The sequence below is a fragment of the Kocuria sp. genome, assembly GCF_030530945.1.
In the GTDB taxonomy this organism is placed as follows: domain Bacteria; phylum Actinomycetota; class Actinomycetes; order Actinomycetales; family Micrococcaceae; genus Kocuria.
The window spans coordinates 1-51,361 of sequence record NZ_JAUMTZ010000014.1 but is presented as its reverse complement, the minus strand read 5'-3'; the positions used below and the strand labels follow the sequence as shown (position 1 = coordinate 51,361).

Annotated in this window: 44 protein-coding genes, 1 tRNA gene, 1 other RNA gene and 1 pseudogene; 10 read left to right on the top strand and 37 right to left on the bottom strand. The window is 72.3% G+C overall.

Going from position 1 to position 51,361, the window contains the following annotated elements:
• Positions 1 to 146: 146 nt before the first annotated feature.
• From Q4A22_RS10755 to Q4A22_RS10735, 5 genes are all read right to left on the bottom strand, one after another.
• Positions 147 to 701, bottom strand: coding sequence for a hypothetical protein (locus Q4A22_RS10755; RefSeq protein WP_303179357.1), 555 nt, complete (start codon positions 699 to 701; stop codon positions 147 to 149).
• A 56-nt stretch (positions 702 to 757) separates the two neighbouring features.
• Positions 758 to 1,150: a hypothetical protein gene (locus Q4A22_RS10750; RefSeq protein ID WP_303179356.1), complete on the bottom strand. Its 393-nt coding sequence runs from the start codon at positions 1,148 to 1,150 to the stop codon at positions 758 to 760.
• Between the two features lie 176 nt (positions 1,151 to 1,326).
• An RNA gene (gene rnpB, locus Q4A22_RS10745) (RNase P RNA component class A) lies at positions 1,327 to 1,704 on the bottom strand.
• 50 nt (positions 1,705 to 1,754) lie between these two features.
• Positions 1,755 to 2,534, bottom strand: a complete 780-nt coding sequence (locus Q4A22_RS10740; RefSeq protein ID WP_303179355.1) for a zinc ribbon domain-containing protein — start codon at positions 2,532 to 2,534, stop codon at positions 1,755 to 1,757.
• On the bottom strand, positions 2,527 to 3,411 hold the full coding sequence (locus Q4A22_RS10735; protein ID WP_303179354.1) for a Nif3-like dinuclear metal center hexameric protein: 885 nt from the start codon (positions 3,409 to 3,411) through the stop codon (positions 2,527 to 2,529). The genes Q4A22_RS10740 and Q4A22_RS10735 overlap by 8 nt, the downstream gene beginning before the upstream one ends.
• A gap of 70 nt (positions 3,412 to 3,481) precedes the next feature.
• Here Q4A22_RS10735 and msrA point away from each other — a divergent pair, with 70 nt between their 5' ends.
• The 3 genes from msrA to epsC all read left to right on the top strand — a co-directional run bounded on the left by msrA (position 3,482) and on the right by epsC (position 5,755).
• Positions 3,482 to 4,021 (top strand): peptide-methionine (S)-S-oxide reductase MsrA, encoded by a 540-nt coding sequence (gene msrA / locus Q4A22_RS10730; protein ID WP_303179353.1) that lies wholly within the window; start codon positions 3,482 to 3,484, stop codon positions 4,019 to 4,021.
• Between the two features lie 100 nt (positions 4,022 to 4,121).
• A complete protein-coding gene (cysK, locus tag Q4A22_RS10725; RefSeq protein WP_303179352.1) occupies positions 4,122 to 5,057 on the top strand; it encodes a cysteine synthase A in 936 nt (311 codons plus the stop codon).
• 113 nt (positions 5,058 to 5,170) lie between these two features.
• Positions 5,171 to 5,755, top strand: coding sequence for a serine O-acetyltransferase EpsC (gene epsC / locus Q4A22_RS10720; RefSeq protein ID WP_303179350.1), 585 nt, complete (start codon positions 5,171 to 5,173; stop codon positions 5,753 to 5,755).
• Positions 5,756 to 5,855: 100 nt separating this feature from the next.
• On the opposite strand, the gene gndA is transcribed toward epsC, so the two are convergent.
• Complete coding sequence (gene gndA / locus Q4A22_RS10715) at positions 5,856 to 7,313, bottom strand: NADP-dependent phosphogluconate dehydrogenase (protein ID WP_303179348.1); 1,458 nt, start codon at positions 7,311 to 7,313, stop codon at positions 5,856 to 5,858.
• 378 nt (positions 7,314 to 7,691) lie between these two features.
• Between gndA and Q4A22_RS10710 the strand changes: the two genes are divergently transcribed.
• Positions 7,692 to 7,764: transfer RNA gene (locus Q4A22_RS10710), tRNA-Val, on the top strand.
• A gap of 55 nt (positions 7,765 to 7,819) precedes the next feature.
• Here Q4A22_RS10710 and Q4A22_RS10705 read toward each other — a convergent pair.
• The 26 genes and pseudogenes from Q4A22_RS10705 to dinB all read right to left on the bottom strand — a co-directional run bounded on the left by Q4A22_RS10705 (position 7,820) and on the right by dinB (position 38,126).
• Entirely contained in the window at positions 7,820 to 8,461 is a 642-nt protein-coding gene (locus Q4A22_RS10705; RefSeq protein ID WP_303179345.1) for a GNAT family N-acetyltransferase, read from the bottom strand.
• 333 nt (positions 8,462 to 8,794) lie between these two features.
• Positions 8,795 to 9,244: pseudogene (nrdR, locus tag Q4A22_RS10700) on the bottom strand (transcriptional regulator NrdR); the annotation flags it as partial.
• 3 nt (positions 9,245 to 9,247) lie between these two features.
• On the bottom strand, positions 9,248 to 10,666 hold the full coding sequence (gene hisD / locus Q4A22_RS10695) for a histidinol dehydrogenase (RefSeq protein WP_303179343.1): 1,419 nt from the start codon (positions 10,664 to 10,666) through the stop codon (positions 9,248 to 9,250).
• A gap of 80 nt (positions 10,667 to 10,746) precedes the next feature.
• The gene (dnaE, locus tag Q4A22_RS10690; RefSeq protein ID WP_303179342.1) at positions 10,747 to 14,301 is read right to left on the bottom strand and encodes a DNA polymerase III subunit alpha; all 3,555 of its coding nucleotides are present in this window, start codon (positions 14,299 to 14,301) and stop codon (positions 10,747 to 10,749) included.
• 55 nt (positions 14,302 to 14,356) lie between these two features.
• A complete protein-coding gene (locus Q4A22_RS10685) occupies positions 14,357 to 15,334 on the bottom strand; it encodes an RluA family pseudouridine synthase (protein ID WP_303179341.1) in 978 nt (325 codons plus the stop codon).
• Positions 15,324 to 15,857 carry a signal peptidase II gene (lspA, locus tag Q4A22_RS10680; protein WP_303179339.1) on the bottom strand — a complete coding sequence of 178 codons (534 nt, stop codon included), beginning with the start codon at positions 15,855 to 15,857 and terminating at the stop codon, positions 15,324 to 15,326. The genes Q4A22_RS10685 and lspA overlap by 11 nt, the downstream gene beginning before the upstream one ends.
• 6 nt (positions 15,858 to 15,863) lie before the next feature.
• Entirely contained in the window at positions 15,864 to 16,619 is a 756-nt protein-coding gene (locus tag Q4A22_RS10675; protein WP_303179337.1) for a DivIVA domain-containing protein, read from the bottom strand.
• Between the two features lie 130 nt (positions 16,620 to 16,749).
• Positions 16,750 to 17,046, bottom strand: a complete 297-nt coding sequence (locus Q4A22_RS10670) for a YggT family protein (protein ID WP_303179335.1) — start codon at positions 17,044 to 17,046, stop codon at positions 16,750 to 16,752.
• Positions 17,047 to 17,048: 2 nt separating this feature from the next.
• Positions 17,049 to 17,570, bottom strand: a complete 522-nt coding sequence (locus tag Q4A22_RS10665) for a cell division protein SepF (RefSeq protein ID WP_303179334.1) — start codon at positions 17,568 to 17,570, stop codon at positions 17,049 to 17,051.
• 64 nt (positions 17,571 to 17,634) lie between these two features.
• Positions 17,635 to 18,462, bottom strand: a complete 828-nt coding sequence (locus Q4A22_RS10660; RefSeq protein WP_303179333.1) for a YggS family pyridoxal phosphate enzyme — start codon at positions 18,460 to 18,462, stop codon at positions 17,635 to 17,637.
• On the bottom strand, positions 18,459 to 19,193 hold the full coding sequence (locus tag Q4A22_RS10655) for a polyphenol oxidase family protein (protein ID WP_303179332.1): 735 nt from the start codon (positions 19,191 to 19,193) through the stop codon (positions 18,459 to 18,461). The genes Q4A22_RS10660 and Q4A22_RS10655 overlap by 4 nt, the downstream gene beginning before the upstream one ends.
• Positions 19,194 to 19,417: 224 nt before the next feature.
• Positions 19,418 to 20,662 carry a cell division protein FtsZ gene (ftsZ, locus tag Q4A22_RS10650; protein ID WP_303179330.1) on the bottom strand — a complete coding sequence of 415 codons (1,245 nt, stop codon included), beginning with the start codon at positions 20,660 to 20,662 and terminating at the stop codon, positions 19,418 to 19,420.
• A 246-nt stretch (positions 20,663 to 20,908) separates the two neighbouring features.
• Positions 20,909 to 22,027, bottom strand: a complete 1,119-nt coding sequence (locus tag Q4A22_RS10645; protein WP_303179328.1) for a cell division protein FtsQ/DivIB — start codon at positions 22,025 to 22,027, stop codon at positions 20,909 to 20,911.
• Positions 22,027 to 23,433 (bottom strand): UDP-N-acetylmuramate--L-alanine ligase, encoded by a 1,407-nt coding sequence (murC, locus tag Q4A22_RS10640; protein ID WP_303179326.1) that lies wholly within the window; start codon positions 23,431 to 23,433, stop codon positions 22,027 to 22,029. The genes Q4A22_RS10645 and murC overlap by 1 nt, the downstream gene beginning before the upstream one ends.
• 30 nt (positions 23,434 to 23,463) lie before the next feature.
• On the bottom strand, positions 23,464 to 24,597 hold the full coding sequence (gene murG, locus Q4A22_RS10635; protein ID WP_303179324.1) for an undecaprenyldiphospho-muramoylpentapeptide beta-N-acetylglucosaminyltransferase: 1,134 nt from the start codon (positions 24,595 to 24,597) through the stop codon (positions 23,464 to 23,466).
• Complete coding sequence (gene ftsW / locus Q4A22_RS10630) at positions 24,594 to 25,985, bottom strand: putative lipid II flippase FtsW (protein WP_303179322.1); 1,392 nt, start codon at positions 25,983 to 25,985, stop codon at positions 24,594 to 24,596. The genes murG and ftsW overlap by 4 nt, the downstream gene beginning before the upstream one ends.
• Entirely contained in the window at positions 25,985 to 27,520 is a 1,536-nt protein-coding gene (gene murD / locus Q4A22_RS10625) for a UDP-N-acetylmuramoyl-L-alanine--D-glutamate ligase (RefSeq protein WP_303179319.1), read from the bottom strand. Before murD ends, ftsW begins: the two co-directional genes overlap by 1 nt.
• 108 nt (positions 27,521 to 27,628) lie before the next feature.
• On the bottom strand, positions 27,629 to 28,762 hold the full coding sequence (gene mraY / locus Q4A22_RS10620) for a phospho-N-acetylmuramoyl-pentapeptide-transferase (RefSeq protein WP_303179317.1): 1,134 nt from the start codon (positions 28,760 to 28,762) through the stop codon (positions 27,629 to 27,631).
• Between the two features lie 5 nt (positions 28,763 to 28,767).
• Positions 28,768 to 30,246: a UDP-N-acetylmuramoyl-tripeptide--D-alanyl-D-alanine ligase gene (gene murF, locus Q4A22_RS10615; protein ID WP_303179315.1), complete on the bottom strand. Its 1,479-nt coding sequence runs from the start codon at positions 30,244 to 30,246 to the stop codon at positions 28,768 to 28,770.
• A complete protein-coding gene (locus tag Q4A22_RS10610; protein WP_303179313.1) occupies positions 30,243 to 31,904 on the bottom strand; it encodes a UDP-N-acetylmuramoyl-L-alanyl-D-glutamate--2,6-diaminopimelate ligase in 1,662 nt (553 codons plus the stop codon). Before Q4A22_RS10610 ends, murF begins: the two co-directional genes overlap by 4 nt.
• Before the next feature lie 97 nt (positions 31,905 to 32,001).
• Complete coding sequence (locus tag Q4A22_RS10605; RefSeq protein WP_303179312.1) at positions 32,002 to 33,855, bottom strand: penicillin-binding protein 2; 1,854 nt, start codon at positions 33,853 to 33,855, stop codon at positions 32,002 to 32,004.
• A gap of 84 nt (positions 33,856 to 33,939) precedes the next feature.
• A complete protein-coding gene (locus Q4A22_RS10600) occupies positions 33,940 to 34,557 on the bottom strand; it encodes a hypothetical protein (protein ID WP_303179309.1) in 618 nt (205 codons plus the stop codon).
• Positions 34,554 to 35,537, bottom strand: coding sequence for a 16S rRNA (cytosine(1402)-N(4))-methyltransferase RsmH (rsmH, locus tag Q4A22_RS10595; RefSeq protein WP_303179306.1), 984 nt, complete (start codon positions 35,535 to 35,537; stop codon positions 34,554 to 34,556). The genes Q4A22_RS10600 and rsmH overlap by 4 nt, the downstream gene beginning before the upstream one ends.
• 189 nt (positions 35,538 to 35,726) lie before the next feature.
• Positions 35,727 to 36,158 (bottom strand): division/cell wall cluster transcriptional repressor MraZ, encoded by a 432-nt coding sequence (gene mraZ / locus Q4A22_RS10590; RefSeq protein WP_303179304.1) that lies wholly within the window; start codon positions 36,156 to 36,158, stop codon positions 35,727 to 35,729.
• A gap of 287 nt (positions 36,159 to 36,445) precedes the next feature.
• Positions 36,446 to 36,838 carry a DUF3040 domain-containing protein gene (locus Q4A22_RS10585; protein WP_303179302.1) on the bottom strand — a complete coding sequence of 131 codons (393 nt, stop codon included), beginning with the start codon at positions 36,836 to 36,838 and terminating at the stop codon, positions 36,446 to 36,448.
• A 49-nt stretch (positions 36,839 to 36,887) separates the two neighbouring features.
• Complete coding sequence (gene dinB / locus Q4A22_RS10580; protein ID WP_303179300.1) at positions 36,888 to 38,126, bottom strand: DNA polymerase IV; 1,239 nt, start codon at positions 38,124 to 38,126, stop codon at positions 36,888 to 36,890.
• A 209-nt stretch (positions 38,127 to 38,335) separates the two neighbouring features.
• On the opposite strand from dinB, the gene Q4A22_RS10575 reads away from it, so the two are divergent.
• The gene (locus Q4A22_RS10575) at positions 38,336 to 39,445 is read left to right on the top strand and encodes a polyprenyl synthetase family protein (protein ID WP_303179298.1); all 1,110 of its coding nucleotides are present in this window, start codon (positions 38,336 to 38,338) and stop codon (positions 39,443 to 39,445) included.
• A 145-nt stretch (positions 39,446 to 39,590) separates the two neighbouring features.
• Here Q4A22_RS10575 and Q4A22_RS10570 read toward each other — a convergent pair whose 3' ends face one another.
• Positions 39,591 to 39,983 (bottom strand): Rv2175c family DNA-binding protein, encoded by a 393-nt coding sequence (locus tag Q4A22_RS10570; RefSeq protein ID WP_303179296.1) that lies wholly within the window; start codon positions 39,981 to 39,983, stop codon positions 39,591 to 39,593.
• A gap of 134 nt (positions 39,984 to 40,117) precedes the next feature.
• On the opposite strand from Q4A22_RS10570, the gene Q4A22_RS10565 reads away from it, so the two are divergent.
• Positions 40,118 to 41,389, top strand: coding sequence for a LysM peptidoglycan-binding domain-containing protein (locus Q4A22_RS10565; RefSeq protein ID WP_303179294.1), 1,272 nt, complete (start codon positions 40,118 to 40,120; stop codon positions 41,387 to 41,389).
• A gap of 4 nt (positions 41,390 to 41,393) precedes the next feature.
• The gene (locus tag Q4A22_RS10560) at positions 41,394 to 43,355 is read left to right on the top strand and encodes a protein kinase (RefSeq protein WP_303179293.1); all 1,962 of its coding nucleotides are present in this window, start codon (positions 41,394 to 41,396) and stop codon (positions 43,353 to 43,355) included.
• Between the two features lie 96 nt (positions 43,356 to 43,451).
• Here Q4A22_RS10560 and Q4A22_RS10555 read toward each other — a convergent pair whose 3' ends face one another.
• The gene (locus Q4A22_RS10555) at positions 43,452 to 44,846 is read right to left on the bottom strand and encodes a class II 3-deoxy-7-phosphoheptulonate synthase (protein WP_303179292.1); all 1,395 of its coding nucleotides are present in this window, start codon (positions 44,844 to 44,846) and stop codon (positions 43,452 to 43,454) included.
• A 9-nt stretch (positions 44,847 to 44,855) separates the two neighbouring features.
• Positions 44,856 to 45,701 (bottom strand): lysophospholipid acyltransferase family protein, encoded by an 846-nt coding sequence (locus Q4A22_RS10550; protein WP_368410633.1) that lies wholly within the window; start codon positions 45,699 to 45,701, stop codon positions 44,856 to 44,858.
• Positions 45,702 to 45,832: 131 nt separating this feature from the next.
• Between Q4A22_RS10550 and Q4A22_RS10545 the strand changes: the two genes are divergently transcribed.
• The 3 genes from Q4A22_RS10545 (at position 45,833) to Q4A22_RS10535 (ending at position 48,926) form a co-directional block, all read left to right on the top strand.
• The gene (locus Q4A22_RS10545; RefSeq protein ID WP_303179289.1) at positions 45,833 to 46,624 is read left to right on the top strand and encodes a carboxylesterase; all 792 of its coding nucleotides are present in this window, start codon (positions 45,833 to 45,835) and stop codon (positions 46,622 to 46,624) included.
• Complete coding sequence (locus Q4A22_RS10540; RefSeq protein WP_303179287.1) at positions 46,621 to 47,037, top strand: hypothetical protein; 417 nt, start codon at positions 46,621 to 46,623, stop codon at positions 47,035 to 47,037. The genes Q4A22_RS10545 and Q4A22_RS10540 overlap by 4 nt, the downstream gene beginning before the upstream one ends.
• Before the next feature lie 80 nt (positions 47,038 to 47,117).
• A complete protein-coding gene (locus tag Q4A22_RS10535; RefSeq protein ID WP_303179286.1) occupies positions 47,118 to 48,926 on the top strand; it encodes a long-chain fatty acid--CoA ligase in 1,809 nt (602 codons plus the stop codon).
• 192 nt (positions 48,927 to 49,118) lie between these two features.
• Here the strand turns inward: Q4A22_RS10535 and Q4A22_RS10530 are convergent, their stop codons facing one another.
• Both Q4A22_RS10530 and Q4A22_RS10525 read right to left on the bottom strand, forming a co-directional pair.
• The gene (locus Q4A22_RS10530) at positions 49,119 to 50,549 is read right to left on the bottom strand and encodes a mycothione reductase (protein WP_303179285.1); all 1,431 of its coding nucleotides are present in this window, start codon (positions 50,547 to 50,549) and stop codon (positions 49,119 to 49,121) included.
• 189 nt (positions 50,550 to 50,738) lie between these two features.
• The coding region (locus Q4A22_RS10525; RefSeq protein WP_303179283.1) for a biotin/lipoyl-containing protein at positions 50,739 to 51,361 on the bottom strand (623 nt) is incomplete at its 5' end.

The window sequence follows — 51,361 nt, the reverse complement described above, 5'->3', positions numbered from 1 at the left end:
CGCGCTGTCACGCGGAGACCCCCGGCGCCTCGAAGGGTTCCATCACGTCCACAGGCCCCTGCGGCCGTCGTTCAGGTGCCCTCATCAGAGATAGTGAAGGCCCCCGCACCATCACGGTGCGGGGGCGCTTTCGTCATGCCCGGGTGTCACGGCGCGCCGTGCACTGGCAGGTCCTTCAGCTCCTCGTCCGACAGTCCCGCGTTCGGGTCCTGCTCCCGCAGCGGAGCCTCGGCCTCACCGGACGGCGCCGGGGTGTCCAGTGCGGCATCCATGACCGCCACCCGGTCCTGCGGGGTGGTGCACACGGTCGGCTGGGACACCGCGCACATCGTCTCCGGTTTCCCGGTCTGGGAGTAGTAGTCGTCCTCCACGATCCCGTAGGACGCGAGGATGTTGGGGTCCTGCCCGCGGGTGGACCACACGGGCCTGGCGGTGTCGAGAGCGGTGGGTTCTTGTGCGGTCCCGTGGGTGGGCTCCGCGGCCGGGGGCTCCGTGGTGGCTGCGGGTGCCGGTGCATTCGGGGTCGCGCTGGCGCTAGCCGATGCGCTGGTGCTCGTGGTGGAGCTCGCGGAGCGGGCCGGGGACGACGTCGCCGCGGACGCACTGGGGGACTCCGCGGGCGCATCGTCCGCACTGCATCCGGTGAGGGTGAGCGCCGCGAGCGCGGCCGGGACGAGCAGGGCGAGGGTGTGGCGATGCATGGGGGTCTCCTGGGCGTTACGCGGCGGTGAGTTCGCGGACGAGTTACCAGGGGCATTCACGAGTCAGCTGGCCGCAGATCGGCGAGAATTCGATTGACCTTGCGACGTTCAGTCACCTGTTCGGTGGACACCTGTCCAGACGGCGCGACTTGGATGATTTCAATGTAGACGCTTGGCCGCCCCGGCAGAAGCAGCACTACGAGCCACAAGCCGAGCGACACGCAGATGAGGGCAACATGGATGATTAGCATCAAGATGCCCGAGCCCATACGAGCAGCAAGACTGGAGTTGCTGCTACCGAACTGAATCCACGCGGTGTGGGGCTCTCGGCGGAGGACTGTGGCTGTGCCCTTCGTGGTGCTGGTCTTCTCCGCAACGACACGCGTGAGTATGTTGGTGCGTTCCTGGCCTGTAAGGACCAGCTCGGGGGCGCTGGGCTTCCTCGACATGGGTTCTCCTGGGGTGGGGGTTACCGTCACTCTACCGACGGTTTTTTGGGGGGTGCCCGGGGGGTGAGAGTTGTTACGTTCCCGGCATCTGAGTCTAACTGAGTTCCACTATTCACAACTAGGGTCAGTGTAGATTCGGCGTTTTCCCTAGTCAGAGCCGTATTTGAGGTGTGTGGTGGACAGGTGGGCCTGTGAGCCGGGTTCTGTGCCGCGGCCGGTTGCCCGCACCGCGGTGACGACCATCCATCTAGGCCGTGCGTTGCCGCACGGCTCGAGCAGCCTACCCGGACGCTCGGGCGAGCAGCCCTCGGACGCGCCCTGCGTGGCCTTGCTCCGGACGGGGTTTACCGAGCCGCGCCGGTCACCCGGCGCGCTGGTGGTCTCTTACACCACCTTTTCACCCTGACCCGCTCGTGGCGGGCGGTCTGTTCTCTGTGGCACTGTCCTGCGGGTTTCCCCGAGTGGGCGTTACCCACCGTCCTGCTCTGCGGAGCCCGGACTTTCCTCGAGACGCGTCGCGAACGACGACGCCGCGCGGTCGCCCGGCCCACCTGTCCGCCGTCGATCCTACCGCGTTCGCGGCAGCGACCGCCGCGGCCGCGGTTCAGAGCACGAGCATGGCGGAGCACTCCGGGCACTGCGGGATCCCGGTCTCCGGGGTGGCCTCCAGGGCCGCGGCGTCCGCGGGGCTCAGCCGCGTGTCGCACGCCCCGCACGTGCCGTTCTCCCAGCGGGCGACGGCGATCCGCCCGCCTCCGCGCGCGGTGCGCAGCCGGTCGTAGCGCTCCAGGACGGACGCGTCCGTGACGGCCGCCGCCCGGCGGGCGCGCTCGGCGGTGAGACGGGCGTGCTCGTCCTTCAGGCGCGAGAGCTCGGCGTCCCGCTCCGCCACCGCGGTCCTGGCCTCCGTGTCCGCGGCACGCAGCAGGGGCTGCTTGCGCTCGCGGTCCGCGGCGACCTCCTCCGCACGGTCCATGGCCTGCAGCTGCTCCTCCTCGGCCCGTCCCCGCTGGGCGGTGAGCGTGTCGATCTGGTGCTGGATTCCCATGAGGTCCTTGGAGGTGCCACCCGCATTGAGCCGCCGGGTGTCCCGGTCGATCCTGCTCTGGATCCCGGCCACCGCGGACTCCGCCTCCCGCACGGCATCCTGCGCCCGCTGCAGGGCCGCGTCCAGCTCGCGCGCGGCCGCGACGGCCTGCGTGCGCCGGGTCACCAGTGCCGCCACGGCCTCGGAGGTCTGCAGCTCCTTCGCGCGCCGGAGCGTGGTGAGCAGCTGCGAGTCCACCCTCTGCAGCTCGAGCAGGGCGGGGAGGAACGAGCGGGCGGCGGTCATGGGGATCTCCTGGGAGTCGGTGGCGGTCAACGGGGTGCGGAGGTCAGGCATCCGCGGCGTGCACGGTGAAGTCCCACGGGTCGGTGCGCAGGGTGCTCACGCGGATCTCCACGGTGAAGCCCCGGGCGCGCAGGGCCCGTTCGAGGTCCTCGCCGGCCCACGGAAGCCACAGTGCCTCGCTGGCCGAGTGGGCGGCGTCGATCAGCGCGGGCGTTCCCGCCTCCCCCGGCCCCAGCGCGCGCTCCCTGGCCTCCGACGCCGGGTGGTGGCGCAGGTCCGCGGTCACGTACACGTCCGCGCCGTGCGCCCGGACGGTGTCGAACAGGGAGTCCCCCGAGCCGCCGCACACGGCCACCGTGCTCACCCGGCGCTCGCCGCTGCCCGCCACGCGCAGCCCCTGGGCGGTGGCGGGCAGCCGCGCGGCCAGGCGCTGCGCCAGCTCCCGCAGCGTCACCGACGCCTCCAGGGTGCCCACGCGGCCCAGTCCCGTGCGGGGGTCCGCGGCGTGCGGGACGAGCGGAGCGGCGTCGTCGGGATTGACCCCGCACGCCGCGATCAGCGCATCCGAGACGCCGCGGTGCGCCGAGTCGGCGTTCGTGTGGCAGCAGAGCAGGGCGCACCCGTTCTCCACGAGGTCGTGCACCGCGCGGCCCTTGAAACCGTCCGCGGCGACCGAGGTGACGCCGCGCAGCAGCAGGGGGTGGTGGGTGAGGAGCAGGTCCGCACCCCCGGCCACGGCCTCCGCGACCACCGGTGCCACGGGGTCCACGGCCAGCAGGATGCGCCGCACCGGTGCCTCCGGGCGGCCCACCGCGAGCCCGGACGCGTCCCAGTCCTCCTGCGCACGGAAGGGCCACAGCGCGTCCGCGACGGCGACGACGTCCTGCACGGTGGGGTGGGTCGGGTGGTCCGTGTCCTCGGTGCTCATGCCCCCATCCTAGGAGCGCGCGGCCCACGGCACCCGGGAATCTTCTGGCCCGGCGCGCGTTGTACAGGGCATGACTTCATCGACACCGCAGACGTTCGTGCTGGCCGGTGGCTGCTTCTGGTGCCTGGACGCCGTGTACCGCAGGACCCGCGGCGTCCAGCGGGTGCGCAGCGTGTACACCGGCGGGCACACGGAGCACCCGGACTACGAGTCCGTGTGCTCCGGGACCACGGGGCACGCGGAGGCCGTGGCGGTCACCTTCGACCCCGAGGTGGTGCCCCCGGAGGTGATCCTGGACCTGTTCTTCACGGGCCACGACCCCACCTCCCTGAATCGCCAGGGCTACGACGTGGGCACCCAGTACCGCTCCGCCATGTTCCCCGCGGACCAGGAGCAGAAGGAGCTCTTCGAGGCCGCGATCACCAGGGTCCAGGAATGGTTCGACGATCCCGTGGTCACCACCGTGGAGCCGCTGGGACCCGTGCACGAGGCCGAGGACTTCCACCAGGACTTCTACGGCAACCAGCCCTTCAACGGCTACTGCCAGGTGATCATCAACCCGAAGCTCGCGAAGGTCCGCAAAAATTACGCCGTGTGGCTCACGGACTGAGACGGCCCCTCGGCGCGCGGATACGCTGAGCAGGATTCCGGGCACAGCCGCGGCACCCCTGTGCCACGGCCGCTGCACACCCACTGGACAGGAGACAGAGATGGGCAAGATCTACGACGACGTCACCGAGATCGTGGGGGGCACCCCCCTGGTGCGCCTGAACCACCTGGACAAGGACCTCCCCGGCAACGTGGCGGTCAAGCTCGAGTTCTACAACCCGGCCAACTCGGTCAAGGACCGGATCGGCAAGGCCATCGTGGACGCCGCCGAGGCCTCCGGCCAGCTCAAGCCCGGCGGCACCATCGTGGAGGGCACCTCCGGCAACACCGGCATCGCCCTGGCCATGGTGGGCGCGGCCCGCGGGTACAAGGTCATCCTGACCATGCCGGAGACCATGTCCACCGAGCGCCGCGTGATGCTGCGCGCCTACGGCGCGGAGATCGTGCTGACCCCGGGCGCGGACGGCATGCGCGGCGCCGTGGACAAGGCCCAGGAGATCGTGGACACCACGGACAACGCCATCCTGGCCAGCCAGTTCGCCAACCCTGCCAACCCGGACGTGCACTACAGGACCACCGGCCCCGAGATCTGGGAGGACACGGACGGCCAGGTGGACGTCTTCGTGGCCGGCATCGGCACCGGCGGCACCATCACGGGAGCCGGGAAGTACCTGCGCGAGCAGAAGCCGGACGTGCGCCTGGTCGCCGTGGAGCCCTCCGACTCCCCCCTGCTCACGGAGGGCAAGGCGGGCCCCCACAAGATCCAGGGTCTCGGGGCGAACTTCGTGCCGGACGTGCTCGACCGCGAGATCTACGACGACGTCTACGACGTGACCGTGGAGAACTCCGTGAAGTACGCCCGTGAGCTCGGCAGCAAGGAGGGCATCCTCGGCGGGATCTCCACCGGCGCCATCATCTGGGCGGCCCTGCAGGAGGCCGCCAAGGAGGAGAACCGGGACAAGCTCATCGTGGCGATTGTCTGCGATTTCGGCGAGCGCTACATCTCCACCATCCTGTACGAGGACATCCGAGGCTGATCCGCCGCGGTCCTCGCGAACGGGTGTCCAGGGCGCACAGTCCCCGGGCACCCGTTCGCATTGGGCGGGCCGACCGGCTCCCCGAGCGGCACACGACTGAGAAGGAACCACTTGTGAGCTTCTGGCGCAGACTGCGGGAGGACCTGGACACGGCCCGCACCCACGACCCGGCGGCGCGTTCCAGCGCGGAGATCCTGTTCAACTACTCCGGTCTGCACGCCATCTGGGCGCACCGGCTCTCGCACCGGCTGTGGCAGAACCCGGACCGTCGGCTGCTGGCGCGCACGGTGTCGCAACTGGCCCGCTGGGCCACCGGCGTGGAGATCCACCCCGGAGCCACGATCGGGCGGCGCTTCTTCATCGACCACGGCATGGGCGTGGTGATCGGCGAGACCGCAGAGATCGGTGACGACGTGATGGTCTACCACGGGGTCACCCTGGGTGGCCGGTCGCTGGAGCCCGTCAAGCGCCACCCCACCGTGGAGGACCGCGTGACCATCGGGGCGGGCGCCAAGGTGCTCGGGCCGCTGACGGTGGGGAGGGACTCGGCCGTGGGTGCCAACGCGGTGGTGGTCAAGGACGTCCCGCCGGACTCCATCGTCACGGGCATCCCCGGCAAGGTGCGTCCCCGCACCCCCGAGAAGAAGGAGCCCCTGGTGGATCCCGCGGCGTACATCGACCCGGCCATGTGGATCTGATCCCCTCCGGACGGCACGAGGCCCGGGTCCTGCCCCCCGCTTGGGGGTGGGACCCGGGCCTCGTGTCACGCCGTGGTGCCGGCGCAGCGGGGTGCTGCGCTCAGGAGACGACCTCGGACCGGTCTCCGCTCCACAGCACGTGGAAGCTGGAGTCGGGGTCGTCGATGCGCTTGTAGGTGTGTGCGCCGAAGTAGTCGCGCAGCCCCTGCGTGAGGGCGGCGTTCAGGCGCGGACGGCGCAGCGCGTCGTAGTACGCGAGTGCCGAGGAGAACACCGGCGCGGGGATGCCGCGCTCCACCGCGCGGGCCACCACACGGCGCCACGCCGGCAGGGCGTCCTCGAGGGCCTTCACGAACTCGGGCGCGAACAGCAGGTTCAAGGGGGCCTTGTCCCCCTGGTACGCGGCCATGATCACGTTCAGCAGCTCGGCGCGGATGATGCAGCCGTTGCGCCACAGGCTCGCGATGGTGGCCAGGTCCAGGTCCCAGCCGTACTCGCGACCCGCCATGGTGAGCATGTCCAGGCCCTGCGCGTAGGAGACGAGCTTGGACGCGTAGAGCGCCTTGCGGATGTCGTCCACGAACTCGGGGTCCTTCACCACGTCCTCGGTGGTCCCGCCGATGCCCGCCGGGAGCACCTCCTGGGCCTCGCGCCGCATGGCCGGGTTCGCGGAGGACAGGGCGCGGGCGAAGACGGACTCGGCGATTGCCGTGACCGGCGAGCCCAGCTCCAGGGCCTCCTGCACGGTCCAGCGCCCGGTGCCCTTCTGCCCCGCGGCATCCGCCACGACGTCGATGAACGGCTTGCCGGTCTTCGGGTCCACCTGCCGCAGCACCTGCGCGGTGATCTCGATGAGGTACGAGTTCAGCTCGGTGGTGTTCCACTCGTCGAACACGTCCGCCTGCTCGGCGGGCTCGAGCCCGGCCACGGAGCGCAGCAGCTCGTGGGCCTCGCCGATGACCTGCATGTCCGCGTACTCGATGCCGTTGTGCACCATCTTCACGAAGTGCCCGGCACCGTCGGTGCTGATCCACGCGCAGCACGGGGCGCCGTCGTCCGCCTTGGCGGAGATGTCCTCGAGCATGGGGCCCAGGCTCTTGTAGGACTCCTCGGAGCCGCCCGGCATGATGGACGGGCCGTTGAGCGCACCCTCCTCGCCGCCGGAGACGCCCACGCCCACGAAGTGCAGGCCCTTCTGCGCGAGCTCGCGCTCGCGGCGCCGGGTGTCCTGGAAGTAGGAGTTGCCGCCGTCGATGATGATGTCGCCCTCGTCCATGAGGGGAACGAGCTGCTCGATCACCTGGTCCACGGGCTCGCCCGCCTTGACCATGATCAGCGCCCGGCGGGGCCTGGCCAGGGAGTCGACGAACTCCTCCATGGTCTCCGTGCGGATGAAGTCGCCCTCGGAGCCGTGCTCCTCGATCAGGGCGTCCGTCTTGCCGGACGAGCGGTTGTGCAGCGCCACGGTGTAGCCGTGGTGCGCGAAGTTGCGAGCAAGGTTGGCGCCCATCACGGCCAGGCCGGTGACACCGATATCAGCTTTCTTTTCTGCAGCCATGGTTCCTAGCCTACGCACCCCCCGCTGACACCGCACGGTGGCCGCACCCGGAAGGACACACGGGTCCGGATGCGCAAAGACCCCGGAGCCGTGAGGCTCCGGGGTCTTCGCACTGCGGTGGAGACCGACGGAATCGAACCGCCGTATCTGTCACGCCCGAAGGCGATCAAGCGCACCAGCGTCCCCGAGATTCTCTGCACACATCCGTGCGTGGAACATTCTCAGCTTAACCCCCGGGGGCGCATTCGTGTCAAACCGGTGACGGGAACGTGTCCGAGGTCATGGCCCGTGCGTTGGGTGGCCCCCCATGGCCCCGGTAGGCTTGCTCCCGATCGGGTGCAGGCAGCTGCTCCAGTCGTGCCCACCCGATTCCCCCCGGGGCCTTTAGCTCAGCTGGTAGAGCGCCACGTTTACACCGTGGATGTCGTCGGTTCGATCCCGGCAGGGCCCACCCCTTCTCCTCCCCCGGCGCTCCGGCCGCGTGGAGAGCTCCTCCGCCCGGCCGCTCAGCGCGCGGGCGGCCGCCACATCCCCACCGCGGGCACCGTGCCCCGGCACGGGACCGGGCCCAGCCGCTCGAAGCCGAAGCGGCCGTAGAACGGCACCAGGTCCTCGGTGGACGCCTCCAGGTAGGCGCCCGTGCCCTCCCGGTCCACCTCCGCGAGGCGACTGCGGATGAGCCGGTCCCCCACCCCGGCGCCACGCGCCTGCGGCAGCGTCCCCACGGCCTTGAGGTACCAGTGCGGGGCCTCCGGGTGGGCCCGGTGCGCGAGGTACTCCGTGGTCATGGCGTCCGCGAAGCGGGTGCGGAAGATCCGCAGGTACGTGCTCAGCCCGGGAAGCATCCCCCGCAGCGAGACCTTCGAGCCGGGGGCCTCCCACAGGGTCACGCCCAGGGGCTCGGGACGGTCGGGGGCCAGGGCCAGGTAGACGTGTCCGCCGGCCTGGAAGGTCTCCGTGACGATCCGCCGCCACAGCCGGGTGAGCGAGGCGTCAACGTCCCCGTGGGGCAGCAGTCCCACCACGTGGGGATCCACCGCGAACGCGGCGGCCAGGGTCTCGGCAGCCCGCCCGGTGTCCCCCGGCACGGCCCGCACGATCTCGAACGGCGGCCGGTCGGTTGCGCGCGGCCTCTCACTGTGCGTCACGAGCCGAGGGTAACAGTCGTCACCCGGCGTTCCGAGGACCTCCGGCACCCTGGGAACCCGCCCCTGGCGTGCGGAGCCATCCGCGGCGGCGAGCGCGTGGCCGGGCGCCTAGAGCAGGCGCGGCTGGGTGACGGTGTCGGGGGCCTTCTTCGCCCGACGACGCCGCGGCGCCGGTGCCTCTTCCCCGGTTCCCTCCTCCTCGGGGGCCGCCACGGCCTGCGGTTCCGCGGTGCTGCCGCCACCCGGGGCACCGCGGCGAGCGGGGCGGCGTCGCCCACCCGGGGACCCGGCCGGGCGCGCGGCGGACGGGACGAGCGTCTGCTGCCCCGCGAGCTCGGCCTGCTGGTCGCGCAGCACGTCGATGGCGCGCTCGAAGTCCTCGAGGCCGTCGAAGGCCTGGTACACGGACGCGAAGCGCAGGTACGCCACCACGTCGAGCCGGCGCAGGGGAGGCAGGATGGCGAGGCCCACGTCGTGCGCCTCGACCTCTGCGCTGCCCGACGCGCGGATGGACTCCTCGACCTCCTGCGCCAGCATGGCGAGGTCGTCCTCGCTCACCGGGCGGCCCTGACAGGCCTTGCGCACACCGTTGACGATCTTCTGCCGGTCGAACGGCTCGGTCACCCCGGAGCGCTTGATCACCGAGATCGAGGTGGTCTCCAGCGTGGAGAACCTGCGCCCGCACTCGGTGCAGCGGCGGCGGCGGCGGATGGAGGTGCCGTCGTCCGAGGTGCGGGAGTCCACGACCTTGGAGTCGGTGTGGCGGCAGAAGGGGCAGTGCACGGCTCAGCCCTCCCTGCGCGGCGGGTGGGGAGCGGCGCCGGATAGCCCCGGGGCCGCGGGCGCCTCCGAGCGGATGGTCACCGCGCGGCCGTGGGCGGGCAGGTCCTCGCTCTCGGACAGCGCCACGATGTCCCGCTCCAGCTCGGCGAGCGCCTCCGGGGAGTACTCGATGACCTGCACGGCCTTCATGAAGGAGGCCGCCTGCAGGCCGGAGGTGAACACCGCGGTGCCGCCCGTGGGCAGCACGTGGTTGGAGCCGGCGGCGTAGTCTCCCAGGGGCACCGGGCTGTGGGGGCCCACGAAGACGGCGCCGGCGTTGCGGATCCGTTCCGCGACCTCCCGCGCGTTGCGGGTGTGGACCTCCAGGTGCTCGGCGGCGTAGGCGTCGGCCACCGCCACGGACTGCTCGAGGCCGTCCGTGAGCACCACCCCGGACTGGGGCCCGCCCAGGGCCGTGGTGATCCGCTCGCGGTGCCGCGCGGCGGGAACCTGCACCGCGAGCTCCCGCTCGACGGCGCGGGCGAGCTCCGAGGAGTCCGTGATCAGCACGGAACCGGCGGCGGGGTCGTGCTCCGCCTGGGAGATCAGGTCCGCGGCCACGAAGCGGGGGTCCGCGGAGTCGTCGGCCAGCACCGCGATCTCGGTGGTCCCGGCCTCGGCGTCCACGCCCACCACGGAGCGCAGCTGGCGCTTGGCAGTGGCCACGAAAATGTTGCCCGGCCCGCTCAGCGTGTCCACGGGCTCCAGGACGTCCTGCCCGTCCGTGACCCCGTACGCCATGGCGGCCAGCGACTGCGCGCCGCCCACGGCCCACACCTCGTCCACCCCCAGCAGTCCCGCGGCGCCGAGGACCACCGGGTGCGGCAACCCCCCGAAGTCCTTCTGCGGCGGGGAGCACAGCACCACGGACTCCACGCCGGCAGCCTGCGCAGGGACCACGTTCATCACCACCGAGGAGGGGTACACGGCGAGCCCGCCGGGAATGTACAGCCCGGCCCGGCGCACGGGCCTCCACCGGTGCGACAGCGTGGCTCCGGGCGCCACCTCGATCGAGACGTCCGAGGGCCGCTGGGCGCGGGCGAACGCGCGGGTGCGGGCGATCGCCGTCTCCAGCCCGTGGCGCACGGCCGGGTCCAGCTCCGCGACGGCCCGCTCGATCTCCTCCGGCGCCACGCGCAGACGCTGCTGGGTCACCCCGTCGAAGCGTCGCGCCAGGTCCTTCAGGGCCGCGGCCCCGCGCTCGCGCACGTCCCGGATGATCTCCCGCACGCTGTCCTCGGCCTCCGCCACGGACGACGCCGCCTGGCGCGGCACCGCACGCCGCAGCTCGTTCCACCCCGGATGCGTCCCGCGCAGGTCGATGACCCGCAGGAAGGAGCGGGCGGGGCCGGAGGGCGGGGAGGTCAGGGGTTGCTCGTTCACGCTTTCAGTCTACAATCGCGCGTCAAAGCGGCCGGAGGACCGGGCGGGGTCGACCGGCCGGGCCCCGCCCGGGCCGGCGCTCAGGCCTCCAGGCACGCGGGACCGAGCAGCACCTTGAGGTCCCCGAACAGCGCGGGCGAGGGGTTCACGCGGTACTCCGGGCCCAGGCGCATCACCTGGGTGCTGCGCCGGGTGTCCAGGTGGATCCGCACCTCCGACTCGCCCCGGTGGTTGCGCAGCACCTCACCGATCCGCCGGATGGTGGCCTCCGTGGCCCGGTGCTCGGGCAGCGCCACGCACACCGGTCCCGACGAGCCGTCCACGCTGAGCTCCGGAACCGTGAGCTCCTGGGCGGAGATGGTGATGGAGCCGTCGTCGCGGCGCTGCATGCGCCCCTTGACCACGCAGATCAGGTCCTCGGAGAGCACCCCGGCGATCGGCGCGTACGCCTTGCCGAAGAACATCACCTCGATGGAGCCCGAGCGGTCCTCGAGCTCCACCCGCGCATAGGCGTTGCCCGAGGACTTCGCGATCCGCCGCGAGAGCGAGGTGATCATCCCGCCGATGGTGACCACGGCGCCGTCGGGCCGGGTGTTCTCCTCGGTGAGCAGCGGCGCGATCGCGGTGTCCGTGTACTGGCCCAGGGCGTCGTCGAGCCCGCGCAGCGGGTGGTCCGAGACGTAGAGTCCCAGCATCTCGCGCTCGAAGGCCAGCAGGTCCTTGCGCTCCCACTCGGGAACGTCCGGGACCTCCACCGAGAAGGTCTCCGTGTCCTCGTCCTCGGCGCCTCCCATGGCGAAGATGTCGAACGTGAACTCGCCGTTGTCCTCCTTCTTCTTCTGCGCCACGACGTCCTCGACGGCCTGCTCGTGGCACATCACCAGGCTGCGGCGCGTGTGCCCCAGCTGATCGAAGGCTCCGGCCTTGATCATGGACTCGATGGTGCGCTTGTTGCACACCACGGCGGGGACCTTGGCCAGGAAGTCCGTGAAGGACGCGAACTTCCCCTGCTCGTTGCGGGCGGTCACCATGGCCTGGACCACGTTGGCGCCCACGTTGCGAACCGCCCCCATCCCGAAGCGGATGTCCGAGCCCACTGGCGTGAAGTTCAGCTCGGACTCGTTGACGTCCGGCGGCAGCACGGTGATGCCCATGTGGCGGCACTCCGTGAGGTACATGGCGAGCTTGTCCTTGTCGTCGCCCACGGACGTGAGCAGGGCCGCCATGTACTCGGCCGGGTAGTGCGCCTTGAGGTACGCGGTCCAGTAGGAGACCAGCCCGTACGCGGCGGAGTGGGCCTTGTTGAACGCGTAGTCCGAGAACGGCAGGAGGATGTCCCACAGCGCCTTGATGGCGGCCTCGGAGTAGCCGCGGTCCACCATGCCCTGGTGGAAGCCCTGGTACTGCTTGTCCAGCTCCGCCTTCTTCTTCTTGCCCATGGCGCGGCGCAGGATGTCTGCCTGGCCCAGGGAGTAGCCGGCCACCTTCTGGGCGATCGCCATCACCTGCTCCTGGTAGACGATCAGCCCGTAGGTGGTTCCCAGGATCTCCGCGAGCGGCTCAGCGAGCTCGGGGTGGATGGGAGTGATCTCCTGCGCACCGTTCTTGCGCAGCGCGTAGTTCGTGTGGGAGTTCGCCCCCATGGGCCCCGGGCGGTACAGCGCGATGGTCGCGGAGATGTCCTCGAAGTTGTCGGGGCGCATGAGCTTGAGCAGCTGCCGCATGGGCCCGCCGTCCAGCTGGAACACCCCCAGGGTGTCCCCGCGCGCCAGCAGCTCGTAGGAGCCGGGGTCGTCGATCGGCAGGTGCTCGAGGTCCAGGACGAAACCGTCCCGGTTGAGCGTGATGTTCTCCAGCGCGTCCGAGATGATGGTGAGGTTGCGCAGCCCCAGGAAGTCCATCTTGATCAGCCCCAGGCCCTCGCACGTGGGGTAGTCGAACTGGGTGATGACCTGCCCGTCCTGCTCGCGGCGCATCAGCGGGATGATGTCGATCAGCGGGTCCGAGGACATGATCACACCCGCGGCGTGGACGCCCCACTGCCGCTTGAGCCCCTCCAGGCCCTGGGCGGTCTCGAAGACCTTCATGGACTCGGGGTCGTCCTCAAGGACCTCGCGCAGCTCTCCGGCCTCGTCGTAGCGCTTGGCGTCCTTGTCGTAGACGTCCTGCAGCGAGATGCCCTTGCCCATCACGTCCGGCGGCATGGCCTTGGTGAGCCGCTCCCCCATGGAGAACGGGTAGCCCAGCACGCGGGAGGAGTCCTTGAGCGCCTGCTTGGCCTTGATGGTGCCGTAGGTGACGATCATGGCCACGCGCTCGTCGCCGTACTTCTCCGTGACGTAGTGGATCACCTCGGAGCGGCGCCGGTCGTCGAAGTCCACGTCGAAGTCGGGCATGGACACACGGTCCGGGTTGAGGAACCGCTCGAAGATCAGTCCGTGGGCCAGCGGGTTCAGCTCGGTGATGCGCATGGCGTAGGCCACCATGGACCCAGCGCCGGAGCCGCGGCCCGGTCCCACGCGGATGCCGTTGTCCTTGGACCAGTTGATGAAGTCCGCGACCACCAGGAAGTAGCCCGGGAAGCCCATCTGGATGATGATCTTCTTCTCGTACTCCGCCTGCTCCCGGACGTCGTCCGGGATGCCGTCCGGGAAACGGTAGTGCAGGCCCTTCTCCACCTCCTTGATGAACCAGGAGGTCTCGTCCTCCCCCTCCGGGGTGGGGAAGCGCGGCATGTAGTTCGCGGAGGTGTCGAAGTCCACCTCGCAGCGCTCGGCGATCTCCAGGGTGTTGTCGCACGCCTCGGGGTGGTCGCGGAAGATCTCCCGCATCTGCTCGGGGGACTTGAGGTAGAACTCGTCCGCGTCGAACTTGAAGCGCTTGGGGTCCTGGAGGGTGGAGCCGGACTGCACGCACAGCAGCGCGGCGTGGGACTTGGCGTCCTCGGCGTGCGTGTAGTGCAGGTCGTTGGTGGCCACGAGCGGCAGGTTCAGGTCCTTGGCGAGCTTCAGCAGGTCCTGGGTGACGCGCTTCTCGATGCCCAGTCCGTGGTCCATGAGCTCGCAGTAGAAGTTCTCGGCACCGAAGATGTCCCGGAACTCCGCGGCGGCTTTGACGGCCTCGTCGTACTGGCCCAGCCGGAGCCGGGTCTGGACCTCGCCGGAGGGGCACCCCGTGGTGGCGATCAGCCCCTTGCCGTACTGGTTGAGCAGCTCCCGGTCCATGCGGGGCTTGTACAGCTGGCCCTCCAGGGACGCCTTGGTGGAGGCCCGGAAGAGGTTCTGCATGCCCTCGCTGGACTGGGCCAGCAGCGTCATGTGCGTGTAGGCACCGGCGCCGGAGACGTCGTCCCGGCCGCCGTCCGCGAACTTCACACGGGTGCGGTCCTGCCGCGCCGTGCCCGGGGTGAGATAGGCCTCCACGCCGATGATGGGCTTGATCCCCGCGGAGCGGGCCTTGTTCCAGAAGTCGAACGCGCCGAAGACGAACCCGTGGTCCGTGGTGGCCAGCGAGTCCATGCCCAGCCGGTGGCACTCCTCGAAGAGGTCGTTCAGGCGCGCGGCACCGTCCAGCATGGAGTACTCGGTGTGCACGTGGAGATGGGTGAAGCCTTTTTTGCCGGTCGCCGAAGTCACCGCACCATTCTAGGCCGCGCCCCGGACATCCCAGCCCCGCCAGAGGGGGCGGGGATCACAGCTGCGGGCCGCCCTCGCGCAGCGTCTCCACCGCGTAGGCCAGGTCCGTGGGGTACGGGCTCTCGTACTCCACCTGCTCCCCCGTGGCGGGGCTGGTGAACCCCAGGCGCTTGGCGTGCAGCCACTGCCTGGTCAGCCCCAGTCCCGCGGAGAGGGCGGGGTCCGCGCCGTAGGTGAGGTCACCGCAGCACGGGTGCTGCAGGGCACTGAAGTGCACGCGGATCTGGTGCGTGCGCCCGGTCTCCAGGTGCACCTCCACGAGCGAGGCGCGCCCGAACGCCTCCAGGACCTCGTAGTGGGTCACGGAGCGGCGCCCGTCCTGCAGCACCGCGAACCGCCACTCGTGGCCGGGGTGGCGCCCGGTGGGCGCGTCGATGGTGCCCGCGAGCGGGTCCGGGATCCCCTGGACGACGGCGTGGTAGACCTTGGTGACCGTCCGCTCCTTGAACGCGCGCTTGAGCAGCGTGTAGGCCCGCTCCTCGCGTGCCACCACCATGAGCCCGGAGGTGCCCACGTCCAGGCGGTGCACGATTCCCTGCCGCTCCGGCGCCCCCGAGGTGGCCACGCTGATCCCCGCACCGGCGAGGGCCCCCACCACGGTGGGTCCCTTCCAGCCGGGGGACGGGTGGGCCGCCACGCCTGCGGGCTTGTCCACCACCACGTAGGAGGGCTCCACGTGCACGAGCCGCAGGTCCGGCACGTGCTGCGGGGCGATCCGGTTCGGGTCCTCCGGCACGGGGACCGAGACCGTGTAGGTCTCGGACACAGCCACCCGGTGTGACTTGGCCACCGGGCGGCCGCGGTGGCTCACGCGCTCCTCCGCGCACAGCTGCGCCGCCGCGGACCGGGACAGACCCGTCCACTCGGCCACGGCGGCGTCGAGCCGGGCGCCGTCCTGCCCCGGGGACGCGGTGAAGCGGGCGTCCTCGTACTCCGGCTCGGAACCGGTGGGTCGGGTGCGCTCAGCGTTCACGGGGGCCCTCCAGGTTGCGGTTGCCCAGCAGCAGCACCAGCACCAGGCCGATGCCCACCACCACACCGCAGTCGGCCACGTTGAAGATCGCGAAGTGCGGCACCGCGATGAAGTCCACCACGTGGCCCCGGCCGAAGCCCGGCTCGCGGAACAGCCGGTCCCCCAGGTTGCCCGCCGCACCGCCCAGGACGAGGCCCAGGGCCAGCGCCCACCACGGGTTCCGCACCCGGCGCAGGGTCCAGAGGATCCCCAGCACCACCGCGGCCATCACGAGCGTGAAGAACCAGGTGGCCCCGGAGCCGAGTGAGAACGCGCCGCCGCTGTTGCGGATGTGCTCCCACCACAGCAGCCCCGGGATCACGGGGTACTGACGACCGGGAACCAGGGACTCGACGACCCACAGCTTCACGAACTGGTCCGCCACGAGGACGGCCACGGCCACGGCCAGGGACATGACGGCGCAGCGGCGGCCCGTCCCGCGAGGAACGGGGGCCGCCGCTGCGTGCGGGGTGGAGTCGGTCACCGGCGCTTACTTGAGGCCGGTGCGCTTGCCGGTCCCGTCCGCGGGAGCCAGCGAGCCGGTGCTGTCGAGCTCGCGCAGCTGACCGTTGATGAAGCTCTTGAGGTTGCCGCGGTAGTCGGCCTCGAAGCCGCGCAGCTGGGCCACTGCGGCCTCCAGGTCCACCTTCTCGTTCTCGAGGGAGGAGAGGGTCTGCTCGCGAGTGCGGCGGCCCTCCGCCACGAGGTGGTCCGCCTGGGTGCGGCCCTCGGTGATCAGGCGCTCACGCTCGGCCTGGCCCTGGGAGACGTAGTCGTCGTGCAGCTTCTGCGCCATGGCCAGCACGGCCGCGGCGGACTGTGCGGACTCGCCCGAGGGGGCGGTCGTGCCCGCGCCGTGCGCGGCGGAGGACTGAGTGGCCGCGGGAGCGGCCGACGAGGTGGTGGCCGCGGCGGCGGCCTGCGTGGTCTCCGTGTCCTGCGCCGCGGTGGTGGCCGGGGCCACCGTCGTGGACTCGGTCACGGGGCGGGAACCGGCCTCGGAGGACGCGGTCTCGGAGGACACCTCGGGGGTGGAGGCGGACTCGGTGGTGGCCTCGGGGGCCTCCTCCGGCTTGCCACCCAGGGACTCGACCTGCTTGCGCAGGGACTCGTTCTGCTGGTGCAGGCGGCGCAGCTCCACGACCACCTCGTCCAGGAAGTCGTCCACCTCGTCCTGGTCGTAGCCCTCGCGGAACTTGGTGGGCTGGAACCGCTTGTTGATGACGTCTTCGGCTGTGAGAGCCATGGGTGTTCCTCCTAGGTGAGCTGAACCGTTCGGTTCGGGGGTGGGAGCGGGTGGCACCGCGCGAGCGGGCACCCGTGAAACGGAGTCCGGCTCAGGATACAACCGCGCATCCGCGGCCGGGGTCGAGGCGTCACACGCGCAGCAGCAGCGAGGCAACCACGTTCTGCAGGATGCTGACGGCGAAGACCAGGATCAGGAAGCCCAGGTCCAGCGCCACGCCGCCGAATCGCAGCGGGGGCACGAGGCGGCGCAGGGCCTTCATGGGCGGGTCGGTCAGGGAGTAGACGGTGGACGCGGCCACCAGTGCGAGGCCCCGGGGCCGCCACCCGCGCGCGAACATCTGGATCCAGTCGAGCACGAGACGCGCGATCAGCGCGATGTACAGGACGTGGATCAGCAGGTAGACGATCGACAGCGCGAGGTTCACGGTCAGCCCTCGACCTGCTCGAGGGGTGCGGGCTCCTCGTCGATCTCGTCGTGGTGGCCCTGGTCGCGGACCTCCACGAAGGAGGGCGTGAGCAGGAACACCTTGGCGGTGACGCGCTCGATGGACCCGTGCAGCGCGAACACCAGCCCGGCGGCGAAGTCCACCAGCCGCTTGGCCTCGGCCTCACCCATGTCGGAGACGTTCATGATCACCGGAGTGCCGTCCCGGAACGCCTCCCCGATGGATTTGGCGTCGTTGTACGACCGGGGGTGCACTGTGGTGATGGTGCGCAATTCGTTGTCGTCCTCTCGGGAGCTGGGAGCCCGCTTGATGGGGGTCACGGGGGCTCGGTACTCGGGGGAACGGCGCGCCACGGAGGTGCTGCCGCTCTCGCTCGGGGCGGCGGCGGGGCCGTCGGTGCTCCGGGGGCTCTCCCGGGGGCGGGGGGTCTCTTCGGAGATGTACTCGTCGTCGCTCTCGGCCAGCCCGAGATAGACCATGGTGCGACGCAGCGCTCCGGCCATGTTCTCTCCTCAATCCTTCAGCGGGGGGCGACGTGCATCGGCCCGCATGTCGTCCGTCTTTACGCTACCGCACCGCGGGACGTGGCCCGAGGACATCGGAGCCCACGCGCACGTGCGTGGCACCGGCGTGCACGGCGGCCTCGAGGTCCCCGCTCATGCCCGCCGAGATCGCGCGGGCGTCCGGGTGGTCCCCGCGCAGGGCGCTGGAGATCTCCCACAGCCGCTCGAAGGCGGGGGCGGGCTCACCCTCCCGGGGCGCCACCGCCATGACCCCGCCCACGCGCAGTCCCTCGGTCGCCGCGACCGCATCCGCGAGCTCCGCGACCACTGCCGGGTGGGCACCGCCACGGGTGTCCTGTGCCGCGGCATCCGGGTCCAGGTTCACCTGCAGCAGGCACGTGAGGTCCTCCCGGGCGCACGGCCCGGCGGGGGTCTCGCCCGCGGCCACCGCCTCCCGGTGGGCGCGCACGGCCCTGCCCAGGGCGGTGACCAGTGAGGGCCGGTCCACGGAGTGCACCCAGGAGGCGTAGCGGACCACGTGCTTCGCCTTGTTCGACTGCAGCTGCCCCACGAAGTGCCACGCCGGCGGGCTCACCGGGGGCTGCTGGGCCGCCAGGGCCTCCGCCACCTCCCGCGCCTTGGGGCCGGCCTCCTGGTCCTTGTTCTCCCCCACCGCACGCACCCCGAGGTCCCGCAGGCGCAGGACATCCGCTGCGGGGAAGAACTTGGTGACCACCACGAGCGCGGGCAGCTCTCCGCCGTGGGCGCGCTCCTGCGGGCGCTGCGCGGCGGCGTCGAGGATTCGGCCGCGCACCGTGGCGAGCCGCTGGGCGAGCTCGGCGGTGCGGTGGGCGGTCTCTTCGGGAACGGGGAGTGAATTCTCGGGGTTCATGCAGCGTCCTGGATGTGGGTGGGCCACACGATCCCGGCCAGTCGTCCGGGGGTGTGGTCGCGTCGGTAGGAGAACAGCCCCGCGTGCTCCAGGGTGCACCACGCGGTGCGGTCGGCACCCTCCGGGGCCACCGTGACGCCGTGGGCTTCGAGCAGGCGGCGGGCGGCCCCCGGGAGGTCCAGCCCGGGCGTGCCCTGGCGGGTGGTGGTGGCGATCCCGGGCAGCACCCGCTCCGCGTCCGCCGCCATCTCGGCGGGGACCTCGTAGCAGTCCCCGCACACGGCCGGACCGATCCACGCGCGCAGGTCCTCGGCGCCGCGTTCCCGCAGCGCCTCCACGGTGCGTTCCAGCACCCCGTCCAGCAGACCACGGCGGCCGGCGTGGGCCACCGCGAGGAGGGGGGCGGTCCCGCGCTCCGCGCCGGGCGCCCGTCCCACGAGGACCACCGGCAGGCAGTCCGCAGTGAGGATGCCCAGGGGCGTGCCGTCCGCGCTCACGGCGGCATCCGCCTCGGGGGCGGTGGCGGGCACCGCGGTGCCCGTGACGTCGTGGACCACGGTGCCGTGGACCTGGTGGACGTAGCGCACCGGGGCGACGCCCAGCCCGTCTTCCAGCGCACGACGCCGCCGGGCCACCTCCGCGGGGTCGTCGCCCGTGTGCGCCGCCAGGTTGCCCTCCGACGCGTCCGTGAACGCGATGCCCGCGCTACCCCAGTCCGTCCGGAACCACATCTGCTCTCCCCCTCGGCGCGCACCGCGTCACCGCGGTCGCCGTGTCTTGTTCGGCGCTCCCCGGCCAGTGCGGAGGAGCGTGTCGTGGAACGTGACGGGGGTGGCCACCCGGCTGGGTGGCCACCCCCGTCACGCGGTCGGCGCGGTGGATCCGTGTCGGCTCCCCCGTGCTGGGGGCGGCGTGGTGGTCCGGTGCGCGGTGCGGGTGCGCGGCACCCCCGAGGTCACTTCAGGAAGTCCGGGAAGTCCAGGGAGTCCTTGCGGGCGGTGCCGTGGGGGGCGGACGAGGAGTCCGTCTCCGCGGGCAGGTCCACGTCGAACCCGGCGTCGTCCGGGATGTCGTCCTCCTGGGTGCGGCGGGAGCCGAGGGCGGAGGTCGGCGCCGCGTAGGAGCTGCCCCCGCGCTGCGGGGAGCGGCCCACGCCCGAGGGACGGGAGGCGTCCCCGCCGAAGGCCGCACGGGTGTTCTCCGCCTGGCGCTGGGCCGGGGAGGAGTTGTTCGCGTTGGTCTCCTGGGAGACGGAGTCGAAGCCCGCGGCGATGACGGTCACGCGCGCCTGGTCCCCCAGGGCGTCGTCGATCACGGCACCGAAGATGATGTTGGCCTCCGGGTGGGCCACCTCCTGCACGAGGCGCGCGGCCTCGTTGATCTCGAACAGGCCGAGGTCCGAGCCGCCCTGGATGGACAGCAGCACACCGTGGGCACCGTCGATGGAGGCCTCCAGCAGCGGAGAGGCGATGGCGAGCTCGGCGGCCTTCACGGCACGGTCCTCGCCCTGCGCGGAGCCGATGCCCATGAGGGCGGAACCCGCACCCTGCATCACGGACTTCACGTCCGCGAAGTCCAGGTTGATCAGACCCGGGGTGGTGATGAGGTCGGTGATGCCGGAGACACCGGAGAGCAGGACCTGGTCCGCGGACTTGAAGGCGTCCAGCATGGAGACGTTGCGGTCGGAGATGGAGAGCAGCCGGTCGTTGGGGATGACGATGAGCGTGTCCACCTCGTCCCGCAGGGTCTCGATGCCGTTCTCCGCCTGGTTGGAGCGGCGGCGGCCCTCGAAGGTGAACGGACGGGTGACCACGCCAATGGTCAGTGCGCCGAGCGAGCGGGCGATGCGCGCCACCACGGGCGCGCCGCCGGTGCCGGTGCCGCCGCCCTCACCCGCGGTCACGAAGACCATGTCCGCGCCCTTGAGAACCTCCTGGATCTCCTCCTCGTGGTCCTCCGCGGCCTGGCGCCCCACGTCCGGGTTGGCGCCGGCGCCGAGACCACGGGTCAGCTCGCGGCCGACGTCGAGCTTGACGTCCGCGTCCGACATCAGCAGCGCCTGGGCGTCCGTGTTGATGGCAATGAACTCGACACCGCGCAGACCTTCCTCGATCATGCGGTTCACGGCGTTCACACCGCCGCCGCCGATGCCGACCACCTTGATGACGGCCAAGTAGTTCTGGGGGGTTGAGGAGTCCATATGCACCTAACTCGCGTGGGCTTGCGGGGATGTGGGAATGACGCGATGGGGGAAGTCTCAAGTTTTACGTGAATGTCACGGTATTCGAGTCACCCTGTGTCCTGTTCGTTCCAATGTGGGTAAGGATACCAACCATCGGGTCCCGTCCCTACCATGTCTTCGCGTGTTACCGGGATGTTCCAAGAATGGACGGACGCCCCTGACATGCAACCTTCACCTGAAAGTCTTGACCTTCCGCGACGTGGTTCAGGAGACCACCGGGTGCAGCGGCGCGGACACGTCGATCAGCGTGGCCCCGGCTGCCTGGCCGGAATTCACCAGCGCGGCGATCACCTGCGCCTTCACGTCGCTGTCGCTCGCGTCCCCCCACCGGACCTTCGCGCCGTCCTTGAACGTGAGCTCCACGGCCGAGCCGGACGGTGCGGCGGCGGCGTCCAGGCGCGAGAGCACGTCCGCCGGCAGCGCGGCCAGCACCGCCGAGACGTCCTGGAAGGTCTGCGTGCTCAGCACCGCCCGCCCACCGGAGACCACCGGCACGTCCGGACGCTGCGCCCTGGGCACAGTGCTGAGAGGCTTGCCCTCCGAGTCCACGAGCACCAGGGAGGAGCCGTCCTCGACCACGGCCACGCCCACGCGCTCGTGCAGCTGCACGGAGATGGTGTGGGGCGGTCGGAAGGAGACGTCCACGGACTTCACCTGCGGGACGTCGCCCACCGAGGCCCGCACGTCCTCCTTGGAGATCCGGGTCATGGGCACGCCCTCGTAGCCGGAGAGGGCCTCGCGCACCTTCGCGGGGTCGGTGAGCGTGGCTCCCTGCACGTCGATGGTGCGGGTGGCGAACAGCGGCGAGAAGAACACCGCGACGACCAGCACCACGAGCACCAGCAGCGACAGCAGCACCGCGAGCAGCCTGGTGCGACGACGCCGCCGCGCGGGGCTGGGCGGGAACGGCACCACGGTGGTGGCGTCGCCGTCCCCCTCCCCCGCTCCGGGTCCTGCCTCCGCCGCGCGGGTGGCCCGCCGCCGCGCCCGCCACGAGGAGAACCTGCCGCCCGACTCGGGGACGGCCTCGAACTCGCCGGTGTCCAGGCGGGTGACCTTGGCGTCGTCGTTGACCCGCACGGGCGGGTCTGCGGGGTGGGCGCTCTCAGCATCCTCGGGCGCGGCCGCGGTGGAGCCGGTGCCCCGGGGAGGGAGCGCCGTCGCCTCGGCGCCGCCCCGGGAGGCAGCGGTCCGAGAGGCGGTGTCTCCGGACGTGGCGTCATCCACCGTGGCGCGGTCGTCGGAGGTGCCGGGGGTGACGGCGCGCGGTTCGCGGGGCTCGCCGTCCGCCGAGGGCTGGTGGGGTGGGGTGGAGCGTGCCATCAGCGCAGCGCCAGGGCCGCGAGCAGCTGGGGGCCGAGGGCCGTGACGTCACCGGCGCCCACCGTCATGACCACGTCACCGGGCTCGGCGCGGGCGAGCACGGTGCGGATCGCCTCCTCGGCGGAGGGTGTGGAGACCACTCGACCGTCGCGGGCGTGGTCGGTGATCGTGGCCCCGGTGATGCCGGGCTCCGGCTGCTCGCGGGCCCCGAAGACGTCCAGGACGCACGCGAGGTCCGCAGCCTCCAGTGCGCGGCAGAACGGCTCTGCGAACTCGCGGGTGCGGGAGTAGAGGTGGGGCTGGAACACCACGAGCACCCGGTGGCCCTGCGCCACGTCCCGCGCGGCGGCCAGCGCGGCGGACACCTCGGTGGGGTGGTGGGCGTAGTCGTCCACCACGCGCACGGAGGCCGCCTCCCCCTTCAGGTCGAAGCGGCGGGCCGAGCCGTGGAAGTCGGCGAGCCCGGCGAGCAGCGCCTCGGGCTCGGCGCCCGCGGCGAGGCCCGCGGTGAAGGCCGCGGCGGCGTCGGCCACGTTGTGGGCCCCCGGCACGGCCAGGGTCAGCTCGGCCTCGTGCCGCCGCTCCCCCACCGGGTAGCTGAGCCGGCACGCGGCTCCCGTGCCCCGGGGGGTGGCGCCCGAGACGCGGACGTCCGCGGCGGGGTCCGTGCCGTAGGTCAGGACGGCGCCACCGAGCTCGGCGCGACGCCGTGCCAGGCGCGCGGCGCCGTCGTCGTCCGCGCAGGCCACCAGCACCCCGTCGGGGCTGATGGTGTCGGAGAACTCGTCGAAGGCCCGGTGGAAGGCCTCGGCGGTGCCGTAGTGGTCCAGGTGGTCGGGCTCCACGTTGGTGACCACCGCGATCCGCGGGTGGTAGGCCAGGAAGGAGCCGTCGGACTCGTCCGCCTCCGCCACGAACCACTCGCCGTCCCCGAGACCCGCGTTGGCACCGAGGTCCGCGACGAACGCCCCGATCGCCCAGGACGGGTCCAGGCCCGCGGCGCGCAGGGCCACGGTGGTCATGGAGCTCGTGGTGGTCTTGCCGTGGGTGCCCGCGACCGCGATGACGTGGCGCCCGTGCATGGCCGCCGCGAGGGCCTGGGAACGGTGCAGCACGGTGGCCCCCGCGGCGCGCGCGGCGGCCAGCTCGGGGTTCTCGGGCCTGATGGCCGTGGACACCACCACCGTGTCGGCGCCCGCGACGTGCTCGCCCGCCTGGCCCACGAACACCGTGGCGCCCAGCGACTCCAGCTCGCGCAGCCCCGGGGAGTCCTTGGCGTCCGAGCCGCTGACCGGCACACCACGCGCGAGCAGCAGCCGGGCCACGGCGGACATGCCCGCGCCGCCCATGCCGATGAAGTGCACGCGGCCCAGCGCGTGGGGGTCGAGGGGCTGCTGGTTGTTCACGGGTGTCTCCTGTGGGCGAGGGGGAAGGGGTCAGGCGCGGGCGGCGTCGAGCGTGAGGCGGGCCATCACCTGGGCGGCGTCGCGCACACCGTGCGAGGCCGAGGCGCGCGCCATGGTCTCCAGGCGGGCGGTGTCGGTGACGAGCGGGGCCACGGTGTCCCGGTAGAACGCGGGGGTGAACTCCGCGTCCGGGACGAGCTGCGCGCCACCGGCGGCAACGAGCGAGCGGGCGTTGAGTGCCTGCTCCCCGTTGCCGATGGGCAGGGGCACGAACACCGCAGGCAGGCCGACGGCCGCGACCTCGCACACCGTGGCGGCACCGGCACGGGCCACGAGCAGGTCCGCCGCGGCGTAGACCGTCTCCATCCCGTCCACGAACTCCGTCTGCACGTAGTGCTCCGCGCGCAGCAGCTCGCCGTCCGGGGTGCGCACCTCCTTGGCGCGCCCGGTGACGTGGAGCAGCTGGTAGCCCTGCTCGCCGACCTCCTGGGCGATGGCGGCCACGGTGCGGTTCATGGACTGCGCGCCGGACGAGCCGCCCGTGACCACCACCGTGGGCAGGTCTGGCTCCAGGCCCAGCGCCAGGCGGGCGGACTTCCGCCGCGCGGCGCGGTCCAGGGTGGCGATCTCCTCCCGCATGGGCATGCCCACGGTGCGGGCACCCCGCAGCGGCGTGTCCGGGAAGGCGGTCGCCACGACCGACGCGAAGCGGGCGCCCACGCGGTTGGCGATCCCGGGCTTCGCGTTCGCCTCGTGGATCACCACGGGGATCCGACGCCGGGCGGCCGCCAGGTACACGGGCGTGCAGACGTAGCCGCCCACGCCCACCACCACGGTGGCCTGGCGGGAGTCCAGGATTCGGCCGGCCTGCTGGACGGCCGTGGCCATCCGGCGCGGCAGGCGCAGCAGGTCCGCGGAGGGCCTGCGGGGCAGGGGGACGCGCTCGATCAGCTCCAGGTCCACGCCCGCGGCGGGCACCAGACGCGTCTCCATGCCGGAGGCGGTGCCCACGGCGCACACGCTCGCGTCCGCCCTCGCCTCCTGGATGGCGTGGGCGATGGCGAGCAGGGGGCTGATGTGCCCGGCGGTGCCACCGCCTGCGAGCACCACGCGCGCGGAGCCCGCGCGCTGCACGGGGTGGTCGGTGTGGTCCGTGGACGTCATCCTCGTCCCCTTTCGATTCGTCGGCTCAGGCGCTGCCGCCAGGGGACGCGGGGACCGGCCGGATCCGCCTCGAAGCCGCGCTCCCGCGCCTCCTGGGCGTCCAGGATCCGGTCCTCGGGATCGCCCCCGGCCGTGCGGTCCGTGCGCACACGGACGGTGCTGGGCACCCGGGCGAAGGACATCACCACGCCCACGGCCGCCATGGTCATCAGCAGCGCGGAACCACCGTAGCTGATGAACGGCAGCGGGATGCCGATCACCGGGAGCAGCCCCGTGACCATGCCCAGGTTCACGAACGCCTGCCCCACGAGCCACGTGGTGACGCACGCGGTGGCGATCCGCACGAACGTGCTGCGGGTGCGGGTGAGGATCCGGGCCATGGCCACCACCATGACGATGAACAGGGCCAGGATGATCACGGTGCCCACCAGGCCGAGCTCCTCCCCGATGATCGAGAAGATGTAGTCGTTGTGCGCCTCGGGCACGTAGTTGTACTTCAGGCGGGACTGACCGAGCCCCACGCCCCACCAGCCGCCGGTGGCCAGGGCGTTGAGGCCCTGCTGCGCCTGCCAGCACGCGTCCGTGGCACCGCAGTCCCCGAACAGCCAGCCGGTGATGCGGTCCAGGCGGTGCGGTGAGGTGACCACCAGGAACAGCCCGGCGGCCGCGAGCAGCGCGGCACCGCCGGCGAAGATCCTCAGGGGGGCGCGCACGAACCACAGGGAGGCCGCGTAGATCAGGGCGAAGACGATGGCGGTCCCGGCGTCCCCACCGGCCAGTGTGAGCCCGGTGGGCACGATGAACCCGCCGAAGGAGGGCCACAGGGCCTTCTTCCAGTCCTGCTCCACCTCGCGTCCCTGCCGGGCGAACAGCGCCGCGAGCCAGATGCACAGCGCGAGCTTGGCGATCTCGGAGGGCTGGACGGACTGGCCGCCGATCACGAGCCAGTTGCGGTTGCCGTTGACCTCGCGCCCCAGGGGGGTGAACACGAGCGCCGAGATGAACACGCTCACCAGCCACGCCGGCCACGCGAGCTTCACGTAGAACCGCGTGGGGACCACGGACAGGCCGAGCATGGCCACGAGACCGAGGACACCGAAGAGCACCTGCCGCCCGAACAGGGCGTAGGCGGAGCGGGAGTCGGAGATGGACTCCACGGCCGAGGCCGAGAGGACCATCATCACGCCGATGCCGGTCAGCAGGACCACGCACCCGGCCAGCGCGTAGTAGGAGTGCACGAGCGGCCCGTCCGTGACCTGGTGCCACAGCCGGCGGGCCCGGGTGCTCAGTGCCGCTCCGGCGGGACGGTGCCCGTGGGCTTCCCCGGGCGTCTCCACGGTCCGCGTGGTGCCGCCGGCCCGTGTGCTGCCGGGGGTGCGCGCGGCCATCACAGCCCCAGCTCCTCACGCACGCTGCGGGCGAAGGAGTCGCCGCGGTCGGCGTAGTTGGCGAACTGGTCCATGGACGCGGCCGCCGGGGCCATGAGGACGGTGTCCTGGGGCGCGGCGTGCTCGCGGGCCAGGGACACCGCGCGGCGCATCACGGCGTGGCCGTCCGAGGGGTCCGCGCCCTCCTGGGTTCCGTCCGGGGTGGCGGTGAGGACGGGGACGTCCGGGGCGAGGCGCACGAGGGAGTCCAGCAGGGCGGCGTCGTCCGTGCCGATGACCACAACGGCCCGCAGGCGCCCGGCGTTGTCCCGCACCAGGTCGTCGTAGGTGACGCCCTTGGAGAGCCCGCCCGCGATCCACACCACGGGGTCGAACGCGGACAGCGAGGCCTGCGCGGCGTGCGGGTTGGTGGCCTTGGAGTCGTTGATCCAGCGCACGCCGTCCTGCTCGGCGACGAGCTGGATGCGGTGGTCCCCGGGACGGTACGCGCGCAGCCCGTCCCGCACGGCCTCCGGCTCCACACCCGCGGCGCGGGCGAGCGCTGCGGCGGCCAGGGCGTTGGCCACCCCGTGGCGCGTGGGGATGGCGCCCGTGTCCGCGACCGTGCCGATCTCCGCCGCACTGTGCTGCCGGTCCGCCACGAACGCCCGGTCCACGAGCAGCTCCTCCACGACCCCCAGCATGGACAGCCCCGGGTGCTGGGTGGTGAAGCCCACGGCACGGCAGCCCTCGACCACGTCCGCCTCCGCGACGAGCTCCTCCGCGCCCTGCTGCTCGGCGTTGTAGACGCACGCCACCTGGGTGTTCTCGTACACGCGGGACTTGTCCGCGCGGTAGTTCTCGAAGCTGCCGTGCCAGTCCACGTGGTCCTCCGCCACGTTGAGCACCACGGAGGCCAGCGGGGAGACGGAGTGGGCCCAGTGCAGCTGGAAGCTGGAGAGCTCCACGGCCAGGACGTCGTACTCCACGGGGTCCCGCAGCGCGTCCAGGACGGGCGTGCCCACATTGCCCACGGCCACAGCTTTCAGGCCCGCGGCCTGCAGGATGGCCGCGGTCATCCCCACGGTCGTGGTCTTGCCGTTGGTCCCGGTGATGCACAGCCACTGCGGGGTCCTGCGGCCCGCACGGCGGTTCAGGCGCCAGGCGAGCTCCACGTCCCCCCAGATCTGCACACCCTCCTCGCGCGCCGCGACCAGCAGCGGGTGCGTGGGCCGGATCCCCGGGGACGTGACCACCAGCTGGGGGCGCTCCCCCGCCACATCCGGCAGCCGGGTCATGGCGTCCGGCCCCAGCACGACGTCGCTCGCGCCCACGATCTTCAGGGTGTCCGCGCTCTGCCGGGTGCGCTCGGTGTCCCCGGCGTCCAGGACGGTGACCACCGCCCCGAGCTCGACCAGTGTGTCCGCCGCCGCGAAACCGGACACGCCGATGCCCGCGACCACCACGCGCAGCCCGGCCCAGGGCGCGTCCCAGCTGGTCAGCTCCGCCAGGCGGGGGTCCTCCAGGACGGGGTTCTCGTTGCTCGCGTGCATCATGGCCGGTGTCTGCCTCATCCTCGTGGGGAACGGGTGGTCGGGGGCCCGGTGCGGGCCGGGCGGGTGCTCAGTGCTGGTCGGTGGTGCTCAGTGCTGGCGGGGTTCGGCTCAGTGCAGGACTTCGGTGCCGGGGAAGGCACCGCCGTTGTGGAGCAGCCAGTCGCCGTAGAACACGCCCAGTGCCGCGGCCGCGAAGAGCCCCGCGACGATCCAGAAGCGGACCACGATGGTGACCTCCTGCCAGCCCTTGAGCTCGAAGTGGTGCTGCAGGGGCGCCATCTTGAAGATGCGCTTGCCGTGGGAGAGCTTGAAGTAGCCCACCTGCAGGATCACGGACAGCGTGATGACCACGAACAGCCCGGCGATCAGCACCAGCAGCAGCTCGGTGCGGGAGAGCACCGCGAAGGCCGCGAGCGCGCCGCCCAGTCCCAGGGACCCGGTGTCGCCCATGAAGATCTTGGCCGGGGAGGTGTTCCACCACAGGAACCCGATGAGCGAGCCCACCAGGGCCGCGGCGACGATGGAGAGGTCCAGGGGGTCGCGCACCGCGTAGCACGCGGCCTCGTCCAGGTTCTCGCAGAGGTGCCCCGCCTGCCACAGGGTGATGAGCATGTAGCCGCTGAACACCAGGATGGAGGCGCCCGTGGCCAGACCGTCCAGCCCGTCCGTGAGGTTCACGGCGTTGGTGGTGCCCGTGGCGATCAGGTTCACCCACACCACGAACAGGATCAGCCCGAGCACCGGTCCGGCGAACGCGAGGTCCAGACCCGTGTCCCGGGTCCAGGAGATCGCGGTGGCGGCGGGAGTGTTGCCCGCGGCGTCCGGGAAGAACAGCACGAGCACCGCGAAGGCCGTGCCGATCGCGCCCTGCAGGACCATCTTCCCCGCGGCGGTCAGTCCCAGGTTCTGCTTCTTGGAGATCTTCTTGTAGTCGTCCAGGAACCCCACGAGTCCCATGCCGAGCATGAGGCCCAGGGCCAGAATCCCGGACAGGCTCACTCCCCCGTTCTCGGGCCAGGCGACCACACTGACCAGGTGGGTGAGCAGGTACGCGGCCACCACGGACAGCAGGATGGCCACGCCGCCCATCGTGGGGGTCCCGCGCTTGGTCTGGTGGGACGTGGGGCCGTCGTCGCGGATGTACTGGCCGTAGCCGCGGCGGGCCAGGACCTTGATCAGGGCGGGGGTGCCGAAGATGGAGAACACGAGACCGAGTCCCGCGGCCATGAGCAGTTGGATCATGGGGCTCAGCCCTCCTGGTCGGTGGAGTCGGACCCGGCGGCCGCGATGCGGTCGCCCAGGTGGTTCAGTCCGGCGGCATTGGAGGACTTCAGCAGCACGATGTCCCCGGGTCGCAGCACCTCGTGCAGGTACTGCTCGGCGTGCTCGGCGTCCGGGACCCAGGCGGCCTCCTCACCCCAGGAACCCTCCAGGGTCGCGGCGGTGTAGACCGGCCGGGCGGTGTCCCCCACCGCGAGCACGTGCGAGATGTTGAGGCGCACGAGCAGCTGGCCGAGGTCCGCGTGCGCGGCGATCGACTCGTCCCCCAGCTCGTACATCCCGCCCAGCACCGCAATGGTGCGCCGGGCGGGGTGCTCGTCGTCCCCGCGTCCGAGCCGCGCGAGCGTCTGGAGGGCCGCCTTCATGGACTGCGGGTTGGCGTTGTAGGCGTCGTTGATGACCGTCACCCCGTCGGTGCGGTCGGTGCGCTCCATGCGCCACCGGGAGCGGGCGCCGCGGCCCTCGAGCCCCGCGGCGATCCGCTCCGGATCCACCCCGGCGCCCCAGGCCACCGAGGCGGCCGCGAGCAGGTTGGTCACGTGGTGCTCACCGATCAGCCGGGAGTGCACCGGGTGGGCAGAGCCGTCCGGGAAGTGCAGGGTGAAGGACGGGCAGCCGTCCGCGTCCGTGACGACGTCCTCCGCCCACACCCGCGCGTCCTCGTGGTGGGGGTCGTGGGCGTCCGGGCCCTGCCCGAAGGACACGATGCGCGCCCGGGTGCGCTCGCGCATGGCACGCACGCGGGCGTCGTCGTCGTTGAGCACGGCCGTGCCCTCCGGGGAGAGGCTCTCCACCATCTCGCCCTTGGCGCGCGCGATGTTCTCCACGCCGCCGAACTCGCCGGCGTGGGCGGTGCCCACGCACAGCACGGCGCCCACGTCCGGACGGACCATCTCGCACAGGTAGTGGATGTTGCCGATGTGGGTGGCGCCCATCTCCACCACGAAGAACTCGGTGTCCTCGGTGGCGGTGAACACGGTGAGCGGCACGCCCACCTCGCCGTTGTAGGAGTTGCGCGGTGCCACGGTGGGGCCCTCCGCGGAGAAGATCCCGTGGAGCAGGTCCTTGGTGGTGGTCTTGCCCACCGACCCGGTCACGGCCACGACCGTGACGGGGTGCGCCGCCCGCAGCTGGTCGAGCACGTGGCTCGCGAGCGCGCCCATGGCAAGCACCACGTCCTCCACGACCACGCAGGGGTAGGGGGTCCCGGACTCGTCCGCGACCTCGCGCTCAGTGAGGTGCAGCACGGCCCCGGCCGCGGCGGCCTGCGGCACGAAGCGGTGGCCGTCGGTGCTCTCACCCGGCTTGGCCACGAACAGGGTGCCCGCCGTGACCTCGCGGGAGTCGGTGGTGACCGCGGTGACGGTCACGGACCCGGGGTCCGCGACGCCCACGAGCCGCCCGGCCACTGCTGCCGCGACCTGCGCGGCGGAGATGGCGATCATTTCTGCTCCTTCGTCTGCGCGTGCAGGCCCGCCAGGGCGTCACGCAGCTCCACGCGGTCGTCCAGGGGGACGTCCACGCCGTTGACATCCTGTGTGGTCTCGTGCCCGCGTCCCGCCACGACCACGCAGTCCTCGGGGCGGGCCATGCGCACCGCCGTGCGGATCGCGGTGGCGCGCGGTTCGACGACCAGCACCTCTGAGGCGCGGGCGCCCCGCGCCACGGCCTCGCGGGCACCCTGCGCCACCTGCTCGCGGATCGGGCCAGGCTCCTCGGCGTGGGGGTCGTCGTCCGTGACGAGCACCACGTCCGCCTCCTCCGCAGCAACCCGGCCCATGACGGGACGCTTGGTGGTGTCCCGCTGACCGGTGGCGCCGAAGACCACGATCAGGCGGCCGCCGTCCTCACGCGGGTCCACCGAGCGCAGCGAGCGCACCAGGGCGTCGGGGTTGTGCGCGAAGTCCACGAGCGACGTGGGGGCCGTGCCGACAAGCTCCATCCGGCCCGGGACGCTCGCGGTCAGCGGGTCGTGCTCGTCCAGCGCGCGCTGCAGGGTCTCCAGGTCCACCCCGGAGTCCAGGACCATGAGCACGGCCAGCGCGGCGTTGGCCACGTTGAACTCGCCGGGCAGCCCGGTGTGCGCGCGCAGCTGCCGGCCGTCGGTGTGGCGCAGCACGAACGAGGTGCCGATGCCCACCCGTGTGAGGGAGTCCAGGGTCCAGTCCGCGGGGTCCGGCCCGGCCGAGGCCGTGTCGTGCCCGCGCAGAGCCACCGTGCTGACGTTCGACTCCCCGAGGTTCTCGCGGGCACGCCGCGCCATGGCCTCGCTCCACGGGTCCTCCCGCGAGAGGACGACGACGGCGCGCCGCGTCCGTTCGCTCGTGAACAGCCGGGCCTTGGCCTCGAAGTACTCGGTCATGGACCCGTGCAGGTCCAGGTGGTCCTGGGTGAGGTTGGTGAACCCGGCGACGTCGTAGTGCACACCGTCCACGCGGTGGTACTCCAGGGCGTGGGAGGAGACCTCCATGGCCGTGGCCGTGATGCCTCGCTCGCGCATCAGCGCGAGCAGCGAGTGCACGTGCGGCGCCTCGGGTGTGGTGAGCCGCGACGGGATGGGGGTGTCCCCGGCGAGGATCTCGATGGTCCCGATCAGACCCGTGGTGTGGCCGAGCGCCCGCAGCAGCGACGTGATGAAGTAGGTGGTGGTCGTCTTGCCGTTCGTCCCCGTGACCGCGAAGAGCTCCTGTCCCGTGCCGTCAGCCGGCTGGGAGTCGTAGAGCGCGGCGGCCACGGGACCCACCCACGAGCGCGGCTGCGGGCTCACGAGCACCGGCACCGCCACACCGGCGGCGGCGATCGCACGGGCCCCCTCCGGGTCGGTGAGCACGGCCGCGGCACCGGCGGCCGCGGCGTCGGCGGCGAAGCGCGCCCCGTGGACCTGCGCCCCGGGCAGCGCGGCGTAGAGGTCTCCCGGCTGGACATCGCGGGAGTCCAGCACCACGCCGGTGACCACCGCGGTGGAGTCCCCGTCCGCGGTGACCGTGCCCGCGGGAACCGGCTGCGCACCGGTGAGGGCGGCCAGCTGCCGCACCGTGTGGGGCACGGGGCGGGAGGGCCGCATGCTCTGGGCGTCGGCGCCGTTGTGGGGGGATGCCACCATAGAAATCCTCTTCGAACCTGTCTGCGAACGTTCCCCGTCCGCCCGGGCCGGCGCGTGGCCGGTGGTTGCTGGTGGTGCGTGCTCCTGCGTGGGCAGTTTAGCCCTGGGACTCGTCCCGGCCGGGCTGGGGCCAGGTCTGGTCCAGGGCGTTCTCCGGGGTCACGCTCTTCTTGATGTTCTCGGGAACCTGCATGGGGTACTCCGGGCCCTTCGTGGTGGAGGGAGCCACGTTGTAGTGGTGCAGCACCTGGGACATGATCGTGGAGAACGTGGTGGTGACCCCCAGGGTGTGCACGTCGCCCTGGGGCCGCTGCATGGTCACGGCCACCAGGTACTGGGGGTCCTCCATGGGAGCCACGCCCACGAAGGACGTGGTGTAGCCCGAGTACCCGCCATCGGCGCTGGGGGCCTCCGCGGTGCCGGTCTTGCCGCCCACGCGGTAGCCCGGGACGGCCGCCTCCTTCGCGCCGCCCTGCGTGACCACGTTCTCCATCACGTCCAGTGCCTGCTGGGCGGCGGCCTCCGAGATGACCTGCTTGGGCTCGGGGCTCTGCGGGGTGCTCACCGTGCCGTCCGCGGCCGTGGTGGAGTCCACGATCCGCGGCTCGATCTGCCGGCCCTTGTTCGCCACGGCCTGGAAGATGGAGGCCGTGCGCAGCGGGGTCTGCGAGACGCCCTGACCGAAGAGCACGGTGTACTCCTGGCGCGCGTCCCACTGCGCCGCCGGGGAGAGGATGCCCGTGGACTCACCGGGCAGCTCGATGCCCGTGGGCTGGCCCACCCCGAAGTTCTCCAGGTTGTCGTGGCGGGTCTCCTTGTCCATCTTGGATCCCATGATCACGGTGCCCGTGTTCATGGAGTCCCCGATGATCCCCGCCACCGTGCGGTTCTGCTGGCCGTGGTCGAAGGCGTCGGTGATCTTCTCGGAGCCGATCTGCAGGTACGGCGGCACCGTGATCTGGGTCTCCGGTGAGACGATGCCCCGGTCCAGCACCCCGGCCAGGGTGGCGATCTTCTCGGTGGAGCCGGGTTCGACGGCCTGGGTCACGGCACGCACGGAGGTGTCCTCCGCCTTGGCCTCACCCGGCACGTTCGGATCCACCGACGAGGTGTCCGCGAGCGCGAGCACCTTGCCGGTCTTCACGTCCATGACCACCGCGGTACCCCACTCGGCCTTGAGCTGCTTGGCGCGCTCCCGCACCGCCTGCTCCGCGAAGAACTGGACGTCGCTGTCCAGTGAGAGCTTCACGTCCGAGCCGTTCTGCGCGGCCTTCTGCTCCTGCGGGGCCACCGGGATCCGCACCCCGTCCCCGGAGATCTCGAAGCGCCGCTCCCCGTCCGTGCCGCGCAGGGAGGCGTCCTGCGTCTGCTCGATGCCTCCCAGGGCTTGGGAGTCACCGCCCAGGAAACCCACCACGGACCCGCCCAGGGAGCCGTCCGGGTAGCTGCGCTGGAACGTGGGCTGGCCGTAGACGTAGGGCAGGTTCAGCTCACGCAGCGCGTTGTACTGCTCGGGGGTCACCCCGCGGGCCACGTAGTTGAAGCTCTTGTCCCCGTCCAGGGCCTTCTTGACGTCGGTGTCCTTCATCCCGAGCGCGTCGGCGATCTGGTACACGGCCTGGGTGGGGGTCACGGTCTGGGTGGAGCCGTCCTTCTTGGGCACCGCCACCTCGGCCACCGCGGTCTGGTCCACCGTGATGTCGTAGCGCTGCAGCGTGCGGGCGAGCACCGTGCCGCGGCTGTCCGTGATCTCGCCGCGCACCGCGGGGATCGGCTCCACGAGGGTGCGCTGGGCCGCGGCGGCCTCCGCCCGGCCGCCGGGGTCCAGGCCCTGGACCCAGAACAGGCGCCCGACGACGAGCAGCAGCAGAACCAGGAGCAGGGCAATGCCCACGTGCGTGCGCGAGTAGGGCCTCAGCAGACGGTTCCTGCGCGCGGATGGTGCTGGCACGGTGTTCCTCGATTCCTGGACGTCGACGTGGTGGGGCCACCTCCGATGGGGGCTGGATCCGGTCCGACGCACGGACCGGCGGCGTCACTGACCGGGTGCGCGCTGGGACGGGGCGGGAACGGAACCCCCGTTGAGGTCCCTGGCCTCGTCCGCCTTCTGCTCGGCCTCACGCTGGGCGGTCTTCTTGTCCGCCTCCTCCTTGGCGCGCTTCTCCGCGCGCTCCTCGGCCGCCTTGCGGTTGGCCTCCGCGGCGTCGGAGCCCTTCATCTCGGCGGGGGGCACCAGGATGTCCTGCGTCTCCCCCGCCTCGGCGGCACGGGTGGGGGCCGTGACCTTGCCCGTGGACAGGTCGATGCTGCCCACGTCCTTGGCGAGGACCATGCCGAGGTCGTTGGCGCGGGCCGCGAGGTTCTGCGGGGCGGAGTCCGCCTCGATGTCCTGGGTCAGCGCCTCGTTCTCCTGGGAGAGGGCGCGCTCCTGGCCCGTGAGATCCGTGAGCTCGTACTGGCCCTGGGTGATCTGGATGTTCAGCAGCAGGATCCCCACGAGGGCCGCAGCCAGGGCGAGGGCGCACATCACCACGGTGGAGAGCCGACTGCGGCGGGACACGCGCCGCGGCACCACGGAGAGGGGCTGACGGCCGGCGGGCGCGCCGCGCCGGGAGCCCGGGCCGGGTGAGGGGGTGCTCGCCGCGCTGCTCATCGTGTTCTCCCCGGTGTCGTGGACTCCCGCAGCCGCTCGACCGCCCGCAGCCGGGCGGAGGCCGCGCGCGGGTTCTCCAGCGTCTCCTGCTCGTCGGCCCGCTCGGCCCCACGGGTGAGGACCCGGAGCACCGGCTGGTGCTCCGGCAGCTCCACGGGGAAGCCCCGTGGGGCCGTGGAGCGCGCACCGGCCGCGAACTCCTGCTTGACGATTCTGTCCTCCAGGGAGTGGTAGCTCATGGCCACGACACGCCCACCCACCCTGACGGTTTCCAGGGCGGCGGGGACCGCCCGCTCCAGGACGTCCAGCTCCTCGTTGACCTCGATCCGCAGCGCCTGGAAGGTCTGCTTGGCGGGGTGGCCCTTCTTGTGCTGGGCCCCGGCAGGAACCGCCGCACGCACCACGTCCACGAGCTGCGCGGTGGTGCGCAGCGGAGCCTCGGCCCGGGCCGCCACGATCCCACGCGCGATCCGGGACGCGAAGCGCTCCTCGCCCCACCGGTGGATGATCTCCCGCAGCCGCCCCTCCGGGTACTCGTTGACCACGGTGGCCGCACTCAGCTCGGCGTGGGAGTCCATGCGCATGTCCAGGGGGGCGTCGAAGGAGTAGGCGAAACCCCGGTCGCGCTCGTCCAGCTGGAGGGACGAGACGCCCAGGTCGAAGAGCACGCCGTCCACCCGCCGCACCCCGGCCTGCGCCGCCGCATCCGCGATGTGGTCGTAGGTGGTGTGGATGCTCGTGAAGCGGGAGCCGAATCCCGCGAGCCGCTCACCGGCCAGTTCCAGGGCCTGGGGGTCGCGGTCGATGCCCACGACACGCAGGCGGGGAAAGCGCTCGAGCATCGCGTGGGTGTGGCCCCCCATGCCCAGGGTGGCGTCCACCACCACGGGCTCCGGCACCTCCAGGGCCGGGGCGAGCAGGTCCAGGCACCGGTCCAGCAGCACGGGAACGTGTCGCCGCTCGGCGGGCGCGTCTTCCATGCCGGGGCTCCTGGTCTGTCTGGGGCGGTGGTAATGCTGCGGGCGGGTTCCGCGGGCGGCTCGTGCGCCCACTGCCCCGGTCACCAGATCCCCATCCGCCGCTCGTCCCTCGAATCCGGCCTGACTCGGGGGAAGTCGAGTCAGGACGGTGACGTGGGCGGCTGGAGATCTCGTGGCCGGGAGCGGGGTCTAGAACAGTCCGGGAATGACCTCGTCCTCGGTGTCGGAGAAGGCCGCTTCCTTCTCCGCCAGGTACTGCTGCCAAGCGGCCGCGTCCCAGATCTCGGCGCGGGTGCCCGCACCGATCACCGCCAGTTCCCTATCCAGTCCGGCATAGGACCGGAGTGCCGCGGGAATGGTGATGCGACCCTGCTTGTCCGGGATCTCGTCCGAGGCCCCGGAGAGAAAAACACGGATGTAGTCCCGGGCCTGCTTGGACGACAGCGGCGCCGCTCGCATCTGCTCGTGCACCCTGGCGAACTCCTCCATGCTGAACACGTACAGGCAACGTTCCTGTCCGCGGGTCAGTACGAGTCCGTCCGCCAGTTCGGTGCGGAACTTGGCCGGGAGGATCAGCCGAGCCTTGTCGTCCAGCCGCGGTTCGTATGTTCCGAGAAACATCGCCACCGCCTTCAGAACAGGGCCAGCCCGACCCCTGCTTCTCTCCTGCCCTCCACTTTACTCCACTCCACTCCACGGTCAATGCACTTGCACACCGCGCCGCGTGGTGCCACCCGGCGGAGAGTGTCTTGCACCACATGGCTGGTGAGGCCGGGGCAGATGGGTCCATTCCCCCTCCGACCTGGGGCGCAACGTGCTCAGGGCGCTCAGACACGAAGGAACTCCCCGGCCTGGGGCCGGGGAGTTCCTGGTGGAGGGGTGTGGGACGGGTGCCGCCGCGTGCGGGCTCAGGCACCGCCCTGGTTGCGCCGGTCCCACTTCTCCTCGAGACCCTGGAGGAAGCTGGAGGACCTGCGGCCGGAGGCGCCGGCCCGCTGTCCCGGAGCCGCCGGGGTGTCCTGCGCGGCGGTGGAGTCCGCGGAGCGCAGGGTGGCCACGAACGTGCCGGCGGCCATGACCACGAAGCCCAGGACACCCACCACGATCAGCTGGGTGGCGACCCCCACCAGCAGGACGCCCAGTCCGACCACCGCGATCACCACGCCGAGCACCACGTTGCGCATGGACCTGCGGCCCCGGACCGCCTCGGTGTGCATGCTGGATGCGAAGCGGGGGTCGTCTTCGTGCAGCTGCTTCTCCAGCTGGGCGAGAAGCTGCTGTTCGTGCTCGGACAGAGGCACGATTCCTCCTGTGGGGTTGAGGGAGTGAGGAGCGGACGCCGTCCGTCGCTCACGTACCGTTCAGAATATCCCGTGCGGGGCGGTTTGGCACCGCGGGGTCCATGAGTCTCGCCGGGCGCAGCACGCCCGGTCCGAAGCGGTGGTGGACGCGGTCCATGGCCTCCTCCGCGGCACCCCACTCGGCCTCCCGCCCGTCCAGGCTCAGCTGCAGCGCGTGCTCGGAGCCCTCCAGCTTCTCGGCGCGCACCCCCAGCAGCCGCACGGACTGGGGCCGCTCCCCCAGTGCCTCGAGCAGGGCGGCGGCCTCGGTGTAGAGGTCGTGGGCGGACGTGACGGGGTGGCCCAGGGTGCGGGAGCGGGTGATCGTGGAGAAGTCCGCGTAGCGCAGCTTCAGCCCCACCCGTCCGGCTCGCAGCCCGTGGCGCCGCAGCCGGGCGGCGGTGTCGTGGGCGAGTCCGAGCAGAACGCGCTTCAGCTGCGCGGTCTCCGCCACGTCGGTCTGGAAGGTCCGCTCCGCCCCCAGGCTCTTCTCCTCGCGCACTGGGGTCACGGGGCGCGGGTCGTGCCCGGTGGCCAGTTGCTTGAGGTGGGTGCCGGAGGCGGTGCCCACGAGCGTGTGCAGCCGGGGCAGGGGGGTCTGGGCGATGTCCCCCACCGTGGCGAGCCCGGCTGCCTGCAGCAGCTGGGAGGTCCGCCTCCCCACGCCCCAGAGCCGGTCGACGGGCAGCTGTGCCAGGAAGGCGAGGGTGTGCTCGGGGGCCACCACCAGCAGGCCGTCCGGTTTGCAGTGGGCGGAGGCGATCTTGGCGACCGTCTTGTTCTCCGCCACCCCCACGGAGGCGGTGAGCCCGGTGCGCTCGTGGATGGTGCGCCGCAGCCCCCGGGCGATCTCCACGGGAGGGCCGCAGCGGCGGATCGCCCCGGCCACGTCCACGAATGCCTCGTCCACGCTCAGCTGCTCCACGCGGTCGGTGACGGATCGGAAGATGTCCATGACGATCCGGGAGTAGTGGGCGTACGCCTCCCGGTGGGGTTCCAGCAGCACGGCAGATGGGCAGCGGGCCCGGGCCTGGGACACGGGCATGGCGGAGTGGACGCCGAAGCGGCGGGCCTCGTAGGACGCGGAGAGCACCACCGACCGCGGCCCGGACCCGGCCACGATCACGGGACGGCCACGGTGCTGCGGGGCGTCGAGCAGCTCGACCCCCACGTAGAACATGTCCATGTCCACGTGCAGGATGGCGCAGCGCCGGTACTGCTCGAGCTGCTGCGCGGTGGGTCCCGCCACGGCCCGTCACCTCCCTCCCCGAAGACTTCGTGCGTCCCAGCGTAGGACCGGGCACCGACACGCCCGCGTGCGCCGGTGGCGCCGCACGAGGGCTAGGCTGGACGGGCTCGCGCGGGGCCCCGGAGGCCACCGCCGCACGCGCTCGCCCCGCACTCCCGTGCGGTGGACGGACTTCCCCTCCGCAGCTCCCCACGCAAAGGTGCCCGGCCATGACCACTTCAGACGCCACGGCCGCCGCGGCCGCGCAGGACCAAGACTTCGGCGCGCTGCTGGACGAGCGGCTGCGGGAGTTCTTCACGGCGGAGAGCGCGCGGGTCACCGCCATCTCACCGCACGCCACACCCCTGGTCACGGCCATCGCCGATCTGAGCGAGGGGGGCAAGCGGCTGCGCGCCCGCCTGTGCCACTGGGGCTGGCGGGCGGCCGGCGGCGAGGCGGGCTCGCCCACGGTCGTGGCGGCCGCGGCGTCGCTCGAGCTGTTCCAGAGCGCCGCCCTCATCCACGACGACGTCCTGGACCGCTCCGACACCCGCCGCGGCCGGCCAAGCGTGCACCGCGTGTTCGAGGCCGCCCACCGGGAGGCGGGCTGGGCCGCGGACCCGGAGCACTTCGGCGTGAGCGCGGCCGTGCTCACCGGCGACATGAGTCTGTCCTTCGCCGAGCAGCTGTTCGCGGAGGCCGCCGCCGCAGTGGGGCCCGAAGCGGGCGCGGCGGCACGCGAGATCTTCTCCACCATGCGCACCGAGGTCATGGCGGGCCAGTACCTGGACGTCCACGCCGAGGTGGCGCCGCCGCCCGAGGACCCCCGGGAGCAGCTGGCGCGTGCCATGGCCGTGCTGCGCTACAAGTCCGCCAAGTACTCGGTGGAGCACCCGGTGGCGATCGGGGCGGCGCTGGCGGGAGCGGATGCCGCGTTCCGCGCCGCGTGCTCGGCGTTCTCGCTGCCGCTCGGGGAGGCGTTCCAGCTGCGCGACGACGTCCTGGGCGTGTTCGGCGACCCCGCCACCACGGGCAAGCCCGCCGGGGACGACATCCGCGAGGGCAAGCGCACCGCGCTGGTGGCCCTGTGCACCGAGGGCGCGGACCCGGAGCGGGCGCGCTGGCTTGAGTCCGTGCTGGGCCGGGAGGACCTCTCCGACGAGGACGTGGACCGGGTGCGAACCCTCATGCGGGACAGCGGCGCCCTGGCGCGCTCCGAGGAGCTCATCGCCTCCCTGGTGAGGGACTCCGACACCGCCCTGGCGGCCCTGCCCACCTCCGAGGTGGCGCGCGCCGGGCTGCGGTCCCTGTCCGAGGCCGCCGTGCGGCGTTCGCGCTGACCCACCCGCACGTGACCCGCCTGCACCGGCGCCCGGTGCTCGTGGGCCGGCCTCCGTGGCCGCGCGCCACCGGTGCACCGGCGCAACCGCGGGGATCAGCGCCAGCGGCTCAGCGCCGGCAGCGCAGTGCGCACGCGCCGTCGGCTCACCAGCCGAGGGCCTGGGCGCGGCGCCGCACCTCGGTCTTCTGACCGCGCCGCAGGGCGTCGATGGGGCGCCCGGGCAGGGACTCGTCCTCGGTGAACAGCCACCGGATGGCCTGGGCGTCGGTGAAGGCGGCGTCGCGCAGGACGGCCACCGTGCCCTTGAGCGAATCCACGGGGTGGGAGCCTTCCATGAACTCGGCGGGCACCACGCGCACACGGTCCTCGGGCCGGCGCACCTCCAGCAGGGAGCCGTCGTCCATGAGCCGGTGCACCCGGGTGACCTGGACGTCCATGGCCTCGGCGATGTCCGGGAGGTACGTCCACTCCCCCACAAGGGCGTCGAGTTCGGAGAATTCCTGGGGCGTGAGATCGGTTGAGTAGTTCACGGGCACTACTGTGCCACGCCCCGTGGGCGCCGCCGAACCTCCCGGGACCGCGGGGGTCGGGTAATCTGGGGACACCGCGCGACGCCCCCGGGTGCCGCGGTCCTTCCCCTTTCCCCCATCCCGAGGCAGGTGTCGCGAACATGCCGATCGAGCCGCCCCAGGACCGCCCCGCCGCCCGCACCGCATGGTCCCGCCGGGCCGCGCAGGGTTCTGCGGCCGCCCTGGCCGCCCTCACCGCCCTGGGTCCCCTCCAGGCCGCGCACGCGACCCCGGCCTCCCCGCAGACCGTGCACGTGGCCCAGCAGCACGGGCCCTCCCGGATCACCGTGGCTCCGGGCGACTCCCTGTGGTCGCTGGCCACAAGCCACGGTGTCACGGTCAAGGAGCTCATGGACACGAACTCGATCCCCGCCCACGGCATGCTCCGTCCCGGTCAGCGCCTGGACCTGCCCGCGGCCCGGCAGCCGGAGTCCTCGGCCCCTGACGAGGCCGCCGCGCACCCAGCCTCCCGGCGCACCACCGCGGCGGGCGCCGCCACGGCCCCCGCGGCAGCGGCCACGTCCCGTGCGAGCACCGCCGGATCGACCACTGCGGGGAACACCTCCGGGTCCTCGACGGAGACCTCCGGTGGCAGTACCGCCCCCGCCGCCGGTGAACGGCACACCGTCGTGGCAGGTGACACTCTCTGGGAGCTGTCCCGGCAGCACGGGGTCAGTGTGGCCGCGCTGATGTCCGCGAACGGCCTGCGGGCGGGAGCGGCGCTGCGCCCCGGGGACACGCTCGTGGTCCCCGGCGGAACCGCGGAAGGCAGCGCCGCCCGGCAGGCCGACGGGGAACAGGCCGGCGCCGAACGGGACAGCACGGAACGGGCCGGCGCGGAACGGGGGGCGGCGGCGTCGTCCGGCGAGGACCGGAAGAGCACGACCGCGCAGGACTCCCCGGCGGGGCGTGAGCACCCGGCGGAGGTCACGGCCGCCGCGGCCGCCCACCGGGAGCAGCTGCGGCAGCGCCCGCTGCCCACCCGGGACGAGGTCCGCGAGCTGGTGGCCTCGACCGCCCGTGACATGGGCGTGGACCCCGCGCTCGCGCTGGCGCACGCGTCCCAGGAGTCCGGTTTCGACCAGGGGGCCGTCTCCCCCGCGGACGCCGTGGGCGCCATGCAGGTGGTTCCCGCGGCCGGTGCATGGGCCTCGGCCATGGTGGGCCGGGAGCTGGACCTGCTGGACGCACGGGACAACGTGACGGCCGGGGTGGCGATCATCCGCGAGCTGCAGGCGAAGGCCCCGGACCGGGCCACCGGGATCGCGGCCTACTACCAGGGTCTGCACGGCGTGCGGACCTATGGTCTGTACTCGGACACCAAGGCATACGTCAAGGCCGTGAGCGCACAGGAACGAAGATTTGCCCAGTAGCAGCATGAACGACCCCCGCACGGGAACTCTGCTCGACAACCGCTACCTGGTGGGGCGCAGGATCGCCCGCGGGGGTACCGCGGCCGTCTACGAGGCGCTCGACGAGCGCCTGGACCGGCCGGTGGCGCTGAAGATCATGCACCCGCACGTCGCGGAGGACCCCGCGTTCGCGGCCCGCGCGCAACGGGAGGCGAGGTCCGCGGCGCGGCTGCACCACCCCAACGTGGTCTCCGTGCTGGACCAGGGCCAGGCCGAGGACGGTGCGCTGTACCTCGTGCTCGAGTACGTGGACGGCCCCACGCTGCGCGAGGTCATCGCCCGGGACGCACCCCTGTCCCCGCGGCGCACGCTGGACCTGCTGGTCCCGGTGCTGCGCGGGCTGGCCCGGGCGCACGGCACGGGCCTGGTGCACCGGGACGTCAAGCCCGAGAACGTGCTGCTGACCTCGGACGGGCAGGTGAAGGTCGCGGACTTCGGGCTCACCCGTGCCGTGGACGACCACACCGCAACCGCCACCGTCCTGGGCACCGTGGGCTACGCCGCGCCGGAGCTCGTGGGCGACGGACCCGTGGACCAGCGCAGCGACGTCTACGCCGTGGGCATCATGACGTACGAGATGCTCACCGGTTCCCGCCCCTACACCGGGACCGCCCTGCAGGTGGCCAACGCCCACGTGAGCCGGGACGTCCCCGCGCCCAGCGGGGCCATCCCGGGCGTCCCCCCGGCGCTGGACGAGTTCGTGCTCCGTGCCACCGCCCGCGACGCCGCCCGCCGTCCCGCCGACGCCGCCGCCCTGCTGGACCTGGCGCTCGCCATCCGCCGCTCGCTGCCCGAGCCCACGGATCTCACGTCGCCGGGGGAGGCGCCCACCGAGGCGCTGGGCTCCGTCGCGGACCGGGCGCCCACGGAGACCCTCGGTGCTTTCGGGGGCAGCGGGCCCACCGAGGCCCTGACCGGTTCCGGGAGCGAACCGCCCACCGAGGCGCTGGGAGCGGCGCAGGATGCACCCACCGAAACACTCGGCTCCCGGCACGACGCACCCACCGAGGCACTGGGACCGCACGACGGTGCGTGGACGGCGACCCGGGCCGTCCCGGTCTCCGCGTCCCGCGGGTCAGGTGCCCCCGGGTCCGCTGACTCGAGGGGGGCCGGCGGGCCCGGCGCTCCCTCGGACGGGGACCGGCGCATCCTCCCCCGCTGGGACGCGGATGCCACGTCCACCCTGGCCACGGCCACCGTGGGCTCCACCGCCCACCGCTCCCCCGGAGCGCCCAGGGTGCGCCTGAACCCGCCCGCCCGGCCGCTGCACGTGGGCGTGGCCCTCGTGGTGTTCGCGCTGCTGCTCACCGTGGCGGGTTTCCTGGGCTGGTGGCTGGGCTCCGCGCCGGGTTCGGCCTCCGCCACGGTGCCCGCGGTCGCGGGCCAGGACACCGCCGCCGCGGAGCGCACGCTGCACGACGCCGGGATCACCAACGTAGGGGTCCGCACCACCACCAGCACTGCCGCCCCGGAGGGTGTGGTGCTCGCCACGGACCCCGCCGAGGCCACGACCGTTCGGGGCATCGAGCAGGTGAACCTGGTGGTCTCCTCCGGGCCCGCCCGCGTGGACGTCCCGTCACTGACCGGCGCCGCGCTCGACGCCGCCCAGGCCACCGCGGCCGACGCCGGCCTGCGGACGGGAACCGTCACCCGCGAGTACTCCACCCAGCCTGAGTCCACCGTGCTGCGCCAGTCTCCCGCCGCGGGGACCGAGGTGGACGAGGGCTCCGCCGTGGACCTCACGGTGGCCGCGAGCACTCCCCAGGAGGCGGCCCCCGCCGTGGTGGGCCGGGATGCGGACGACGCACGGGCGGAGCTGGAGGGCAAGGGCTTCACGGTGCGCATCGACGAGCCGCTGGGCTCCCACCTCAACCGGGTGGTGCGCCAGCGCACGGACGGCACCACGGTCACGCTCACCGTGCTGTGAGCGGCACACCGTGCGAGGGCCGCTGACACCCACGGCAGGACGACGCCGCCGGGTCCCCTCCCGGGGGAGGCGGCCCGGCGGCGTCGTGGTGGCCGCTCAGTGCTGGGCGGAGAGGTACTCGGCCACCAGGAACGCGATCTCCAGGGACTGCATGTGGTTGAGCCGGGGGTCGCACAACGTCTCGTAGCGCTCGGCGAACGCGGACTCCGCCACGGGGTCCGAACCGCCCAGGCACTCGGCGACGTCGTCTCCGGTCATCTCCACGTGGATCCCGCCCGGGAACGTGCCCAGCTCGTGGTGGACCTCGAAGAAGCCCCGGACCTCGTCCATGACGTCCTCGAACCGGCGGGTCTTGTACCCGGAGGGCAGGGAGACCGTGTTGCCGTGCATGGGGTCGGTGACCCACACGGGCTTGGCCCCGGAGGCCTCCACGGCCTTGATGACCGGGGGTAGCTTCTCGCGGATGTTCCCCGCGCCCATGCGGGTGATGAAGGTCAGGCGACCGGGCTCCCGCTCGGGGTCCAGGGCGTCGATGAGCCGCAGGGCGTCCTCACCGGTGGTGCCCGGGCCGAGCTTCACGCCGATGGGGTTGCGCAGCCGGGAGAGCAGGTCCACGTGGGCGCCGTCGAGGTCCCGGGTGCGCTCCCCGATCCACAGGAAGTGCCCGGAGGTGCCGTACGGCAGGTGCGTGCGGGAGTCGATGCGGGTCAGGGCGCGCTCGTAGTCCAGCAGCAGCGCCTCGTGGCCCGCGAAGAACTCCGTGGTGCGCAGCGCGTCGAAGTCCGCGCCGCACGCGGCCATGAACTTGACCGCGTGGTCGATCTCCCGGGCCATGCTCTCGTAGCGGGCGTAGGCGGGGTTCGCCGCGAAGCCCATGTTCCAGGCGTGCACGCGGCGCAGGTCCGCGAACCCCCCCTGGGTGAACGCGCGGATCAGGTTCAGGGTGGAGGCGGAGGTGTGGTACCCGCGCAGCATGCGCTTGGGGTCGTGGGCCCTGGACTCCGGTGTGAAGTCGAACCCGTTGACCATCTCCCCCCGGAAGGACGGCAGGGTCACACCGTCGCGGGTCTCCTCGTTGGAGGAACGGGGCTTGGAGAACTGCCCGGCCATCCGGCCCATCTTCACCACGGGCATGGACGCGCCGTAGGTGAGCACCACGGCCATCTGCAGCAGGGTGCGCACCCGTCCGGAGATCTTGTCCGCGGTGGCGCCGTCGAAGGTCTCCGCGCAGTCCCCGCCCTGGAGCAGGAACGCCTCCCCGTTGGCCACCTGGGCCAACCGCTCCCGCAGGGTGTCCACCTCCCCGGCGAACACCAGGGGCGGGACGGTGTTGAGCTCCTGCACGGCGCTCTCGAAGTCCGGGTGCTCGGCCCACTGCGGGTGCTGTCCGATGCTCCGGTCACGCCACTCGTCCAGACCCGGGTGCTCGGCGGCACTCGGGGACGGGGTCGGCACGGAGCGGAACTGTTCGGGCAGGATGTCGGAACTCATTGGCCCAGTCTAGGCCGCACCCCCCGGGGTGTCGTCATCGTGGGCGTCACGTGCACCGCCCTGCAGCTTCCCGGCCAGGTTTCCGGCCTGCTGGGACACCGCGGTCCCCACCGCCCGGCCGCGCTCCCGGGTGGCCTGGGCGACGTCGCGCGCCTGGGCCTTCAGGCCGGTGGTCCGTTCCTCGGCGAGCCGCCGTTTGCGGTCCGCGGCGTAGCCCTCGGCGCGCTCCTGGCCCGAGAGCTCCTGGATGCGGTCCATGATCTCGTCCGTCACGCGGCGCAGGACGGCGTGCTCCCCCTGCCTCCCGGTGAGCTCCGAGAAGTCCATGGGCTCGCCGAACACGGTGGTGATCTTCGCGCGCCGGGGGTCCGGGAAGCGGGATCCGGGGGGCTGCATCCTGTCCGTGCCGATCATGGCCACGGGGACGACCGGCGCACCGGACTCCAGGGCCAGGCGTGCCACCCCGATCTTGCCGCGGTAGAGGCGGCCGTCCGGGGAGCGCGTGCCCTCCGGGTAGATCCCCACGAGCTTGCCCTCGGCGAGCGCCTGGCCGCCCGCGCTGAGCGAGCGGGCGCTCGCACGACCGCCGCGGCGGTCCATGGGGATCTGGTTGATGGCCCGGAAGAAGGCGGCCACCACGCGTCCTTTGAGGCCGGGTGTGGTGAAGTACTCGGACTTGGCCAGGAAGTACACCTGGCGGGGCACGGCCACGGGCATGAAGATCGTGTCCGGGACGGAGAGGTGGTTGCTCGCCAGGATGGCGGGCCCCTGCGCGGGAACGTTCTCCAGACCGATCACGGTGGGGCGGCAGACCAGGTTGACCACGGGAGCCACCACGTAGTTCCTGAGGAACATGTACACCATGGGACGGGTGCCCTTTCGTCGCTGCGTTCGCCGCCGGCCTCGGTGGGACGGGGCGGCGGGGGCGGGACCCCCGGCCGGGCGATTCTCTCACGAGTGCCCGCGGCGGCTGGCACAATGGCGCCATGTCGACGGATCTGCACTCCCACGGCCCCCTGCACCTGCCCGGCACGTCCTCGGTGGGAGTCCTGGTGCTCCACGGCTTCACCTCCACCACGGCGTCCGTGGCGTCGTGGGCCCGCGCCATCCACACCGCGGCCGACGCCGCCGGGTCCGCTCCCGGGGTCGGCGTCCCCCTGCTGCCCGGGCACGGGACGCGGTGGCAGGACCTCGCGGTCCAGCCCTGGCAGGCCTGGCGGGACGCCGTGGACGCCGAGTACTGGCGGCTGCGTGCCCACCACGAGCACGTGGTGGTGTGCGGGCTGTCCATGGGCGGTGCCCTGGCCCTGCACACGGCCGCGCGCCGGGACGTGGCGGGGGTGCTGCTGGTGAACCCGGCACTGGCGCTGGTGAACCGGATGGCGCGCTTCAGCGGCGCGCTCAGCCCGGTGGTGGCGTCCCTGCCGGGGATCGGGAGCGACATCAAGCGGGGAGCGGCCGAGGAGACTGCCTACGACCGCACGCCCCTGGCCGCGGTCGCCCAGCTCAACGTGCTCATGCACCGCACCGCGCGGATGCTGCCCGCGGTCACCGCGCCCACCGTGGTGTTCCGCTCGGCCGAGGACCACGTGGTCTCCGGGGCCTCCGCGGACCTCGTGGCCCGGCGCAGCGGTGGCCCGGTGCGCGTGGTGGGGCTGCCGCAGAGCTACCACGTGGCCACGCTGGACCACGACGCCCCGCTGATCGAGAGTGTTTCCCGCGACGCCGTGCAGCGGCTGTCCCGCGGCGAGTCCTTCCTGTCCGGGGCCGCGGCGTGAGCGCACCGCGGGAACCGGACGACGCCTTCGAGCGCATCATCCGGGCCAACACCTGGGACGACGTCCCCCGGGACCACGAAGACCTCGACCCCTGGGCCGAGGACATCGAGTGGCGTCCCGCCGAGCAGCCCACCGAGGACGTCCCCGCTGAGCTGCGGGAGGACGCCGGGGACGAGACCTGGAACCCGGACCCCGGTCCCGTGACCGGCGGGATCTCCCCCGACATGCTCCGCGCACTGTCCGCCGTGCTCGCGGTCCTGGTGGTCGTGGCCGGGCTCTCCCTGCTGCCTGGTGCCCTGCCGCCGCTCGTGTGGGTCGCCGGGCTCGCGGGACTGGTGGGCGCGCTGTTCCTGGTGTTCCGGGCACTGCCGGAGGACCCGCCCGCGGACGGCGGGGACGGCGCCGTCGTCTGAGCCGCACCCCACCCGTGCCGGTGCGGTGTGAGGGTTAACACACCGTAAACTGGGCCCACGCCCCGCCAGGAAGGTTCCCCATGAGACGCGTCAGCGCCCCGGCCATCGTCGATCCCCTGCCGTACCCCGGGATCGCCCACATCCTCGCCGAGCGCGCGGACACCCGGCCGGATCTCGTCCTGTACACGGTCCTCGCGGAGGGCCGCGAGCGGGACGTCACCGCCCGGCAGTTCCGGGACGAGGTGGTGGGTCTGGCCCGCGGCATGGCTGCGCAGGGCATCCGCGCCGGGGACCGCGTGGGCATCCTGAGCCGGACCCGCTACGAGTGGACCCTCACCGACTTCGCCCTGTGGTGGCTCGGAGCCGTCCCGGTGCCGGTGTACGACACCTCGTCGCCCGACCAGATCGCCTGGATCCTCTCGGACTCCGGAGCCACCGCGGTGTTCGTGGAGACGGACGAGCTCGCGCAGCGGGTCCGCGAGGCCGCCCGGATCACGGACTTCCCCGCCGCGCACCGGATCCGCGTGTTCGACACCGCGGACCCCGAGCTCTCCCTGGACACGGTGCTCGCCGCGGGCGCGGAGCGCGCGGACCTCACCCGGCCCCACGACGGCGTGGTCCTGGACGACACCGCCACGCTCATCTACACCTCGGGCACCACCGGCCGCCCCAAGGGCTGCGAGCTCACGCACCGCAACTTCGTGGCCTGCTCCCAGAACACCATCCCCGTGATCGGGGAGCTCATGCACGAGGGTGCCCGGACCCTGCTGTTCCTGCCGCTCGCGCACGTCTTCGCCCGTTTCGTGGAGGTCACCGCGCTGGACGCCGGGATCGCGCTGGCCCACACCCCGGACGTCTCCCACCTCATGGAGGACCTCGCCCGCTTCCGGCCCACGTTCATCCTGGCCGTGCCCCGCGTGTTCGAGAAGATCCTCATCGGGGCCCGTTTCAAGGCCCAGGCCGGCTCACCCGTGAAGAAGCTGGTGTTCGAGCGCGCGGTGGACACGGCCGTCGCATGGTCCAAGGCGTCCCAGCGCGGGCGCGTCTCCCCGTGGCTGCGCCTGCGCCACCGGCTCTACGACCGGCTCGTCTACCGCACCCTGCGGGAGGCCATGGGCGGGCGGGTGCGCCACGCCGTCTCGGGAGGGGCAGCCCTCGGGGAGCACCTGGCGCACTTCTTCAACGGGATCGGCGTGTACGTGGTGGAGGGCTACGGACTCACCGAGACCACCGCCCCGATCTCCGCGAACGTCCCGAGCCTCAACAGGCTGGGCACGGTGGGCCACCCCATCCCCGGCAACGAGGTGGCGGTCGCCGCGGACGGCGAGATCCTGGTGCGCGGTGCGAACGTCTTCGCCCGCTACAACGGCCTGCCGGAGAAGACCGCCGAGGCGTTCCGGGACGGCTGGTTCGCCACCGGGGACCTGGGGCACCTGGACGAGGAGGGCCTGCTCACCGTCACCGGGCGCAAGAAGGAGATCATCGTCACCGCGGGCGGGAAGAACGTGATCCCCAGCCAGCTCGAGGACCCCATCCGCGCCACCGCCGCCGTGGACCAGGTCATGGTGGTCGGGGACGACCGGCCCTTCGTGGCCGCCCTGGTCACCCTGGACCGGGACACCCTGGCGGACGTCCTGGCCGGTCTGGGGCTGGACCCGCACCTCACACCCGCCCAGGCCGCCCGGGAGGAGGCGGTGGTCGCCCACGTGCAGCGCATCGTGGACCACGCCAACACCAGGGTCTCGCGCGCGGAGGCCATCAAGACGTTCAGGATCCTGGACAGGGACCTCACCGTGGCGGGCGGGCACCTCACCCCGTCGCTGAAGCTCAAGCGCAACCGGGTCGCCGAGGAGTTCGCGGACGTCATCGAGGCCATGTACACCGGGTGATGGCTCCGACCGGGCCCCTCATCCGGCTGCGGCACGGGATCCCGGACGCGGCCCCACGACGACGCCGACCGCCCGCCTCCAGCACCCCACGCCCGTGGGCGGCCAATACCTCGGGGTGGGCGCGGCAGACGCGCTCTGGGCAGGTCGACGCCGCGCCCACGCTGCGGGCGGCGCCGCCCCGCAGGGGCCGGCTCAGTCGGCGTCGGGGCGCTGGCCGGGGACGTCCAGGCCCAGCAGCGCGTTCTCCACGACCTCCGCGAGTGCCGGGTGGATCCAGTACTGCCCGCGTGCCATCTCGTGGACGCGCAGTCCGAAGGACATGCCCTGCACGAGCGGCTGGACCAGGTTGGAGGCGTCCCGGCCGATCAGGTGCGCGCCCAGCAGCTCCCCGGTGCGGGAGTCCGCGACGAGCTTGCAGATGCCCACGTGGTCGTCCATGGCCCAGCCGTACGCCACGTCGCCGAAGGCCTGCTCCTTGACGGTGATCTCCGCGCCGTTCTCGCGGGCCCAGTCGCGGGCCGCGCGCTCGGTCATGCCCACGGACGCGATCTGTGGCTCGGTGAACACGGCGGACGGCACGTACCGGTGGTCGGTGGCGCGCAGGTCCTCGGGGTGGACCACGTTGTGGGACACCGTGCGGGCCTCCGCGTTGGCCACGTGCTTGAGCTGGTGCGGGGAGCACACGTCCCCCAGGGCCCACAGGCCCTCCACCGGCTCGCCGTGGGAGAGCACCCGCTGGAACTCGTCCACCGCCAGCAGGCCCCTGTCCGTGACGTCCAGGTGCGCGGCCTCCGGGTTCAGCGTGTCCGCGTTGGGGAGGCGCCCGGTGGCCAGCAGCACCACGTCCGCGCTGCGCCGCCACTGCTCCCCGGAGCCGTCCGTGGCCTCCGCGGTCACGGTGAGCCGTCCGTCCCCGTCCCGCTCGATGCCGGTGATGGACCACCCCAGCTGCAGGTCCCACTGCTCGGCGGCCTCGCGGGCGAAGCGCTCGGCAACGGTGTCGTCGTGGGCGCGCAGCAGCCGGTGCGAGCGGTTGAGCTGGGTCACCGAGGAGCCCAGGCCCTGGAACACGTGGCAGAACTCCGCGGCAATGTACCCGCCGCCCACCACCACGATCTCCCCGGGCAGCTCAGGCAGCCGCATCACGGTGTCCGAGGTGTGGACCCCCGGCAGGTCGGTGCCGGGCACGTCCGGCAGCTGCACGCGGGAGCCGTTGGCCAGCACGATCTGCGGCGCGGTGATCCGCTCCCCGGAGGCCGTCTCCAGCACGCGGGGCTCCACGAAGTGGACGTACTCCTGGATGACCGTGACGTTCTCCAGGGACTGCCGGTACTCCAGCCCGCCCTCCGAGATGGCGTCGATGCGCCCGAAGATCCGGTCCCGCATGCCCGGCCAGTCCACACCGTCGATGCTGGCCCGCACGCCCAGGCGGGCTGCGTCGCGGGCCTGCTCCGCCACGGTGGCCGGGTACACGTACATCTTGGTGGGGATGCACCCCACGTTCAGGCACGTGCCCCCGAAGCGGTTCGGTTCCACGATGGCCACGTCCATGTCCCGGTACTCGTCCGTGAGCAGGGAGTTGCCGGAGCCGGAGCCGACGATGATCAGGTCGAATGAGCGCATGCGCCCCATCCTATGACCGTGCCCCGCACGCGGGGTGCGGGGCACGGTCGCGGAGCTGTGGGCCGACGCCGCCGGGACGGTCACCGGAGCCGGCCGCCCCGGGCCACGCGGCGGCGTCGTCCGGGGCGCCTCGGCAGGAGTGGGCCCACCCGTGCGAGGTCGGCGGGAGCGGCGCCAGTCCGGCCGGTGTCAGCTCGGGTCGATCACGAGGACGAGGTCCCCGCCGGCCACGTGGGTGGTGTCGTTCAGGGCCACCCGGGAGACCGTGCCCGCGACCGGCGCGGTGATGGAGGCCTCCATCTTCATGGCCTCGATCGTGGCCACGGACTCGCCCGCGGAGACGCTGTCCCCCTCGGAGACGGACACGGTGACGGCGCCCGCGAACGGCGCGGCCACGTGGCCCGGCTGGGAGGTGTCCGCCTTCTCCGTCTCCTGGACCTGGGAGGTCACCGACTCGTCGCGGATCTCCAGCAGCCGCAGCTGGCCGTTGAGGGTGACCATCACGGTGCGCATGCCCTTCTCGTCCGGCTCGGAGATGGCCTGCAGGGTGACCAGCAGCCGCACCCCCTTGCCCAGCGAGATGACGTGCTCCTGGTCCTGCTGCAGTCCGTAGAGGAAGTCGCGGGTGTGCAGCACGGACAGGTTGCCGTAGCGGGTGCGCGAGCTCTGGAAGTCCTTCGTGGGGCCGGGGAACAGCAGCCGGTTCAGGGTGGCGCGGCGGGTGGCGCCGGGCTCATGCAGCCCCGCACGGTACTCTTCGCTGAGCTTCTCGTCCGCGAGCTTCACGTCGCGGCCCTCCAGGGCCTTGGTGC

Excerpts from the sequence above, each read along its gene's own strand:
- Q4A22_RS10550 (WP_368410633.1), bottom strand. The coding sequence starts at position 45,701 with ATGTTCCTCAGGAACTACGTGGTGGCTCCCGTGGTCAACCTGGTCTGC.
- mraZ (WP_303179304.1), bottom strand. The coding sequence starts at position 36,158 with ATGTTTCTCGGAACATACGAACCGCGGCTGGACGACAAGGCTCGGCTG.
- cysK (WP_303179352.1), top strand. The coding sequence starts at position 4,122 with ATGGGCAAGATCTACGACGACGTCACCGAGATCGTGGGGGGCACCCCC.
- Q4A22_RS10645 (WP_303179328.1), bottom strand. The coding sequence starts at position 22,027 with ATGGCACGCTCCACCCCACCCCACCAGCCCTCGGCGGACGGCGAGCCC.
- Q4A22_RS10750 (WP_303179356.1), bottom strand. The coding sequence starts at position 1,150 with ATGTCGAGGAAGCCCAGCGCCCCCGAGCTGGTCCTTACAGGCCAGGAA.
- Q4A22_RS10545 (WP_303179289.1), top strand. The coding sequence starts at position 45,833 with ATGTCGACGGATCTGCACTCCCACGGCCCCCTGCACCTGCCCGGCACG.
- Q4A22_RS10610 (WP_303179313.1), bottom strand. The coding sequence starts at position 31,904 with ATGGTGGCATCCCCCCACAACGGCGCCGACGCCCAGAGCATGCGGCCC.
- ftsW (WP_303179322.1), bottom strand. The coding sequence starts at position 25,985 with ATGGCCGCGCGCACCCCCGGCAGCACACGGGCCGGCGGCACCACGCGG.
- Q4A22_RS10660 (WP_303179333.1), bottom strand. The coding sequence starts at position 18,462 with ATGAACCCCGAGAATTCACTCCCCGTTCCCGAAGAGACCGCCCACCGC.
- ftsZ (WP_303179330.1), bottom strand. The coding sequence starts at position 20,662 with ATGGACTCCTCAACCCCCCAGAACTACTTGGCCGTCATCAAGGTGGTC.
- Q4A22_RS10740 (WP_303179355.1), bottom strand. The coding sequence starts at position 2,534 with ATGCCTGACCTCCGCACCCCGTTGACCGCCACCGACTCCCAGGAGATC.
- rsmH (WP_303179306.1), bottom strand. The coding sequence starts at position 35,537 with ATGGAAGACGCGCCCGCCGAGCGGCGACACGTTCCCGTGCTGCTGGAC.
- Q4A22_RS10535 (WP_303179286.1), top strand. The coding sequence starts at position 47,118 with ATGAGACGCGTCAGCGCCCCGGCCATCGTCGATCCCCTGCCGTACCCC.
- Q4A22_RS10755 (WP_303179357.1), bottom strand. The coding sequence starts at position 701 with ATGCATCGCCACACCCTCGCCCTGCTCGTCCCGGCCGCGCTCGCGGCG.
- Q4A22_RS10575 (WP_303179298.1), top strand. The coding sequence starts at position 38,336 with ATGACCACTTCAGACGCCACGGCCGCCGCGGCCGCGCAGGACCAAGAC.
- Q4A22_RS10565 (WP_303179294.1), top strand. The coding sequence starts at position 40,118 with ATGCCGATCGAGCCGCCCCAGGACCGCCCCGCCGCCCGCACCGCATGG.
- Q4A22_RS10555 (WP_303179292.1), bottom strand. The coding sequence starts at position 44,846 with ATGAGTTCCGACATCCTGCCCGAACAGTTCCGCTCCGTGCCGACCCCG.
- Q4A22_RS10530 (WP_303179285.1), bottom strand. The coding sequence starts at position 50,549 with ATGCGCTCATTCGACCTGATCATCGTCGGCTCCGGCTCCGGCAACTCC.
- msrA (WP_303179353.1), top strand. The coding sequence starts at position 3,482 with ATGACTTCATCGACACCGCAGACGTTCGTGCTGGCCGGTGGCTGCTTC.
- murD (WP_303179319.1), bottom strand. The coding sequence starts at position 27,520 with ATGATGCACGCGAGCAACGAGAACCCCGTCCTGGAGGACCCCCGCCTG.
- Q4A22_RS10735 (WP_303179354.1), bottom strand. The coding sequence starts at position 3,411 with ATGAGCACCGAGGACACGGACCACCCGACCCACCCCACCGTGCAGGAC.
- Q4A22_RS10655 (WP_303179332.1), bottom strand. The coding sequence starts at position 19,193 with ATGTGGTTCCGGACGGACTGGGGTAGCGCGGGCATCGCGTTCACGGAC.
- murG (WP_303179324.1), bottom strand. The coding sequence starts at position 24,597 with ATGACGTCCACGGACCACACCGACCACCCCGTGCAGCGCGCGGGCTCC.
- mraY (WP_303179317.1), bottom strand. The coding sequence starts at position 28,762 with ATGATCCAACTGCTCATGGCCGCGGGACTCGGTCTCGTGTTCTCCATC.
- Q4A22_RS10560 (WP_303179293.1), top strand. The coding sequence starts at position 41,394 with ATGAACGACCCCCGCACGGGAACTCTGCTCGACAACCGCTACCTGGTG.
- Q4A22_RS10600 (WP_303179309.1), bottom strand. The coding sequence starts at position 34,557 with ATGAGCAGCGCGGCGAGCACCCCCTCACCCGGCCCGGGCTCCCGGCGC.
- Q4A22_RS10665 (WP_303179334.1), bottom strand. The coding sequence starts at position 17,570 with ATGGCCGGAGCGCTGCGTCGCACCATGGTCTATCTCGGGCTGGCCGAG.
- Q4A22_RS10675 (WP_303179337.1), bottom strand. The coding sequence starts at position 16,619 with ATGGCTCTCACAGCCGAAGACGTCATCAACAAGCGGTTCCAGCCCACC.
- gndA (WP_303179348.1), bottom strand. The coding sequence starts at position 7,313 with ATGGCTGCAGAAAAGAAAGCTGATATCGGTGTCACCGGCCTGGCCGTG.
- murF (WP_303179315.1), bottom strand. The coding sequence starts at position 30,246 with ATGATCGCCATCTCCGCCGCGCAGGTCGCGGCAGCAGTGGCCGGGCGG.